Annotated in this window: 29 protein-coding genes; 17 read left to right on the forward strand and 12 right to left on the reverse strand. The window is 68.6% G+C overall.

Annotated features, from left to right (window positions below):
* The first annotated feature begins 613 nt into the window (after positions 1-613).
* From D7V77_RS08840 to D7V77_RS08855, 4 genes are all read left to right on the forward strand, one after another.
* Entirely contained in the window at positions 614-2,677 is a 2,064-nt protein-coding gene (locus D7V77_RS08840) for a PrkA family serine protein kinase (RefSeq protein ID WP_120575832.1), read from the forward strand.
* 35 nt (positions 2,678-2,712) lie between these two features.
* Positions 2,713-3,822 carry a DUF444 family protein gene (locus D7V77_RS08845; RefSeq protein WP_120575833.1) on the forward strand — a complete coding sequence of 370 codons (1,110 nt, stop codon included), beginning with the start codon at positions 2,713-2,715 and terminating at the stop codon, positions 3,820-3,822.
* Positions 3,823-3,864: 42 nt separating this feature from the next.
* The gene (locus D7V77_RS08850; protein ID WP_120575834.1) at positions 3,865-5,358 is read left to right on the forward strand and encodes a SpoVR family protein; all 1,494 of its coding nucleotides are present in this window, start codon (positions 3,865-3,867) and stop codon (positions 5,356-5,358) included.
* Positions 5,359-5,443: 85 nt separating this feature from the next.
* Positions 5,444-6,634 carry a peptidoglycan DD-metalloendopeptidase family protein gene (locus tag D7V77_RS08855; RefSeq protein WP_120575835.1) on the forward strand — a complete coding sequence of 397 codons (1,191 nt, stop codon included), beginning with the start codon at positions 5,444-5,446 and terminating at the stop codon, positions 6,632-6,634.
* An 80-nt stretch (positions 6,635-6,714) separates the two neighbouring features.
* Here the strand turns inward: D7V77_RS08855 and D7V77_RS08860 are convergent, their stop codons facing one another.
* On the reverse strand, positions 6,715-7,302 hold the full coding sequence (locus D7V77_RS08860) for a DUF2378 family protein (protein ID WP_120575836.1): 588 nt from the start codon (positions 7,300-7,302) through the stop codon (positions 6,715-6,717).
* Positions 7,303-7,578: 276 nt separating this feature from the next.
* On the opposite strand from D7V77_RS08860, the gene D7V77_RS08865 reads away from it, so the two are divergent.
* Positions 7,579-10,086: a glycogen/starch/alpha-glucan phosphorylase gene (locus D7V77_RS08865; RefSeq protein ID WP_120575837.1), complete on the forward strand. Its 2,508-nt coding sequence runs from the start codon at positions 7,579-7,581 to the stop codon at positions 10,084-10,086.
* Positions 10,087-10,142: 56 nt separating this feature from the next.
* Here D7V77_RS08865 and D7V77_RS08870 read toward each other — a convergent pair whose 3' ends face one another.
* The 5 genes from D7V77_RS08870 to dnaE form a co-directional block, all read right to left on the reverse strand.
* The gene (locus tag D7V77_RS08870; RefSeq protein WP_120575838.1) at positions 10,143-12,095 is read right to left on the reverse strand and encodes a M3 family metallopeptidase; all 1,953 of its coding nucleotides are present in this window, start codon (positions 12,093-12,095) and stop codon (positions 10,143-10,145) included.
* Positions 12,096-12,329: 234 nt separating this feature from the next.
* A complete protein-coding gene (locus tag D7V77_RS08875; protein ID WP_147452017.1) occupies positions 12,330-17,264 on the reverse strand; it encodes a lamin tail domain-containing protein in 4,935 nt (1,644 codons plus the stop codon).
* A 146-nt stretch (positions 17,265-17,410) separates the two neighbouring features.
* Positions 17,411-22,369 (reverse strand): lamin tail domain-containing protein, encoded by a 4,959-nt coding sequence (locus tag D7V77_RS08880; RefSeq protein ID WP_147452018.1) that lies wholly within the window; start codon positions 22,367-22,369, stop codon positions 17,411-17,413.
* A gap of 125 nt (positions 22,370-22,494) precedes the next feature.
* On the reverse strand, positions 22,495-23,298 hold the full coding sequence (locus tag D7V77_RS08885; protein ID WP_120575841.1) for an SDR family oxidoreductase: 804 nt from the start codon (positions 23,296-23,298) through the stop codon (positions 22,495-22,497).
* A gap of 20 nt (positions 23,299-23,318) precedes the next feature.
* Positions 23,319-26,864, reverse strand: a complete 3,546-nt coding sequence (dnaE, locus tag D7V77_RS08890) for a DNA polymerase III subunit alpha (protein WP_120575842.1) — start codon at positions 26,862-26,864, stop codon at positions 23,319-23,321.
* Positions 26,865-27,100: 236 nt separating this feature from the next.
* Here dnaE and D7V77_RS08895 point away from each other — a divergent pair, with 236 nt between their 5' ends.
* Positions 27,101-29,203 carry a sulfatase gene (locus tag D7V77_RS08895; protein WP_120575843.1) on the forward strand — a complete coding sequence of 701 codons (2,103 nt, stop codon included), beginning with the start codon at positions 27,101-27,103 and terminating at the stop codon, positions 29,201-29,203.
* A gap of 5 nt (positions 29,204-29,208) precedes the next feature.
* On the opposite strand, the gene D7V77_RS08900 is transcribed toward D7V77_RS08895, so the two are convergent.
* Entirely contained in the window at positions 29,209-30,054 is an 846-nt protein-coding gene (locus tag D7V77_RS08900; RefSeq protein WP_158624364.1) for a CPBP family intramembrane glutamic endopeptidase, read from the reverse strand.
* 228 nt (positions 30,055-30,282) lie between these two features.
* Between D7V77_RS08900 and D7V77_RS08905 the strand changes: the two genes are divergently transcribed.
* Entirely contained in the window at positions 30,283-31,869 is a 1,587-nt protein-coding gene (locus D7V77_RS08905) for an IS1182 family transposase (RefSeq protein WP_120575845.1), read from the forward strand.
* Between the two features lie 33 nt (positions 31,870-31,902).
* Entirely contained in the window at positions 31,903-32,415 is a 513-nt protein-coding gene (locus D7V77_RS08910) for a hypothetical protein (protein WP_120575846.1), read from the forward strand.
* Here the strand turns inward: D7V77_RS08910 and D7V77_RS08915 are convergent.
* Entirely contained in the window at positions 32,396-37,165 is a 4,770-nt protein-coding gene (locus D7V77_RS08915) for a hypothetical protein (protein WP_120575847.1), read from the reverse strand. The two genes, D7V77_RS08910 and D7V77_RS08915, sit on opposite strands and share 20 nt — an antisense overlap.
* Before the next feature lie 89 nt (positions 37,166-37,254).
* Here D7V77_RS08915 and D7V77_RS43645 point away from each other — a divergent pair, with 89 nt between their 5' ends.
* Entirely contained in the window at positions 37,255-37,401 is a 147-nt protein-coding gene (locus tag D7V77_RS43645; RefSeq protein WP_158624365.1) for a hypothetical protein, read from the forward strand.
* A 7-nt stretch (positions 37,402-37,408) separates the two neighbouring features.
* Here D7V77_RS43645 and D7V77_RS08920 read toward each other — a convergent pair whose 3' ends face one another.
* Both D7V77_RS08920 and D7V77_RS08930 read right to left on the reverse strand, forming a co-directional pair.
* Positions 37,409-38,326 carry a CPBP family intramembrane glutamic endopeptidase gene (locus D7V77_RS08920; protein WP_120575848.1) on the reverse strand — a complete coding sequence of 306 codons (918 nt, stop codon included), beginning with the start codon at positions 38,324-38,326 and terminating at the stop codon, positions 37,409-37,411.
* 738 nt (positions 38,327-39,064) lie between these two features.
* Positions 39,065-40,000 (reverse strand): AraC family transcriptional regulator, encoded by a 936-nt coding sequence (locus D7V77_RS08930; RefSeq protein ID WP_233596766.1) that lies wholly within the window; start codon positions 39,998-40,000, stop codon positions 39,065-39,067.
* Between the two features lie 147 nt (positions 40,001-40,147).
* Here D7V77_RS08930 and D7V77_RS08935 point away from each other — a divergent pair, with 147 nt between their 5' ends.
* The 7 genes from D7V77_RS08935 to D7V77_RS08970 all read left to right on the forward strand — a co-directional run bounded on the left by D7V77_RS08935 (position 40,148) and on the right by D7V77_RS08970 (position 45,928).
* Complete coding sequence (locus tag D7V77_RS08935; RefSeq protein ID WP_120575849.1) at positions 40,148-40,564, forward strand: DUF4267 domain-containing protein; 417 nt, start codon at positions 40,148-40,150, stop codon at positions 40,562-40,564.
* 69 nt (positions 40,565-40,633) lie between these two features.
* Positions 40,634-41,560: an MBL fold metallo-hydrolase gene (locus D7V77_RS08940; RefSeq protein ID WP_158624366.1), complete on the forward strand. Its 927-nt coding sequence runs from the start codon at positions 40,634-40,636 to the stop codon at positions 41,558-41,560.
* Between the two features lie 435 nt (positions 41,561-41,995).
* Positions 41,996-43,174: a serine hydrolase gene (locus D7V77_RS08950; RefSeq protein WP_120575852.1), complete on the forward strand. Its 1,179-nt coding sequence runs from the start codon at positions 41,996-41,998 to the stop codon at positions 43,172-43,174.
* Between the two features lie 107 nt (positions 43,175-43,281).
* Positions 43,282-43,728, forward strand: a complete 447-nt coding sequence (locus D7V77_RS08955) for a Spy/CpxP family protein refolding chaperone (RefSeq protein WP_120575853.1) — start codon at positions 43,282-43,284, stop codon at positions 43,726-43,728.
* 101 nt (positions 43,729-43,829) lie between these two features.
* The gene (locus D7V77_RS08960; protein ID WP_120575854.1) at positions 43,830-44,639 is read left to right on the forward strand and encodes a hypothetical protein; all 810 of its coding nucleotides are present in this window, start codon (positions 43,830-43,832) and stop codon (positions 44,637-44,639) included.
* Positions 44,636-45,517 carry an aldo/keto reductase gene (locus tag D7V77_RS08965; protein WP_120575855.1) on the forward strand — a complete coding sequence of 294 codons (882 nt, stop codon included), beginning with the start codon at positions 44,636-44,638 and terminating at the stop codon, positions 45,515-45,517. Before D7V77_RS08960 ends, D7V77_RS08965 begins: the two co-directional genes overlap by 4 nt.
* 165 nt (positions 45,518-45,682) lie before the next feature.
* Positions 45,683-45,928 carry a FruA-associating protein, FapA gene (locus D7V77_RS08970; RefSeq protein ID WP_120575856.1) on the forward strand — a complete coding sequence of 82 codons (246 nt, stop codon included), beginning with the start codon at positions 45,683-45,685 and terminating at the stop codon, positions 45,926-45,928.
* Between the two features lie 35 nt (positions 45,929-45,963).
* Here D7V77_RS08970 and D7V77_RS08975 read toward each other — a convergent pair whose 3' ends face one another.
* The gene (locus D7V77_RS08975) at positions 45,964-47,154 is read right to left on the reverse strand and encodes a substrate-binding domain-containing protein (RefSeq protein ID WP_120575857.1); all 1,191 of its coding nucleotides are present in this window, start codon (positions 47,152-47,154) and stop codon (positions 45,964-45,966) included.
* Positions 47,155-47,305: 151 nt separating this feature from the next.
* Here D7V77_RS08975 and D7V77_RS08980 point away from each other — a divergent pair, with 151 nt between their 5' ends.
* The gene (locus D7V77_RS08980) at positions 47,306-48,127 is read left to right on the forward strand and encodes a hypothetical protein (protein WP_233596767.1); all 822 of its coding nucleotides are present in this window, start codon (positions 47,306-47,308) and stop codon (positions 48,125-48,127) included.
* A 29-nt stretch (positions 48,128-48,156) separates the two neighbouring features.
* Here D7V77_RS08980 and D7V77_RS08985 read toward each other — a convergent pair.
* A partial coding sequence (locus tag D7V77_RS08985; protein WP_120575860.1) for a molybdenum metabolism regulator occupies positions 48,157-48,760 on the reverse strand: 604 nt, incomplete at its 5' end.

Consider the following 48,760-nt stretch of genomic DNA (forward strand, 5'->3'; position numbering starts at 1 on the left):
GGAGGGGAAGCAAGGGCGGCGGGACTCGAAGCGGGAACCATGGCGCGCGCGAGGATACGCAGGCAGGGCTCAAAGCCAAGCCAGCGTCCCTCCCTCCTGCCCGATGCCCGCCCGCCTGCCCCGTGCTTCCTCGGGAATCACTTCCCCGGGCAGCGTGTGATTCGCGCCGTTACGCACCCTTCTGGGCGGGACGGAACCGGTGCGCCGGCCGTCATGCCGACATGTGGAGCGGACACGGACGCCGCCCCACAGTGAGGGCCTGCCTGGACGGGGCGTCCTCCGGCGGAAGCCCAAGCGTCGGGAAGTACGCGCTTGGGTGAGGTGGGACCGGACACATCGCACCGGGGGGGCTCCTCCCAGCGCGCGTCAGGGTCCTTATAATCGAAGTGCCTTTTCACCCCGTGGAGGAGGGCGGCTCCCCTCCGACACGAGCCGAACGCGCGGTCCCACTCCGCGGCGGGGTCCCGAAGGGGCTGAAGCATCGCGATTGTCGTCGCCTGGGACCTCTTCGGAGTGGGTGTGGAATGGCCTTCCAGCCCTCCAGGTTCACCATGTTGGCCCCCCGGAAGCACGCGACCGTTCGCGTCCTCCTGTGAGGCTACGAGGGAGAGACATGAAGGACGCTGAGAAGGGCTCGTGGGTCTCCAGGATCGCCGCGTTCCAGGACGTGAAGACCTACGCGGAACTCAACTGGGAGGGCTCTTTCGAGGACTACCTCGAAATCGTCCGCAAGAACCCCAAGGTCACCCGCACCGCCTTCCAGAGGATCTACGACATGATCCTCAGCCACGGGAAGTCGGAGTACATCGACAACAAGAAGAAGCTCACCCGCTACCACTTCTTCAGCGACGAGCGCTTCGGCGGCCGCGACGCCATCTTCGGCCTGGACGTGCCGCTGATGAAGCTGGTCAACGTCTTCAAGTCCGCCGCCCAGGGCTACGGCACGGAGAAGCGCGTCATCCTCCTGCACGGCCCCGTGGGCTCGTCCAAGTCCACCATCGCCCGCCTGCTCAAGAAGGGCATGGAAGAGTACTCGAAGACGCCGGAGGGCGCCGCGTACACCTTCTCCTGGCTCACCGACAAGAAGCAGCCGGACGGCACGGTGACGAAGGAGAAGATGAAGTGCCCGATGAACGAGGAGCCCCTCAACCTCATCCCCCGCGAGTGGCGCGACAAGGTCTTCTCCGAGCTGTCCCCGCCGGAGTCCGGCTACACGATTCCGAATGGCTGCGAGCTGTGCCCCGCCTGCCGCTTCGTCTTCAAGGAGCTGATGACCCAGTACGGCGGTGACTTCGCCCAGGTCATGGGCCACATCCACGTCAACCGGCTCATCTTCAGTGAGAAGGACCGCGTCGGCATCGGCACGTTCCAGCCCAAGGATGAGAAGAACCAGGACTCCACCGAGCTCACCGGCGACATCAACTACCGGAAGATCGCCGAGTACGGCTCGGACTCCGACCCGCGAGCCTTCAACTTCGACGGCGAGTTCAACATCGCCAACCGCGGCGTCATCGAGTTCGTCGAAGTGCTCAAGCTGGACGTCGCGTTCCTCTACGACCTGCTCGGCGCGTCGCAGGAGCACAAGATCAAGCCGAAGAAGTTCCCTCAGACGGACATCGACGAGGTCATCATCGGGCACACCAACGAGCCCGAGTACAAGAAGCTCGAGAACAACGAGTTCATGGAGGCCTTGCGCGACCGTACGGTGAAGATTGACATCCCGTACATCACCAAGCTGGCCGAGGAAGTGAAGATCTACGAGAAGGACTTCAACTCCCGCGCCATCAAGGGCAAGCACATCGCCCCGCACACGCTGGAGATGGCCGCCATGTGGGCCGTCCTCACACGCCTGGAGGAGCCCAAGAAGCACAACCTGTCGCTCCTGCAGAAGCTCAAGCTCTACAACGGCAAGACGCTCCCCAACTTCACCGAGGACAACATCAAGGAGCTGCGCAAGGAGTCCGTGCGCGAGGGCCTGGAGGGCATCAGCGCCCGCTACATCCAGGATAAAATCTCCAACGCCCTGGTGAGCGACAAGGGCGAGGGCTGCATCAACCCCTTCATGGTGCTCAACGAGCTGGAAGCCGGCTTGAAGACACACTCCCTCATCAACACCGAGGACGCGCGCAAGCGGATGAAGGAGCTGCTCACCACGGTGAAGCAGGAGTACGAGGACATCGTCAAGAACGAGGTCCAGCGCGCCATCAGCGCCGACGAGGACGCCATCGGCAAGCTGTGCGGCAACTACATCGACAACATCAAGGCCTTCACCCAGAAGGAGAAGGTCCGCAACAAGTACACCGGCATCTACGAGGTGCCGGACGAGCGCTTGATGCGGTCGATTGAAGAGAAGATCGACATCCCCGAGAGCCGCAAGGACGACTTCCGCGGGGAGATCATGAACTACATCGGCGCGCTCGCCGTGGAGGGCAAGACCTTCAACTACCGGACCAACGAGCGGCTGCACAAGGCGCTGGAGCTGAAGCTGTTCGAGGACCAGAAGGACAGCATCAAGCTCAAGAACCTGGTGTCGTCCGTCGTGGACAAGGAGACCCAGGAGAAGATCGACCTGGTGAAGGACCGGATGATGAAGAACTACGGGTACTGCGAGATCTGCTCCACGGACGTGCTGAACTTCGTGGCCAGCATCTTCGCCCGCGGTGACGCCAAGGAGTAACGCGATAGCGCCTTGTCCAAGAGGGACGTGACACCGTGACCTTGAAGATCCACCAGGACCACTCCCGCTTCAAACAGATCGTCCGCGGGAAGATCAAAGCCAACCTGCGCAAGTACGTGCAGAAGGGCGAGATGCTGGGCAAGAAGGGCAAGGATGCCATCAGCATCCCCATCCCCTTCATCGACATCCCGCGCTTCAAGTACGGCCACAAGGAGCAGGGCGGCGTCGGACAGGGAGACGGTGAGGTGGGTCAGCAGCTCGGCCCCGGGGCGGTGGAGCCCGGGGACGGGCACCAGGCCGGCCAGGGCGAGGGAGACCACGCCCTGGAGGTGGACGTCACGCTGGAGGAGCTGGCGCAGATTCTTGGCGAAGAGCTCCAGCTGCCGCGCATTGAACGGCGGCAGAACGAGCGCATCGTCACGCAGAAGGTGAAGTACACGGGCGTGAACACCACGGGCCCGGAGTCGCTGCGCCACTTCAAGCGCACCTTCAAGCAGGCCCTGAAGCGGCAGATCGCCACCGGCACCTATGACCCGAAGATGCCGGTCATCATCCCCACGCGAGAGGACCGGCGCTACCGCAGCTACAAGCTGCAGGAGCTGCCGGAAACCAACGCGGTCATCATCTACATGATGGACGTGTCCGGCTCGATGGGGGACGAGCAGAAGGAGATCGTCCGCATCGAGAGCTTCTGGCTCGATACGTGGCTCAAGCATCAATACAAGGGGCTGGAGTCGCGCTACATCATCCACGACGCGGTGGCGCGCGAAGTGGACCGCGACACGTTCTTCCACACCCGCGAGTCCGGCGGGACGATGATCTCCAGCGCGTACAAGCTGTGCCGGGACATCATCCAGGCGGACTACCCGAAGAGCGCGTGGAACATCTACCCGTTCCACTTCAGCGACGGGGACAACTGGAGCGCGGACGACACGCGCCAGTGCATCGAGATGCTCCGCAACGACATCCTCCCGCAGGTGAACCAGTTCGCCTACGGGCAGGTGGAGTCCCCCTACGGCAGCGGGCAGTTCATCAAGGACCTGCGCGAGGCGGTGGGTGACACGAACAACGTCTCGCTGAGCGAGATCGCGGACAAGGACGCCATCTACGCCTCCATCAAGGACTTCCTCGGCAAGGGGCGCTGACACCAGCGCTTCTGTCTCATCCCCCACTGGAGCCACCGCCCCATGCCCAAGAGCCTCACACCGCGACTCGCAGCGCTGCGGGATGAAATCCACGGCTACGCCAAGGAGTTCGGCCTGGATTTCTTCGACACCGTCTTCGAGATGGTGAGCTACGACGAGATGAACATGGTGGCCGCCTACGGCGGATTCCCCACCCGCTATCCCCACTGGCGCTGGGGCATGGAGTACGAGCAGCTGGCGAAGGGGTACGAGTACGGGCTTTCGAAAATCTACGAGCTCGTCATCAACAACGACCCTTGTTACGCCTACTTGATGGAGAGCAACCCGGAGGTGGACCAGAAGCTGGTGATGGCCCACGTCTACGGTCACTGCGACTTCTTCAAGAACAACTTCTCCTTCCGGCACACCAACCGCCGGATGATTGATGACATGGCCAACCACGCCACCCGCGTCCGGCGGTGGGTGGACAAGATTGGCGTGGAGAAGGTGGAGGACTTCATCGACCGGACGCTGTCGCTGGAGAACCTCATCGACCAGCACGCGCCCCACATCCGGCGCAACCCGGACCCGCAGCGCGCGGAGGAAGAGGCCAAGTCCAACGAGCGCGTGGAGGGCTTCAAGGTGAACCGCGAGTACATGCGCGGCTTCATCAACCCTTCGGAGTTCATGGACTCACAGCGCAAGCGCGCCGAGGACGAGAAGCAGCAGCGCAAGCGCTTCCCGGAGCGCCCTCAGCGCGACGTGCTCTACTTCCTGCTGGAGCACGCGCCGCTGGAGCCGTGGGAGGTGGACATCCTCTCCATCCTGCGCGACGAGGCGTACTACTTCGCGCCGCAGGGCCAGACGAAGATCATGAACGAGGGGTGGGCCAGCTACTGGCACTCCACCATCATGACCCGCAGGGCCCTCAGGGACGATGAGATCATCGACTACGCGGACCACCACTCCGGCACCATGGGCGTGCGCCCCGGCGCCATCAACCCGTACAAGCTGGGCATCGAGCTGTGGCGGGACATCGAGGACCGGTGGAACAAGGGCAAGTTCGGCAAGGAGTGGGACGAGTGCGATGACCTTCGCGCGCGCCAGGCCTGGGACAAGAAGCTGGGCGCGGGGCGCGAAAAGATTTTCGAGGTGCGCAAGCACTACAACGACATCACCTTCATCGACACGTTCCTCACCGCCGAGTTCGCCCAGCAGCAGAAGCTCTTCGTCTACGGCTTCAACGACAAGCGCAACTCGTGGGAAATCCTCGACCGCGAGTTCCGCAAGGTGAAGAACAAGCTGCTCACGTCGCTCACCAACTTCGGGCAGCCCATCATCGAAGTGGTGGACGGCAACTACGAGAACCGCTCGGAGCTGCTGCTCGCGCACAAGCACGACGGGCAGGACCTGAAGGGCGACTACGCGCGGGAGACGCTGCGCAACCTCCAGTCCCTGTGGCGGCGGCCCGTGAACATCATCACGCGCTACGACGGCAAGGGGGCCCTGCTGCGCTACGACGGGCAGCACCACTCGGAAAAGAAAGTGGAGCTGTAACCGCCAAGCAGGCAGGCGGGCGGGGAAGTGCGGTCAGGATTTGGGCGGAGGACCAACAGTCCTCTACACTCCTGTATCGCCCCCCATGAAGACCGCTTCCCTCCTCTGCCTTGCCGCCCTCGGGGTGGCTTCGACATCCGAAGCCGCCACCCAGTTCGAAATCAAGAACCGCCGCATCGAGCCGCGCCAGACGCTGGCGGGTGCGCTGCACGACGCGCAGCTGCCCGACGAGCAGGTGACAGCGGTCATCTCCGCGCTGGAGGGCGTGTTCGACTTCCGCAAGTCGCGCGTGGGCGACCAGTTCCGGCTGGTGATGAAGAACGGCGAGCTGGACTTCTTCGACTACCGCCAGAGCACCGTGGACGAGTGGCAGGTGCGCCGCGACGGGGAGAAGTACATCGGCAGCAAGCGCTCCATCGAGGTGGAGAAGCAGGTGTCGCTGGTGTCGCTGGAGATCAACTCGTCCCTGTACGAGGCGACGCTGGCCGCGGGCGAGGACCCGTCCATCGGCCTGGTGCTGTCGGACGTGTTCGCGTGGGACATCGACTTCTACCGGGACGTGCGCAAGGGCGACAAGGCGAAGGCCCTGGTGGAGAAGTTCGTCTCCAAGGGCCGCGTGCTGCGCTACGGCGAGGTGCTGGCGGCCACGTATGAAGGCGGCCTGGTGGGAAACAAGCGCGTGTTCCGCTACGTGCTGCCCAACGGCGAGGCCAACTTCTTCCAGGAGGACGGCGCCAGCGCGAAGAAGACCTTCCTCAAGAGCCCGCTGAAGTACGCGCACGTCACCAGCAGCTTCGGGTCGCGCTTCCACCCGGTGCTCCAGTACCTGAAGAACCACAACGGCGTGGACTACGGCACGCCCATTGGCACCCCGGTGTGGGCCGTGGCGGACGGCACCGTCGTGTCCGCGGGCAACGCGGGCGCCGCCGGCAACATGGTGCTGCTGCGCCACGCCAACGGCATGGAGACGCAGTACATGCACCTGTCGCGCTTCGGTGACGGCGTGCGCGCCGGCCAGCGCGTGCGGCAGAAGCAGGTGATTGCCTACTCCGGCAACACCGGCCGCTCCACTGGCCCGCACCTGCACTTCGGCCTGAAGCGCAACGGCACCTACGCCAACCCGCTCACCCAGAAGTTCCCTCGCGCGGATCCGCTGCCCAAGGAGCTGACGGCGGACTTCCTCGCCAAGGCGCATGACATGGCCCAGCAGATTGACGCCGTGTCCGTGGCCGCCGTCGCCGGCAAGGCGGGCCCGCCGCCCACCGCCACGAAGTAACCTCAGGCGTCTTGAGTTGAAAGCCCCCGGGCCCCCTCCCCTTCACGGTGGAGCGGGGCCCGTCGCTTGTCGCCGAGCCGTCAGGTCCACTCGATGATGAATTCGGAGTCGCCCAGGCACCGCTCGGAGCCCCGCACACTGCCTTCACGGTGCACCGCGGTGAGGGGGCCCATGAGGATGCCTTCGTGGACCTCCACGGGCAGCAGGTCGCCCTTGAAGAGCAGCCGCACGCGCTTGTCGCCCAGGGCCTGGTACTCGCGCTGCCCGTAGCTCACCGCGGTGGAGTAGGACGCGGGCGCGTTGCTGTACAGGCGCTTGGGGTCTCCGCCGCCGGAGGTGAGGCGCAGGAGCGTCTGCCCCACCGTGGACTCGAAGAACGTTCCGACGATGGCCTGCCCGCACGCCCGCAGGGCCGCGTCGCGCGTGCCGAACTCCGGCTGGAGCGCCTCCGACGCGAAGGCGAGCAGCCGCAGGAAATCCACCGCCGGATAGGAGAAGAAGTCCACGGGGCTGCGCTGCATGAGCGGCGCGCGCAGGCGCTCCGCGGCGTCACGCCCCAGCCGCTGGTGCACGAGCCTCAGCACCGCCGCGAAGCTCAGCCCCCGCACCGTGTCCCCTGGCCGGGTGAGGGCGATGCGCTGCTCCAGGTCATCCAGGGGGAAGGACATTCGCGAGCGTTTTACTCCAGTTCCGCGCGCTTCCAGCCCTTCCACGAATTGGATGTGCTTGCCTTCACACGCCCTGGGGCCGCGCCGCGTCACGGCGGGTCCCCGAGCACCTTCCCTCCCTGGCGGGGGAAGCGGCCGACCCCGGCAGGGGACGAGGGTTTCCCCTGCCCTGGGCTGGCGTGACACGGTACCCTTCCGTCATGGGCGTCCCGCGTCAAAAGCGCGGGCGCTTGCGCAGTCCATCAACCCCCTCGCGACCTTCGAGACGACCGACTTATGGCTCCTCCCGCCTCCGCGCGCCCCGCATCGCCCACGCCCTCCGCCTCGGGAGCTCCCGAAGACAGCGGCCGCACCGGGCTCGACGCGGCCAGCGTCCGTCGCGGCTTCTTCGAACACGTGCGCTATTCGCGCGGCAAGAACCCGGAGACGGCCACCCCGCACGACCGCTTCATGGCGCTGTCGCTGGCCGTGCGCGACCGCCTCACGGACCGCTGGGTGAAGACGGCGCGCACCTACTACGAGCAGGACGTCAAGCGCGCCTATTACCTGTCCGCGGAGTACCTGCTGGGTCGCGCGCTGGGCAACAACCTGCTCAACCTCAACATGTACGAGGCCGCGGCCGCCGCCATGCAGGAAGTCGGCGTGGACCTGAGCCAGCTCTTGGAGATGGAGCCGGACGCGGGCCTGGGCAACGGCGGTCTGGGCCGGCTGGCGGCGTGCTTCCTGGATTCGTTGGCCACCCTGGGCTACCCGGGCATGGGCTACGGCATCCGCTACGAGTTCGGCATCTTCTCCCAGGACCTGGTGGAGGGACACCAGGTGGAGCGCGCGGACGAGTGGCTGAAGTTCGGCAACCCGTGGGAAATCGTGCGGCCGGAGAAGGCGGTGCCGGTGCGCTTCTTCGGGCGCGTGGAGCATCACCAGGGTCCGGATGGCCGGCCGGTGGCGCGCTGGGTGGGCGGCAAGACGGTGATTGGCGTGCCGTACGACACACCCATCGCGGGCTACGGCAACAACACGGTCAACACGCTGCGGCTGTGGCAGGCGCGCGCGAGCGCGGAGTTCGACCTGCTGCTGTTCAACGCCGGTGACTACGAGCGGTCCGTGGTGGAGAAGAACGACTCGGAGGTCATCTCCAAGGTCCTCTACCCCAACGACGCGTTCCAGGCCGGCAAGGAGCTGCGCCTCAAGCAGCAGTACTTCTTCGTGGCGTGCTCCATCGCGGACATCGTCCGGCGCTACCTGAAGAACCACAACGACTTCCGTGACTTCTCCCGGAAGGTGGCCATCCAGCTCAATGACACGCACCCGGCCATTGGCGTGGCGGAGCTGATGCGCGTGCTGGTGGACGAGCGCCGCCTGCTCTGGGACGAGGCGTGGTCCATCACCCAGGAGACGTTCGGCTACACCAACCACACGCTGCTGGCGGAGGCCATGGAGCGCTGGCCGGTGTCGCTGTTCGAGCGGCTGCTGCCGCGTCACCTGGAAATCATCTTCGAGATCAACCAGCGCTTCATGCGTCAGGTGCAGATCCGCTACCCGTTCGACGTGGAGAAGCAGCAGCGGATGAGCCTGGTGGAGGAGGGCTCGGAGAAGAAGATCCGCATGGCCCACCTGGCCGTGGTGGGCAGCCACAGCATCAACGGCGTGGCCGCGCTGCACACGGACCTCTTGCGCCGCGACGTGCTGCCGGACTTCGCGCAGATGTACCCGGAGCGTTTCAACAACAAGACCAACGGCGTGACGCCGCGCCGGTGGCTGGCGTGGTGCAACCCGCGCCTGTCCAAGCTCATCACCAGCCGCATTGGTGAGGGCTGGGCCACGGACCTGGACCAGCTCCTGAAGCTGGAGGCGCACGCGGAGGACCCGGAGTTCCGCAAGGCCTTCCGCGAGGTGAAGCGCGCCAACAAGGACGAGCTGGCCCAGCACGTGAGGGATTTGCGCTGGGTGCAGCTCAATCCGGACGCCATCTTCGACGTGCAGATCAAGCGCCTGCACGAGTACAAGCGGCAGCTGCTGGACGCCGTCCACATCGTGGCGCTGTGGATGAAGGCGCGCCGCGACCCGTCCAGCGTCATCGCGCCGCGCGCGTTCCTCTTCGGCGCGAAGGCCGCGCCGGGCTACCACCTGGCGAAGCTGACCATCCGGCTCATCAACGGCATCGCGGAGGTGGTCAACAGCGACGCGGGCGCCACGGGGCTGCAGGTGGTGTTCCTGCCCAACTACCGGGTGAGCCTGGCGGAGCGCATCATCCCCGCGGCGGACGTGTCCGAGCAGATCTCCACGGCGGGCTGGGAAGCGTCCGGCACGGGCAACATGAAGCTGATGCTCAACGGCGCGCTGACGCTGGGCACGCTGGACGGCGCCAACGTGGAGATTCGCGACGCGGTGGGCGACGAGAACTTCTTCCTCTTCGGCCTCACGGCGGACGAGGTCATCGCGCGCAAGAAGGCCGGCTACAAGCCGCGCGAGGTGTACGAGTCCAACACGGAGCTGCGCGAGGCTCTGGACCTCATCCGCTCCGGCTTCTTCTCGCCGGAGGACCGCAACCTCTTCCAGCCGCTGGTGGACAGCCTGCTCAACGAGGACCGCTACCTGGTGCTGGCGGACTTCGCGGCCTACGCGGCGAAGCAGGAGGACGTGGCGCGCGCCTACAAGGACACCGAGTCCTGGACGAAGAAGTGCATCATCAACGTCGCCCGCGCGGGCATCTTCTCCTCCGACCGCACCATCAAGCAGTACGCGGAGGAGATCTGGCGCGTGCAGCAGACGAAGGTGGAGTGACGTTCCGCTGAGCACCGGCAGCCCCAGCCTCCTGGGGCTGCCGTGTCGTCAGCGTCCTACGCGGCCTTGTTCAGCCACGCCTCGTACGCGCGGAAGTCGTAGTCGCGGCCGAGGAAGTGGTGCACCAGGCGCGCGGCGTCGTCGGAGCCGCCCGGCTCCAGCACCGCGCGGCGGTAGTCCTGCGCGGGCTCCGGGTTGAGCAGGCCCTTCGTCTGGAACACCGTGAAGAGGTCCTTCGCGATGACCAACGACCACATGTACGTGTAGTAGTTGGACGAGTACCCATCCAGGTGCCCGAAGGTGAGGTGGAAGTACGTGCCCTCCAGGTACGGGAAGGGGATGTACTGGCCCTGCAGCTCGCGCACGAGCGCGGTGGCGTCCAGGTCCTTCGGGTCGCGTCGGTACAGCTCCAGGCTGAGCGCCGCGTAGAACATCTGCTGGCGCACGAAGAGGCCCTTGCCGAACTCGTCCGCGGCGAGCATGCGCTCCACCAGCTCCGCGGGCAGCGCCTCCCCCGTCTGGTAGTGCTTCGCGAAGGTCTGCAGGCACGTCACGTCACGCGCCCACTCCTCCAGCATCTGCGACGGGGCCTCCACGAAGTCCCACTCCGTGCGCACGCCGGACAGGCCCGCCCACTTCGTGTGGCCGCCGAAGATGTGGTGCAGCAGGTGGCCGAACTCGTGGAAGAAGGTCTCCACGTCGCCGTGCTGCATGAGCGCGGGCTCCGTGCCGGGCTTGGGGAAGTTGCAGATGAGCGCGCCTTCCGGGAGCCGCCGGCCTGACTTGCCGCTCGTCAGCGTGAACTGGGCCGCGTGCTTGTACTTGTCCGCGCGCGGGTGCATGTCCAGGAAGAAGCGGCCCTTGAGCGTGGTGCCTTCATAGACGTCATAGGCCTCCACGTCCGGGTGCCACACGGGCACGTCCTTCACCGGGCGGTAGGTGACGCCGAAGAGGCGCGCGGTCAGGTCCAGCACGCCCTGCTTCACGCGCGTGTATTCGAAGTACGGGCGCACCGTCTGCGAGTCGAAGGCGTACTGCTCCGCCTTCACGCGGTCATCCAGGTAGCCGGAGTCCCACGGGTTCACCTGGTCCGCCTTCGGGTCGTCCTTGCGCTTGCGCTCCAGGAGCACCGCGTAGTCGCGCTTCATGCGCTCTTCGGACGCGTCGGCGATCTTCCGGATGAAGGTGCCCGCGGCGTCCGCGCTGCGCACCATCTTGTCCTCGGTGGCGTAGGCGGCCCAGTGGGGGTAGCCCAGGAGCGTGGCCAGCTCATGGCGCTTCTGCACCAGGCTCTGGAGCACGTTCACGTTGGCGGGGTAGCCGCGCTGGCGGTTGGCGCGCCAGAGCTCTTCGCGGGCCTTGCCGTCGCGCGCGTAGGTGAGGAAGGGCACCAGGTCCGGGTAGTCCGTGGAGATGCGCACCTGGCCGTCCTCGCCGGGGGCGTGCGCGCGCACGTAGTCCTCCGGCAGGCCGTCCAGCGCGGCCGGGGGCAGCGCCACCTTGCGGGTGTCCTGGCTGATGTTGCGGCTGAACTCCTGCCCAATACGGACCAGCTCCTCCTGGAGCGCCTTCACCCTCGCGCGGGTGGCTTCATCGCGGTCCACGCCGGCGCGGCGGAAGTCGCGCAGCACCTTCTCCATCCACTTGCGCGTGGCGGCGTCCTCGTTGGCCAGGCTCACGGCCGCGAGGACGTCGTAGACGCCCCGGTCCATGCGGATGTCGTTGGCCAGGTTCTCGATGGCCTGCTCGGCGGCCTCCGCGGCCTCGCGCAGGGCGACCTCCGGGTGCGTGTGACGCACGACGCTGGCGCGCGCGGCGGCGTCATCCAGCGCGGCGGAGGACTCGTCGAACAGCTCCAGGACGTCCTTGGGGGGCGTGGAGGCGGGCAGCGTCTTCAGTCGCGCGATGCCGTCGCGGGCCTTGGCCAGGGCCTCCTCGCTCGCGCGGCGGAACTCCTCCGGCGGGCAGGTGACGTGGCGGGCGGCGTCGGGGACCAGGGGGTCGGACACGGGAAGGGCTCCTCTCAAGCCGTGGGTGTGCTGCAAAGGGCTCAAAGCTAATGCGCCCCGCACGCCCTGGCAGCATCCGAGTGCTCCGTCGCGGACGGTTGCCGGGCAGTGGACGCCCTCCCCCGCCCCGTCCGTCGGGCGGCGGACGGGCGGGCGGTGCCCAAAGGCGGAAGGCCGCCCCGGCGTGCGTGCCGGAGGCGGCCTTCCTGGGACTTCAGGGGTGGAACGGAGGCGTCAGTAGAACTCGAGCGGGCTTGCGGAGTTCTGTGGCTGCCGGACGGCGCGGGTCACGAAGTTCGCGCTGTTGTTGTCCGTGTCATACCCATTGCCCCGGGCAGCGTCCGCGCCACCCACGGCCATGGTGGCGGAGATGGAAGTGGAAACGGCCATGCGCTCGATGCTTCCGCCCGACGCCGGATGGGACGGACCCTTTGTGCCTTCGGGGGAGTCCGCGGTTCCCCATCCCAGCCTGTCCACGTCCACGTACGTCGAGCCCACGAGGCGCTGGACGCGGACGTTGCCACCAGCGGTCGTGGAGGCCGACATATCGAAGGTGTAGCCGACGTCCCTCGCGGCCGCGCCAGTGCTGGGGTAGGCCGCCCCGCCCAGGAGGAAGTAGCCGTGGGCGCGAATGACCTTCCCGGCCGGAATGGTGACCGGGGAACTCCAGCTTGGCCCGGCTGCGGACTTATAGCTGACCTGCCAGTTGGACAGGTCCACGTCCGCGTTCGTCGGGTTGTAGAGTTCGATGAACTCGTCCGTCGCGGCCCCGGTGAGGCCTCCGCTGATTTCACTAATGACCACGTGGTTCGTCAGCGCGGGCTTGCCCACCGTCACCGAGCCGTAGGTGCCCGCAGGCGGATCCACCCTGCCGAACTGGTCGCAGTACACCCACTGCTCGTCCGTGAACCGGTACCGGAAGCCGTAGTTGTACGTGCCAGCCATGGGAATCTGGAGGACCGCCTTCATCTCGTCGTTGTTCGAGTTCGGTGTGGTGAAGCCCGGGTTGAAGTCCGCCGCCGTCCACGTCCAGCCCGCCGGTTTGGTGGCGTCCGTGCCGTAGCCCAGCTGCGCCTCGATGCGGGGGTAGAAGTCGTTGCCCTTCGTGTTCCGCTGCGTGACGTCGTAGCTGTAGAACTGGCTGAAGATGTCGTAGCTGTCGTTGGGGTTGATGGCCGTCGGGTACGCGCCGTCAGGCGACGGGAACGTCTTCGGGTACTGGATGGCGCAGTAGTTGAGCGGCTTCTCCACGTTCAGGCCGCAGTCGTCGTTGGCCTGGCCCGGCGTGCCCCGGTCCCCGCCCGACAGGCTGCCGGTGGAGTCACACCAGTACCAGGCGTGGCTGCTGCCCTTCGTCCCGATGATGCTGGACGCGAGGCTCATGGCCCGGCCCGTCGTCTGGGGGAACGCGCTCGTGTACGTCAGGCTGTCCACCGTCACCGAGCCCTGCTTGAGCGTGATGGAACCGGTGCTGTCCATGGACTTGTCCGTGCCCCAGGCGTCGTTCGCCGCCACGCCGCCGTTGGTGCCGAAGTTCGCGTTCTGCGCGAGCACCGTGCGGCCCCCCGCCGGCACCAGCAGCGCGTGGCCGTGGTTCACCGTGATGGACGTGGCCGTGCCCGCGCCGTCCACCAGGTCCACCACCAGGCCGTTGGCGTCCAGCAGCTTCGACGTGGTGTTGGTCAGCTCCAGGTACTCGGTGGTGCCCGCGGACGGCGAGTGCATCACCTCCGAGAGGACCAGCTCGCCCGCGCCCGGGTGCGGCGCGTTGGTGCACGCGCCCGCGTAGCAGACCGCGTCCGCGCCGGGGCAGGCCTGGAGCGTCATCTCGCCGTCCACGCAGGTCGGCGCGCCGTTCTGCACCACGCACACCGACGCGTAGACCTCCAGCGACGTGCCGTCCTCCGCGCACTGGGACGCGGGCGGCGTGCACACGTAGCCGCTGCACGGGTTGGTGGTGGCGGTGCTCGCGGTGGCCAGCGCGCTGGCGTTGTCCGCGCCGTCGAACGCCTTCAGCGCGAAGTGGTACGTCGTGGCCTCCGTCAGGCCGGTCACGGTGAAGGACTCCGCCGCGCCCGCCGTCTTCGGCGCCGCCACGCCCGTCACGAGCGTGGCCGCGTCGAAGTTGGCGTCGGTGATGGCGGCCGTGGCGTAGCGCAGCTCGTAGCGAGCGGCCGTGCCCAGGGCGCCGTCATCGCCCGGCGCCTGCCAGTCCAGCCGGATGCTGGCGCCGTCCACCGCCGTCGCGCTGAAGCCCGCCGCGGCGGCCGGTGCCTGCGTGTCGAAGATGATCAGGTCCGCGGACGTGATGTCCTGGAACTCGTCCGCGCTCGCCTGGAACTGGTAGGTGCCCTCGTCATTGACGCTGAGCTCAGCGAAGGTGGCCACGCCGCCCACGGTGGTGCGCGTGGGGAGTCCCTGGGCGAAGGTGCCGCCCGCCAGCGCCAGCTGCACGTCCACCGCCGCGTCCGTGACGGTGTTGCCGTAGGCGTCCTGCACCGCGACCTCGATGTCCACCAGCGACTGCCGCACCCCACCCGTCGTGGGCGCGGAGGCGAAGGTCAGGTGGTCTCCGGAGGCGGGGATGATGGCGTAGGTATGCGAGGCCGTGAGCGACGGGTCCGCCACGTCCTCCGCGGTGACCTCCTGGTCTCCGGCGGTGCGCAACTCCACGCTGAAGGTATGCCGGCCCTCGTCCAGCAGGGTGAACGTATACGCGCCGGGCAGCACCGCCTGCGCATCCGAGGAGGAGAACGTCACCGTGGACGCGTACTCCTTCGCCACGTTGCCGTAGGTGTCACGCGCCACCAGCTCGTAGCTCAGCGACTGGCCCGCGCCGAAGGGGCCCGCGCTCGCGACGGCTTCCAGGGACGCGGCCGTGCTGGCGCGCACCTCCGCGTCCACCGTCCCGGTGAGCGCCGGGGTCGCGGTGTCCGCGGCGGTGAGCGACTGCGTCCCCGCCGTCTTGAACACGAGGCCGGAGACGGTCTTCTCCCCCTGGTCCTCCGGGGCGAAGACGGCGTCCGCGGGAAGCTCCGCCTGCGCGTCCGAGGACGTGAAGTGCACCGTGCCGGTGTAGCCCTGGATGCGGTTGCCATGGGCATCCGTCACGGACACGGTCACGTCATTCGAGTCGCCCGCATCGACCGGGTCCGGGAAGGCCGCCAGCACGAGCTTCGCCGCGGCGCCGGCGCCCACCGTGAAGGACTGGCTCACCTGCGTCAGCGGACCTGCGGTGGCCGTGAACGTGAACGTGCCCGCCGTGTCCACGCGCAGGCCGGAGAAGGTGGCCACGCCGTCCACCGCCGCCACGGTCACCGCCTGGAAGCCCGGCTGCCCGGTGAGGGTCAGCGTCACCGCCGTGGTGGCCGTGGAGACCACGTCGCCACGCGAGTCCAGCAGCGACACGGCCACGTTCGCGAGCGCCGAGCCCGCGTTGCCATTCGAAGGCTGCGTCGAGAACGCCAGCTGCGTCACCGACGGATCCGCCGTGGACACGGCGAGGCTGTCCGACCGCGCGGAGTTGCCGTGCGCGTCCGTCACCTTCAGCGCCACGTGGTACGTCTGGCCCGGCGTCAGGCCGGAGAGGGTCGCGGACTGCACCGTGCCCGCGGGCTCGGGGGCGGCGACCGTCACCGGCGTCGCCGCGTTGAAGGCCGCGTCCGTGGTGATGGCGGACGTGGAGTAGCGCAGCTCCTGCGACGTCAGCTGCCCCTGCACACCGTCATCCCCCACGCCCGTCCACTGCACGGTGAGGCCCGTCTCCGTGGCCCCGGTCTGCGTGAGCACCGGCTTCGCGGGCGCCACGTCGTCCACCACCTGCACGTCCGCGCTGCTCACGTCCTGCAGGCCCTGCGCGGAGGCCACCAGGTGCGTGGTGCCATGCCCCGCGATGCTCACTCCCGTGAACGTCGCGACGCCGTCCACCGGCGCCGCGCTCACGGTCCCGCCCAGCGTGAAGGCCCCCGCCGGCAGCGACAGCTCCACCGCCAGCCCGGTCACCGACACCGGGTTGCCGAAGGCGTCCAGCACCGCCACCTTCACGGTCCCCAGCGAGGCGCGCGTCGACACGCGCGTGGCCGGCTGCTGCGTGAACGCCAGCTTCGAGGCCGCCGCGGCGGACACCATCACCCTGAACTCGAAGGAGAAGGCGCCCGCGCTGTCCGCGAGGGTCAGGAACTGGGGCCCGGCCGTGCGGAAGGTGATGCCCTGGAACTTGAACTTGCCCGCATCCGTGGCGGTGAACGTGTGGGAGGGCAGTGTCGCGGCCGCGTCCGTGGACGTCAGCATCACCGTGCCCGTGTAGTTCGTCGCCGCGTTGCCATGGAGGTCCTCCAGCGTGACCTCCTGGGCCTCCGCCACGCCCACCGTGACGTTGTCCAGGAAGCGGTCCAGCCCCACCCCCTTCACCGCACCGGGCGCCACCGAGAAGACGGTGCTGGCCACGGGCTCGAAGCCCGGGGCGTTCGCGATGAAGTGGTAGCCCCCGCCTGCCTTCTTCAGCACCACGTCCGGGAAGGTCGCGACGCCGTTCACCGCGGTCACCTTCACCTGGCCCTCCGGGAACACGATGCCGCCGGAGCCCAGCGACAGTGTCACCTCCGCCGTGCTGTCCGTCACCACCGCGCCGGCGCCATCCCGAACCTCCACCACCAGGAGCTTGAGCGGCTCGCCCGCCACGCCATCCGGCAGCGCTGAGCGGAAGGCCAGCGTCTTCACCGTGCTGACGTCCGCGAATGTCACCGTGGCCGTCTGGGTGAGCGGCACCATCTTGCCGGTGTCGTCCTTCACGGACGCCTTCACGGTCTTCACGCCCGGCACCGTGGACGTCACGTGCGCCTGCGCCTCGCCTCGGATGTCGGTGAGCACCGCCGACCCCAGAACGGAGGCACCCTCCCCCTCCACCGTCACCGACACGGTGCGCCCGGACAGCCGCGAGCCGTCCGCCTTGCGCAGCGCCGTCACGGTGACGACCGCCACGTCGCTGCCGTTCGCCAGCACTCCCGTGGGCCGGTCCACCACCACCGTGGAGGCCGCCGCGTCCACCACGCCTTCCACCTCCGGAGGAGGCTGCGGCGGGGTTCCAGAATCCGTGCAGCCCAGCGACAGGGTCAGACACAGCACGCTCAACCCCAGACAGCGGGCGAGCACAGCGATCCGTGGGGACATGAATGTCTCCGTCCAGCGAGCAGACCCCGCGCGGCTTCGTGCGCTTCACGTGGGGTTGCAGTGCTTTCTAGCAGACATCCCCCTGCCACCGCGAAGCAGGGCCGGAAGTTTGCATATCAACTGGAATCGCCCCCACGTGGGAGCGGTCAGTAGAACTCGAGCGGGCTCGCGGAGTTCTGCGGCTCCCGGTTCGGGATGTTCCAGAAGTTCGCCGCGTTGTTGTCCGTGTCGTAACCGTTCCCCCGCCAGTAATCCCTGCCAATCAGGGACACCTGCTCAGCGAGGATGGAGGTGGATACGGCCTTGCGGATCAAGCTTCCGTACGAGGAGTACGTGGCGGCGGAACCCTCGGGATGGCTGGCGGCGCCGTACCCGAGCCTGTCCACTTCGGTGAGGGTCGACCCGGACGGGCGCTGGAGGCGGATATGACCACCGGGCCAAGAGTCCGTTGCGTCGAAAGCAGAGTACGCGACGTCCGCCGCGACCGTTCCCGTGTAGGTCGCGCCGCCCAGCAGGAAGAAGCCGTGGGCGCGAATCAGGCTTCCGGCCGGGAGGACGACTGTCGTGTAGCTGCTCCCGTCGCCGGGCATGTAGCCCACCTCCCAGCCCGACAGGTCCACGTCCGCGTGCGTCGGGTTGTAGAGCTCGATGAACTCATCCTCGCTGACGTAGGGCCTCCCCCCATTGAACTCGCTGATGACGACATGGTCCGTCAGCGGCGGCTTCACGTCCGCCACCACCGTCACCGAGCCGTACGTGCCCGCGGGCGGAACGGTGATGCCGTTCCGATCGCAATACACCCACGGCGCGCCCGCGTCCTTGAACCGGTAGCGGAAGCCATAGCGGTACGTGCCGGCCGTGGGAATGTTCATCCAGGCCCTCATCTGGTCGTTCACGCTTCCCCCGGACACGCCGTAGTTCACGTTGAAGTCGGCCGGGATCCACGTCCAGCCCGCCGGCTGGGCCGCGTCCGTGCCGTACCCCAGCTGCGCCTCGATGCGCGGATGGAAGTCATTGCCGGTCGGGTTCCGGGTGGTGAGGTCGAAGTCGGAGAACGTGCTGGTGATGGCGTAGGTCGCGGTGGTGGTGATGGTGGCCGGGTAGATGTCCTCCGGGAACGTCTTCGGGCGCTGGATGTTGCAGAAGTCCACCGGTGGCTGGACGTTGATGCCGCAGTCGTCGTTGGGCTGGCCCGGCGTGCCCCGGTCCCCGCCCGACAGGCTGCCGGAGGAGTCACACCAGTACCAGGACCGTGACCGCGCGCTGGCCGGCGTGCCGATGATGCTGGACGCGAGGCTCATCGCGCGGCCGGGCGTTTTCGGGAAGTTGTTCCGGTACTCAAGTTCGTCCACCGACGGAGCCCCCGGTGGGCCAAACAGCCCCCGGATGTCGATGGAGCCCGTGCTGTCCATGCGCATGTGCGTGCCATACGCGTAGCTCGCGGGCACCCCACCGTTGGTCGCCGGGTTCGCGTCCTGCGCGAGCACCACCCGGCCGCCCGGTTCAACCAACAGCGGCTTGTCATACAGCACCGTGAACCCCACGTACGACCCCTGACTGCTCGTGAAGTGCACCTGCATGCCATTCAGGTTCATCAGCTTCGAGCTGGTGTTGGTCAGCTCCAGGTATTCCGTCGTCCCGGCGGACGGCGAGTGCATCACTTCGGAGATGACCAGCTCACCCACATTCAGAAACGACGCCGCCAGGGTGCACGCGCCCGCGTGGCAGACCGCGTCCACGCCGGGGCACACCTGGCGCTCCACCGCGCCGGCCTCGCAGGTCGGCATGCCGTTGCGAACCACGCACGCAGACGTGGGCACCTCCCGTGTCTTCGCATCCTCCGCGCACCTCGGAGCCGCCGGCGTGCACACGTAACCGTCGCAAGGGCTGGGGGTGGTGGCGCTCGCGGTGGCGAGCGCGCTGGCGTTCTCCGCGCCGTCGAAGGTCCTCAGCGCGAAGAAGTAGGTCGTCGTCACATCCAGGGCGGAGACGGTGAAGGCCTCCGCCGTGCCCGGAGCCTGCGGCGCGGGCATGCCCATCACGAGCGTGGCCGCGTCAAACGTCGCCTCGGTGATGGCCTCCGGAGCGTAGCGCAGCTCGTAGCGACCGGCGGTGCCCAGCACGCCGTCATCGCCGGGAGCCTGCCAGTCCAACCGGATGCTGGTGCCGGACGCAGCCGTCGCGCTGAAGCCCTGCGCGATGGCCGGAGCCACCGCGTCGGTGATGAGCAGCTCTCCGGACGTAGCGACCCCCAATGTGTCCGCGCTGGCTTCAAACCGATACGTGCCCTCGTCATTCACGACGAGGCCGGCGAAGGTCGCCACACCCTCCACGGTCGTGCGCGTGGGGTTGGCCAGGGAGAAGCTTCCACCCGCGAGCGCCAGCGTCACGTCCGTCGGGGTGTCGCTGACGGTGTTGCCATATGCATCTCGCAGCGCGACCTTCACGTCCGCCAATTCCTGCCGCACCGCTCCCGTCGTGGGCGCGGAGACGAACACCAGTGTGTCGATGGCCGCCGGAACGATGGAATACGTGTGCGAGGCTGTGAGCGACGGGTCCGCCACGTCCTCCGCGGTGACGGACTGGTCCCCCGCGGTGCGCAGCTCCACGCTGAAGGTGTGCCGGCCCTCGTCCAGCAGGGTGAACGTATACGCGCCGGGCAGCACCGCCTGCGCATCCGATGACGAGAAGGTCACCGTGGACGCGTAGTCCTTCGCCACGTTGCCGTAGAGGTCACGCGCCACCAGTTCGTAGCTCAGCGACTGGCCCGCGCCGAAGGGGCCCGCGCTCGCGACAACCTCGAACGACGCGGCCGTGCTGGCGCGCACCTCCGCGTCCACCGTCCCGGTGAGCGCCGGGGTCGCGGTATCCATGACGGTGAGCGACTGCGTGCCTGCCGTCTTGAATACGAGGCCGGAGACCGTCTTCTCGCCCTGGTCCGCCGGCGTGAAGGTCGCATCCGGAGGCAGCACCGCCTGCGTGTCCGAGGACGTGAAGTGCACCGTGCCGGCGTAGTCCTTGAGGATGTTCCCGTAGGCATCCGTCGCGGACACGCTCACATCGGCTGAGTCGCCTGCATCGAGGGGGTCCGTGAAGGCCGCCAGCACGAGCTTCGCCGCGGCACCTGCGTCCACCGTGAAGGGCGGGCTCACCTTCGTCAGCGCTCCCGCCGTGGCGGTGAACGTGAACGTGCCCGCCGTGTCCACGCGCAGGCCAGGGAACGTGGCCACGCCATTCACCGCCGCCACCGTCACCGCCGTGAAGCCGGGCTGACCGGTGAGGCTCAGCGTCACCGCCGTAGTGGCCTTGGGGACAACGTCCCCCCGCGCGTCCAGCAGCGACACCTTCACGTCCGCGAGCACCGAACCCGCGGTGCCGTTTGACGGCTGCGGCGTGAACGCCAGCTGCGTCACCTGCGGATCCGCCGTGGACACCGCGAGGCTGTCCGACCGCGCGGAGTTGCCGTGCGCGTCCGTCACCTTCAGCGCCACGTGGTACGTCTGGCCCGCCCCGAGCCCGGAGAGGGTCGCGGACTGCACCGCGCCCGCGGGCACGGGGGCGGCGACCGTCACCGGCGTCGCCGCGTTGAAGGCCGCGTCCGTGGTGATGGCGGACGTGGAGTAGCGCAGCTCCTGCGACGTCAGCTGTCCCTGCACACCGTCATCACCCACGCCCGTCCATTGCACGGTGAGGCCCGTCTCCGTGGCCCCCGTCTGCGTCAGCACCGGCTTCGCGGGCGCCACGTCGTCCACCACCTGCACGTCCGCGCTGCTCACGTCCTGCATCTGGAGAGGCGCCACGGAGGCAATCAAGTGAGTGGTGCCATGTCCCGCGATGCTCAGGTCCGGGAACGTCGCGACACCGCCGTCAGCCCACTGCTGCAACCCTCCCGACAGCGTGAAGGCACCCGCCGGCACCGAGACATGCACCAGGATGCCAGTCACCGGCGACGTATTGCCGAAGGCGTCCTTCAATTCGACCTTCACGGTGCCCAGGGCTCCGCGCGTCGACACGCGCGACGAAGGCTGCTGCGTGAAGACCATGTGCGTGGGCAACACGCCGGACACGTCCACGGGGGAGGTGAACGAGAAGGCCCCTGCGCTGTCAGCAATCGTCAGGAACTGGGGCCCGGCCGTGCGGAAGGTGATGCCCTGGAACTTGAACCTGCCCGCGTCCGCGGCGGTGAACGTGTGGGAGGGCAGCGTCGCGGCCGCGTCCGTGGACGTCAGCGTCACCGTGCCCGTGTAGTTCGTCGCCGTGTTGGCGTACGCGTCCGCGAGCGTGACCTCCAGGGCCTCCGTCGCACCCGCCGTGGTGGTATCCAGGATGCGGTCCAGCCCCAGCGCCGACACCGCACCGGGAGCCACCGAGAAAAAGGTGCTGGCCACGGGCTCGAAGTCCGGCGCGTTCGCGATGAAGTGGTAGCCCCCGCCCGCCTTCTTCAGCACCACGTCCGGGAAGGTCGCGACGCCATTCACCGCGGCCACCGTCAGCAGGCCCTCCGGAGGCTCGATGCCGCCGGAGCCTGGCGACAGCGTCACCTCCACCGTGCTGCCCGTCACCACCGCGTCGGCGCCGTTGCGCACCTCCACGACCAGGCCCTGGAGCGGCACACCCGCCACGCCGTCCGGCAGCGCCGAGCGGAACGCCAGCGTCTTCACGGTGTTGACGTCCGCGAAGTCCACCGTGGCTGTCGCGGTGAGCGGCACCCGCCTGCCGAGGTCATCCGTCACCGACGCCCTCACCGTCTTCACGCCGGGCACCATGGATGACACCCGCGCCCGGGCCTCGCCGTTGATGTCAGTGATGGCCGCCGATTCCAGGACGGAGGCGCCCTCCCCTTCCACCGTCAGCGACACCGCGAGCCCGGACAACGGGGAGCCGTCCGTCTTGCGCAACGCCGTCACGGTGATGACCGCCGTGTCCCGACCGTTCGCGAGCACGCCCGTGGGCGGGTCCACCACCACCGTGGAGGCCGCCGCGTCCACCACGTCCTCGGGCGGCGGCTGCGGGGAGATTCCGGGCTCCGTGCAGCCCAGCGACAGCCCCAGACACAACACGCTCAAACCCAGACAGCGGGCGAGCACAGCAATCCGTGGGGTCATGGATGTCTCCGTCCGGCAAGCAGCCCCGCGCTGCGGCGTGCGCAGCACGCGGGGTTGCAATGCCTTCTAGCAGACATCCCCCGGCCACCGCGACGCAGGGCCGGGACACTGCACATCCACTGCAATCAGCCGTTGATGGCCTGGAGCACCGCGGCACCGCCCAGCAGGGACTGGCCACCGTCGCAGACCATGATGGAGCCGGTGATGTACGACGCGGCGTCCGACGCCAGGAACAGGGCGAGCCGGGCGATGTCATCCGGCTTTCCGAAGCGCTGGAGCGGCAGGGCTTCCGCGAGCTTCTGCCGGGCGCCTTCCGACGGGGCCAGGCGGCTCATGCCCTCCGTGCCTTCAATCGGGCCCGGGGTGATGGCGTTGACGCGCACGCCCGTGCCGCCCCACTCGATGGCGAGCACGCGGGTGAGCATGTCCACGCCGGCCTTGGCGGCGCACACGTGGGCCTGCATGGCCATGGGCAGGTACGCCTGGGGCGCGGAGATGTTGATGACGGCGGCGCCCGGCTTGCGCAGGTGTTCGAAGGCGGCGCGGGACACGTTGAAGGTGCCCAGCACGTCGATGTCCATCACCGCCTTGAAGCCGTTGGAGGACATGCCCAGCACGGGCGCGGGGAAGTTGCCGGCCGCGCCGCACACCAGCACGTCGATCTCACCGTACGCGTCCTTCACCTGCTGCAACGCCTTCTCCACGGACGCGTAGTCGCGCACGTCCGCGGCCACGCCCATGGCGGTGCCGTGGGCCTGGAGGCCCTTCACCGCGCCCTCCAGCTTCTCCACGTTGCGGCCGTTGATGGCCACCTTCGCGCCCGCCTTCACGAACGCGGTGGCGATGCCGAGGTTGATGCCGCTGCTGCCGCCGGAGACGAACGCCGTCTTGCCCTTGAGCAGCCCATCCTTGAACACGCTGTCCGCCATGGAGTCGCTTCCTTTCGAAATCAGCCGAACTCGACGACCTTCTGCCCGAAGAGGCGGTCCACGGCGAGGAGCAAATCGTCGTTCACCTGCACCTTGAGGGTGGTGCCGGAGATGTGCGCCTCCGCCTCCCCGGGGAACAACACGCTCACCGCCACCGGGGTCGCGCCCGCGTACTTCTTCGCCAGCTCGTTGAGCTTCGCCAGCCGCTCCTCCGTGACGATCTCCGCGGGCAGCCGCAGCTCCAGCCGCTTGGTGCGCTTCTCACGCACGGCCTTGAGGCTCTGGATGTCGTCGACGATGAGCTCCGCGGTGGGCGTGTTCTCGTCGCGCTGGGAAATCTGCACGGTGCCGGTGACGAGGATGGGGTCGTCCGACTTGAGCAGGTGCTCCCAGTGCTCGTATCCCGGCTTGGGGCCCTGCTTGGCCCACTTGCCGTCCTTGCCCATCACGTTGCGCGTGCCGTCCTTGCCCGGGAAGCACACCAGCTCCGTGGAGCCGGACAAATCCTCGATGGTGACCCACGCCATGCGCTTGCCCGTCTTGGTGGGGCGCTCGCGCAGCACGGTGATGATGCCCGCCACGGTGAGCTTCTCGTCGCGGCGCGCGCGCTGCACGGCGGTGATGGGCCGCGCGTAGCGCTTGAGCTCCTTCTCGTACTGGTACAGCGGGTGGCCGGACACGTAGAAGCCGATGGACTCCTTCTCGAAGGCCAGGCGCTCCTTCTCCGGCCACTCCTCCACCGCCGCGTAGTCATCCTTGAGGCCGGTGCCGGCGGACGCGGGCCCCGAGAGCATGCCGAACAGCGAGCTCTGGCCCGCGGCCTTGTCCTTCTGGCTGGAGGAGCCGCGGTTCATCGCGCGCTCAATCGTCTCGAAGAGCTGCGCGCGGGGGCGCTTCTCGAAGTCGAAGGCGCCGGCCTTGACCAGCGCTTCCAGCACCTTGCGGTTGACGCGACGGCCGTCCACGCGCTCGCAGAAGTCGAAGAGGCTCTTGAAGGGGCCTTCCTTGCGCGCCTCCAGGATGGACTCGATGGCGCCCTCGCCCACGCCCTTGATGGCGCCCAGACCGAAGCGGATCTTCCCCTCCACCGCGCCGAAGGCCAGGTCGGACAGGTTCACGTCCGGCGGCAGCACCTGCGTGCCCGACTCGCGGGCCTCGCCGATGTGCTTCACCACCTTGTCGGTGTTGTCCTTCTCGCTGGTGAGAAGGGCGGCCATGAATTCGCACGGGTAGTGGGCCTTGAGCCACGCCGTGTGGATGGTGACCAGGCCGTACGCCGCGGAGTGGCTCTTGTTGAAGCCGTACTCGGCGAACTTCTCCATCAGGTCGAAGATTTCGCCCGCGACCTTCAGGTCCACGTTGTTGATCTTGCAGCCTTCGAGGAAGCCGGCCCGCTCGGCCTGCATGACCTCGGCCTTCTTCTTGCCCATGGCGCGGCGAAGAAGGTCGGCGCGGCCCAGGGTGTAGCCTCCCAGCACCTGGGAGATCTGCATCACCTGTTCCTGGTAGACGATGACGCCGTAGGTGTCCTTGAGCACCGGCTCCAGGTTCGGGTGCGGGTAGGACACCTTCTCCCGGCCGTGCTTGCGGTTGATGAAGACGTCCACCATGCCGGCGTCCAGCGGACCCGGGCGGTAGAGCGCGCCCGCGGCGATGACGTCTTCGAAGCAGGTGGGCTTGAGCTTCATCACCATTTCGGTGAAGCCGCTGGACTCCATCTGGAAGACGCCGGCGGTGTCGCCCTCCGCCATCAACTGCCACATCTTCTCGTCGTGCAGCGGGATTTCGTGCCGCTTGATGTCCTTGCCGTGGTTGCGGTTCACCAGGTCCAGCGCGTGCTGGATGACCGTGAGCGTCTTCAGGCCGAGGAAGTCGAACTTCACCAGGCCCGCGGCCTCCACCTCGTCCTTGGCGAACTGGGTGATGAGGATCTTCTCGCCGGGCGGCTGGTAGACGGGCACGAACTCCCAGAGCGGCTTGTCCGCGATGACCACGCCCGCGGCGTGCATGCCGGGCTGGCGGTGCAGGCCCTCCAGCGCGAGCGCGATCTCCAGCACGTCCTTGGTGGTGACGGGGTTGCCCTCCACCTCACCGATGTTCTGGGGCTTTTCGATCATCTCCTTGAGGCGAGGCTCCATTTCGATGGCCTCCTTCAAGGTGATGTTGAGGACTTCGGGCACCAGCTTGGCGATGCGGTCGCCTTCGCTGAAGGGCAGGCCGAAGACGCGGCACACGTCGCGCAGCACGCTCTTGGCCTTGAGCGAACCGAACGTGATGATCTGCCCCACGTTCATCTCGCCGTACTTGCGGCCCACGTACTTGATGACCTCGTCGCGCCGGTCCTGGCAGAAGTCGATATCGAAGTCCGGCATCGACACGCGCTCCGGGTTGAGGAAGCGCTCGAAGAGGAGGTTGTACGGGATGGGGTCCAGGTCGGTGATGCGCAGCGCGTAGGCGACGAGCGAACCCGCGCCGGAGCCACGGCCCGGACCCACCGGGATGTTGTGGTCCTTGGCCCAGTTGATGAAGTCCTGGACGATGAGGAAGTAGCCGGAAAAGCCCATGCGCTGGATGACGCCCAGCTCCAGCGTGAGGCGCGCCTGGTACTGCTCGCGGTCGATGGGGTACTGGCCTTCCAGTTCCTTGAAGCGCTGGCGCAGGCCCTCGTAGGACAGCTCCGACATGAAGGTGTCCGGGGTGTGGCCATCCGGCACCTTGAACGTGGGGAGCATGGGCTTGCCCAGCTTCAGCTCCACGTTGCACATCTCCGCGATGCGCATGCTGTTGTGCACGGCCTCCGGCGAGTCGGAGAAGAAGCCGAGCATCTCCTCCGGGCTCGTGACGTAGAGCTTGTCGGTGGAGTGGCGCAGGCGCTTGTTGTCCGCGAGCGTCTTGCCGCTGGCGATGCACATGAGCAGCTCGTGCGCCTTGGCGTCCTCGCGCTTGATGTAGTGCGCGTCCGCGGTGGCGACGAGCGGGATGTCCAGGTCACGAGACAGCTGCTTCAGGTTCTCGTTGGCCTTGTCCTGCTCGACCATGCCGTTGGACTGGACCTCCAGGTAGAAGCTGTCGGGCTCGAAGATGCCCTTGTATTCGGCGGCCACGCGGCGGGCGTTGTCCATGTCGCCGCGGAAGCACGCGCTCGTGACTTCACCGCCCAGGCACGCGGTGAGACCGACAAGGCCCTTGCTGTGCTCCGCGAGCACCTGCTTGTCGATGCGCGGGTGGTAGTAGAACCCGTTCATGTAAGCGGTGGAGGACAGGTAGCGCAGGTTCGCGTAGCCCTCCGCGTTCTTGGCCAGGAGGATGAGGTGGTGGGCCACCTTCTCCGAACGGTCCTCGCGCCCCTTGGGGCCCGCGACGTAGGCCTCCAGGCCGAGGATGGGCTTGATGCCGGCGTCCTTGGCCTTCTTGTAGAAGTCGATGGTGCCGAACATGTTGCCGTGGTCCGTCACGGCCACGCTCGACATGCCCTTCTCCTTCACCGTCTTGATGAGGTCCTTCATCCGGATGGCCCCATCCAGCAGCGAATAGAGGGTGTGGAGGTGAAGGTGGGTAAAGGACATGGGCGTTCCGGCTCCCGGTGAAGAAAGAGGCGCCCGAACACTAGAGCCCGCAACCCCTGCTCGCCAGTCCAGTAACGGCGCAGGTGAAAACAGCGGGGCCGCGATGGATCCAGGGCCCGGAAAACCGGCCTGGGAGACACCGGGAGCGGAATTCCAGCCCCCCGTCCGTCCGGGCGTGGGCACTCCCTCCGGCCATGGGGTGGCCGCCGTGGGATTCGTGACCACGCTGCCCCAGGATGCCCGCCTTCGCCCGTACACCGCCGACGCTCGCTCGCGCCCTCCTGCTGGGCTGCCGGGCGGGCCTGCTCGTCTTCCTGGCGCTCTACACGCTCTGTGCCCTGCTGAACATGCAACTGGGTTACCAGGGGAACGAGAGCCGCGTCGTCACGGAGTACGTGTGGAGCGAGTGGCGGAGCGTGGTGTTGTGGCAGGTGGCGCGGCTGTTGGGCGCGTACTGCGTGGTGGGGCTGTTACTGGGTGCGCTGCTGGGGGCCGGGCTGTGGGCGGCGGAGCGGAGCCGGCGCGCGGTGTTCTGGCTGAGCGGCCTGGGGTGCCTGGTGGTGGAGGGCTTCCTGGTGGCGGCGGACATGGCGCGGCATCCGCACCTGTACGCGGCGACGCTGTACGAGCGCTCGGAGGTGACGGCGGCGGTGCTGCGGGGGCTGAGCGGCACGCAGCCGTCGGGGTGGACGTTCGCGGCGTGGGTGCTGCCGGTGTTGAGCGTGCTGGCGGTGGTGGGACGGTGGCTGGCGGAGTCATCCCGCTGGCGCGGCGTGCTGGGCGGCGTGACGGCCGCGGCGGCGGTGGCGGGCTTCACGGGGCTGGGGCTGACGCGGACGGAGCAGGGGCCGGAGTCCACCGGACGTGCGCGGCCGAACCTGCTCATCCTGGCGTCGGACGGACTGCGGCCGGACCACCTGTCGGGCAACGGCTATTCGCGGCCCACGTCGCCGAACATCGACCGGCTGATGGAGGAGGGCACGCGCTTCAACGACACGGTGGTGCAGGTGCCGCGCACGGCGCCGTCGTGGACGACGCTGCTCACGTCACAGTACGCGGGCGAGCACCCGGTGGTGCACACGCTGGTGGGACGTGAGGCGCGCGAGACGAAGCTCACCACGCTGGCGACAGCGCTGGAGGCGCAGGGGTACCGCACGGCGGTGGTGGCGGATTACGCGGGGGATCATTTCTCGCGGTTCCCGTATGGCTTCCAGAAGGTGTCCGCGCCGGACTTCCGCTTCCCGGACCTGGTGCGGCAGCGGATGCTCATCACCCACGTGGCGTTGCTGCCGTGGACGGCGCTGGCGCCGGGGCTGTTCAAGGAACGAGGCGAGTTCCCGGAGCTGACGGACCCTGCCCCGCTACGCACGCGGGTGCGGCATGTGCTGGACGGGCTGCCGGAGGATGCGCCGTTCGCGCTGGTGGTGTTCGCGTCGTCCACGCATTTCCCGTACGCCGCACCGTGGCCGCTGGAGGGCAAGTACGTGGAGCGCGGGTATCGGGGGCCCTGGCGGTTCGGGGCGACGCCTCGGATGGAGGTCGTTCCGGAGGCGCCCGCGACCACGCCGGAGGATGTCGCGGCGTTGGGAGCGAACTACGACGCGGGGGTGCGCACGTTCGATGGGCTCGTGGGCAACTTGCGCGCGGACCTGGAGCGGCGGGGCCGGTGGGATGACACGCTGGTGGTGCTGGTGTCGGACCATGGCGAGCACCTGGAGGATGAAGGGCTGGGTCAGGGCCATGGAGACCATCTGTGGGGCAGCGCGGGGCTGCGCATCCCGTTCGTGATGCGGATGCCCGGGCAGGTGGCCTCAGGGCGGCAGGTGACGCAGCGGGCGCGCTCGCTGGACGTGGCGCCGACGGTGTTGGATTTGCTGGGCGTGCCCGCGCCGGAGTCATTCCGGGGGCGCTCGTTGGCGCCGCTCGCTCGGCCGGGGCCTGAGCCCAAGGCGTTGCCGGATGTGCCCGCGCTGATTGAAACGGATATCTGGTTCAGCGACAGGGATGGGCATGCGTATCAGACGGTGCGCGTGCCGTATCCGTGGCTGTATGATATTGCGATGGTGGAGGGCGACACGGGCGAGATTGCGCTGAAGCCGGAGTGGGAAGGCCCCGTGCGCCGGGCGCGGCACCGGGGTTTGTATCTGGGACGGTGGAAGCTGTTGGAGCTGCCTACTCCGGATGGAGTGCGGGTGCAGCTCTTTGACACGGTGTCGGATCCGTCGGAGTTGCGCGACGTGGCGGGAGACCATCCGGACATCGTGGCCACGCTGAGGGCGAAGCTGGCGGCGGAGTTGCCGGATGCGACCGGCGAGGCTCGCGGCGCCGTGGGGCCCTGAGGGTTTCAGGCCCCGGTGAGCAGCGGCTCCGGGGACCGAGCATCCATCCGTCTCAGCACTGTCACTGTTCCCACGAACGCCAGTGAGCACGCGACCAGCAGCGTCACGTGCACGGAGGTCGGCAACTGCGCGATAGGCGGCGCATAGCGAGACAGCAGGAACGACGTCAGGTTGTTGAAGACATGGACGAACACCGGGAGCCGCAGGCTTCCCGTGCGCTCCGCGAGCCATCCCAGGAACAAGCCCGCCACCAGGGCCATGGGGGCTTGGATGGGATCCAGGTGCATGAGGCCAAAAAGGGTCGCAGCTCCCGCGATTCCCGCTGCACGCCCCCAGCGCTCCACGAGCCGCGTCTGCAGATAGCCCCGGAAGAAGAGTTCCTCTGCCGTGCCTCCCACCAACGCGCCGAAGACCAGGAACAGCGTAAAGATCACGACCGAGCTTTGACTCGTGACATGCAATGCTTTCAGTGTCTCCGCCCAATCCCAGAATCCGGCGAGCACAGCCAGACTTTTCATGGCCTGCCCCATCGCCAAGCAACCCACCAGCGCGGCGCCCCAAGACCATACGGGCAGCGGAGTTCCGACTCGAAGGCGCAACCGGTCGCGCAGGGCAATCGGGGACAGCCTGCCGCCCAGGAGCGCGGCTGTGAGCCCCAGGCTGCTGGAGATCATCACGGCCACCACCTGCAACCAGGGCATGTACTTGATCTTCTCCGTCAGCGTCGCCATGGCAGCGCTGTCCCGAGGGTCGATGCCGGATTGTGCAATCTCAATGGCCCCCGCGATGCCGGCTACGATGATGGTCCCAACAAAGATCGTCACCCGCAGGAGCACGAGCGCGACCAGCACCGACCACACGCGTGGGCGCGGCGACTCGGGGACCGGAGGGCTGGCGGTGGGAGTCAGCTCGGAAGGGGAATCCATTGCGGACGGATGGTACCGCCCCGGTTCGAGCGAGAGGAGAGGGACCTCATCAGCTAGAGCGCCGATCAGGTTACGGCGAGGGAGCAGGCAAGCGGTAGGGGATCGACGCGGGCTGGGGTCGCGTGCATAGGTCGCCACCTTCGGAGGTGGCTCATGGAACGCTGGAAGCCGACTGTGGAGCAGAGCGCACGGGAGCAGCGCCTGCTGAAGCTCGCGGGGAAGAGCAGGAAGCTCTTCGTCTTCCTGCGCGAGCATCGGCACGAGTTGTTCGACGAGGCCTTTCAGGACGAGCTCGAAGCGATGTACCGACAGACGGGCCAGGGGCAAACGCCGCAGTCGCCCGCGATGATGTGCATGGCGCTGCTGGTGCAGGCCTACACGCAGACCTCGGACGCCGAAGCCGTGTGCCTCTCGGGCACCGACAGCCGGTGGCGAATGGTATTGGACCGACTCGGTGCGGACGAGGACGAGCCCGCCTTCTCCCAGGGCGGGCTGCAGCAATTCCGGGAACGACTCATCGCGACCGAGATGGACCGCCGGCTGCTGGAGCGCACCGTCGAGGTGGCGAAGCGGACGAAGGGGTTTGATTCGAAGAAGACGCCGAAGACGCTGCGAGTGGGAGTCGATAGCCGCCCTTTAGAAGGGGCCGGGCGGGTTGAGGACACCCTCAACCTGCTCGGCCACGCAGGTCGCAAGGTCGCCGAGGGCATGGCGCTCGTGCTCGGCACCGATGTCGAGGAGGTGTGCCAGCAGGCCAATGCGCCGTTGCTGAAGGCCAGCAGCATCAAGGCCGGCCTCGACATCGACTGGAGCGCGCCCGACGCGAAGGTCAACGCACTCAATCGCCTGTGCCGACAGCTTGACCGCCTCATGGCCTGGGTGGCGAAGCAGTCGAAGTCGTGCGTCACCGCTCCGATGACGCGCTACATCGAAGCGCTCGCGCAGGTGCGCGAACAGGACCTTGAGCCGCGCCCCGAGGGTGGCGTGCAGATTCGACAGGGCGTGGCCGCCGACAGGCGCATCTCCATTGAAGACCCGGACATGCGCCACGGGCGTAAGAGCAAGAGCAAGCGCTTCAATGGCTACAAGCAGCACGTCGGCACCGACCTCGACACCGACCTCGTGGTGGCCTGCGCCGTGACGCCAGCCAACCGCCCCGAAGAGGAGGCTACGGGCGCACTGCAGGAAGACATGGCCCACCAGGAGCTCTTCCCCGACGTCCTCCTCATCGACAGAGCGTACCTCAACAGCACCATGGCCGAAGACGTGCTGGAGAGCGGCGGCGACGTCGTCTGCCGGCCGTGGCGAGGAGCCAGCGCGATGCCCGGACTCTTCGGCAAGCGCGACTTCAAAGTGAACATCCGCGACGGCACCCTCACGTGCCCTGCTGGCGAGGTGGAGCCCTTCGAGCCCGGCGCCGTCGTGCACTTCGACCCGGAAGCCTGCGGGCCGTGCAAGCTGCGCTCGAGTTGTACCCAGGCCGCGTCCGGGAAGGGGCGCAGCGTCACGATGGGTGACGACGAGCGGCTCCAGCAGCGTCTTCGCTTACGTCTCCAGTCGCGCGCGGGCCGCGCACAACTCCGCGAGCGTGTCGGCGTCGAGCATTGCCTGGCACATCTCGCCAACCGCCAGGGCCCGAAGGCCCGTTATCGCGGCACGCGCCGCAACCTCTTTGACCTCAGGCGACTCGCGGTCGTCCAAAACCTCGAGGTCGCCGCGCGCTATCAGCTCGCGGCGTGACCTAACCTGTTCGGCGCTCTAGGGTGCCGCGCCATGGCCATCATCATGGAAGGACTGACGAGCTGCCCCATCTGCGGCAGCACCGACTTGTCGAAGCCGTACACCGCGACATCCGGCGGGGCCTTCCCTGAAGGGGATGAGCTCTGGCGCTACTGCGACGCTCCGCTGCATCTCGAATGCCTGGCTCACTGGCCGCACCGTGAGCGGTTCTCCCGCGGCTATTTTGATCTCTGGAGAAATGAATCCATGAGCGGCCACGGAGGCCTGCTGGCGGAGGCGCCCAGGTGGCTCTTGCGCTGTGGTCCCGCGAAACCAGAAGCCGAGCCCTACTATGTGGAAGTCCACATCGCCGACTGGCCCATGAGGCTCTACTCGCGCTGGGCGCAGTGGCCGGACTACTCCGCGCAACAGTATCGCCAGGGGCTGATTGGAGAGGCGTTGGAGGCGGCGGACGAAGTCATGTCGGAGGTTCGCAAGATTGCTCCCGACCTGGAGTCCCTGCGGGCATTGAGGCAGCGGATGCTGTTCAAGCCAGCCTCGCCTTGAAGGCCCCGTCAGCGGACCTCTCCGGCACATCCTCCAGGCTGGAGATGACCCGCGCGAGCAGCGCGCGCCGGTCCGGGCGGGCATGGGCCAGCTCGCCTCGGAGGATGGGCAGCGCGGCCCCTCCCATGACGAGCAATCCATCCCAGGCCGCGCGCGCCACCGCATTGCGGCGGTCAGGCAGCAGCGCCGCCACCTCCGCCACCGCTGGCAGGTGCCCTCCGAACGTGAGCGTCCGGACGGCCCGGACGACGTGCCCGGCCTCCGCATCCTTGAGCAGCTCGCGGGTCAGCTCCAGGTACGGCTCCCGTGGCACCTGGACCTTCAGCAGCCGGTGCGCATGCAGGCGCACCGAGGGCTTCCGGTGGGTGAGCAGCCCCGTCAGTCGTTCGACGACGTGAGGCGCACGCCTGAGCACCATCCACTTCATCGCCTTCACTTCCGGCTCGGGGACCTCCCAGGCCAGCGCCTCCAGCCTCCGCTCCACGTCGCGCATCAGCTCCGCAGGGAGCTTCTTTTCGAGCGACGGATCATCCAGGACGAGGAGCGCGAGCGCCGTGACGACCTCCGTCCGCAGCGCGGGCGTGGTGACCCGCGCGAGCAGCGCACTCCGCACCTCCGGGCCCTGCCGTTCGAGCCCTCGCGACACCGCCGCCAGGGCCTGGGCGTCGTCCTTCTGGTTCACGATTTCGATGAGCCCGTCCGCCAGGCGGAAGGCGTCTTCACGGCTCCCCCAGGAGGCGCGTCCCGCGAGGACCTGCAACGCCGCCTCGCGATGACCGTCGTCCTCGTGGACGATGCGCAAGAGCGCGTCCTCCAGCATCCGACCGTCGCGGCCCTGCGCGGGGTCCGCTCGCTGGAGCCACTCCAGGAAGTGCGTTCGCGCCAGGCCTCGCGCCTGGAGGAACATCGCCATCAACTCGGGGCCCCACACCGTGTTGCCCGGGAGGATTTCGAGCGCCGCGGAGTGGCCTTCTCGAAGCATCGGAAGGACGAAGGGCAGCACCCGGGCCGCCGGGAGCGAGCGCAGCCTGTCCGCCGCCATCGTCCCCGACCGACCCCGGCCCATCCGCCACACGTCCAGCAGAAGCAGGACCAGGGAGGGCAGCAGACTCCGCTTCGACCCGAGCCCGCCGAGCAACTCCAGCAGCGACTCCAACCAGGCTTCTCCTTCCAACTTCTCCGCATCGGAGCCCGGGGCTCCGAGGGAACCGAGCGTCGCGCGCAGTGCGTCCAGATCCTGTCGGTCCACGGCCCACGGAGGGATCCACCGGAGCGGCCGCGCCTCGCCAAGGATGTCGAGCAGGGATTTGAGGCGAGGCAGTCCCCGCACCCGCCAGAGCTGTCGCGCGGCCTGTCGGCGGACCTCGACGTGGGCATGGGACAACAGATCGACGAGCAGCGCCTCATCCTCCGCCGAAGTGGGTGTCCCCAGCGCCGCGAGCGCTGCGAGGGCGATCCCCCGTTCATGGTGGCGCGCGAGTCGCCGCAGGGCCGCGCGAGCCGCCTCCGTTCCGACCTCCGCCATCCACCGCACGAGCACTCCCGCTCGCGGAGACGTCCCGGATCCGGCGGCGAGGGCAAGCTCCGCGAGCAGCGCATCCTCCGGCACGCGTGCGCCCCACTCATCGCGGACGAGCTCCAACAGGTCCCCGTGCGGCCCTCGCGCCGCCGCGGCCAGCACCTGGAGCGGCGGCACTTCTCGCAGCGCGTACGGCACGAGGAACCGCCGCACCGAAGGCCCGCGGGCCTGGGTCAGCGCCTCCATCAGCCCAGGGCCGGACAGGTCCCCCGCGAGGATGCGTCGCTCCGTCCCCCAGAGCGCCACGCGCTCGTCCGGGAGCGAGGAAGCCATCCGAGCCTCCTCCAGGGAAGGGACGGCCCCCAACCGGAACAGGACGCCAAGGGCCTCGTGAGGTTCGATGAGCTTCCCCGTCCATGCGCGTCGGACCTCCGCGAGCGCCCCCACCTGCTCGGGCTCGGACAGCCGCCCGGCGAGCGCCGTCAGCAGGCCCAGGGCCAGTCGCCGCAAGGAAGGCGTGGGGCTGTCCAGCAGGCCGCGAATCCCATCGAGGTGCCGCTTGAGGACGGCCGCTCGCGTGTCCGTGAGGGCCGCGCTGGCCACCGCCGCGAGCCGCTTCGTGAACTCCTCTTCCGCGGTTTCGAGCAGGGCCGCGTCCCCGGACGACAGCGCGTCATCCATCCACGCGAGGTCCGCATCCAGCCGCCGCTCCCGGAGCAGCCTCGCCTGCACGGGGTCGTCGGACGTGGCGGGAATCCACTGCGACAGGCCATGGCGCCGCAGCAGCACCCCCAGCGTCTCGCGAGCCTGCGACGAAAGCAGGAGGACTCCGCCATGGACCGCATCGTTCAGCACCTTCGCGGAGCGTGTCCCACGCCGCAGGAGTGACACGAGCGCATGGGGCGACAGCTCGCCAGAGAGCAGCTCGCACAGCAACTCCTGCTCACGAGGCGTGTCTGCGTCCTCGAGTGCATCGAGCACGGTCGCCACATGGCCCCGTCCGCAGGCCGCACGCAGCGCGCGGATGAGGGACTCGCGCAGGCCCGGGTTGTCGTGGCGCCGGAGCCAGCCCAGCATCAGCCCGATGGGCGGCGGCCAACCGGGGCCCGCGTTGACGAGCGCCTCGGCGGCGGTCTTCTTGATGTTCATGTTGGGGTGCGCGAGCCCCGCCGCGAGCAGCGGCACCGCCCACTCCACCTTGAACACCCCGAGGCCACTGAGCGCCTGTCGCAGGCGATAGATGTCCTCCGACCGCGCGAAGGGCACCAGCCAGGCCACGGCCCGCGAATCTCCGGAGTGCGCGAGGCACTCCAGCACGAGCTTCGGCACCTGCACGCCCTCATGGCGCAGCAAGCGCCGCAGCCGCCGCGCGAGCGCGGGATGCCTCCGGCCGACGAGCTGCCCCAGCACCCGTTCGAGCTGCGCGTCGCTCAGGTCCCGCCGCTGGAGCAGGTCGAGCAGACACTCCGTGAGGACCCGCGCGCCGGCTTCGTCTTCCGATACGGGGGCGGAGCGCCGGTCCGGGCGCACACGGCCCCGAGCATGGAGCCCACGCCCCACCTGTGCGACGGCCTGCTGCGCCGCGGACCGGACATGCTCGTCCGCATCGAGCAACAGCTCCCCCAGCGGCACGAGTGCGCGCCGCCGGGCTTCATGGCCGAGCTGGCCGATGGCCTGGAGTCGCAGCGGATGCTGCGTCTGGAGCGCGATGCGGGAGACCTCGGAGAAGGACGCGTCGTCGTAGCCGGGCTGAAGGCTCGCGAGCACGTCACGGCTCGGCGCGGCCTCCACTGGCGAGGGCATGGACGCGGAGGTGTCTTCAAGCGCCGCCAGCAGGGCGTGCGCTTCGGAGCGCCAGGCGGAATCCGTCAGGCCTGGGTGGGCACGAAGGAACGCCACGGTGCGCGCGCCGCCCAGGTGGTGGAGCGCATCGAGGCAGGCCCAGGGTTCGGCATCGAAGCAGGCGAGGAGGTCCTCCTCGGCGGCGGCGTGTCCCTGGTGTCCAAGTGCCTCGATGACCTCCGGCCGGAGCGTGCGCGCTTCGGGCCGGACGAGCAGGGCGCGGAGCAGGTCGAACGCCTCCGGACCGTCCAGTTCGCGCAGGAGCGCGAGGTGCCGGGTGAAGTCCGCGTCCGTGGCGGACAACCGCCACAGCGGTTCGACGTACTCACGCTGCCGGAGACTCAACACCTCCGCGATGACCTCGGGCGTGATGGCCGGGTTGGAGAGGAACAGCTCGCGCACCCGGGGGACATCGTCCGGCTCGCACCGCACGCCCCGCCGGTAGAGCGTCTGGAGAAACCCCGCGCACGTGGGGCCGAAGAGGAGCGGATCCTCAAGTGAGAGGTGGAGCGACAGCCGCAACTCCGCATGGCTCGCGAAGGGTGCCAGCAGGGCCATGGCCTCGCGTCGCACCCGGAGCGATCGCCGGCCGTCCTCCAGCACGAGCCGCAGCGCGGCGGCGTCTCCTCGACGGGCGAGGATGCGCAGCGAAGCGAGGGCCAGTCGCTCCGAGCGCTCCAGCAGGCCCTGGAGCGAACCGAGGGGAGGCGCCAGGTCGGGCCTCGCCGCCCAGGGTTCAGCGAGCAACTCCGCGGCCTGGAGCGCCACCCGCGCGTCCGGGGCTTCGAGCGCGCGGACCGCGACCGCCAGCGCATGCTTCACCGTGACGAGTCCCAGACCGAGCGCCCCGCCCAGGTGGCGAAGACCCTCGAGCTGGACCTCCGGGTCCAGGTGGCCGCACAGCGCGTCGACCAGCGCCTCCGCGTCAACCCCATCGGATGGGGAGAGTCGCTGCACGGCATGCAACAGCAGCGCGCCACCCGGCAGGACGGCCAGCTTCGCGGGTTCACGAAGCATCTCCGTGACGAGCCACTCCGCCTCCGCGTCAACTGGGAGCGGCTCCGTTCCCTTCGCCAGCGACTTCAGCCTCGCCAGGGGAATCTCCGGCGGCAGCAGCCGGGCCAGCCTGGCGAGGAGCACCTGCGACTCGGGAGCGCACGCGCCGAGAGCCGCCGGAAGCGCCTCCATCAGGGACACTGGCGTGTCACCGCCCTCCAGCCGCGCCAGGCGGCGCGTCAGGTGCAGCAGCGCCGCGTGGACCTCTTCCGGATCGGACGCGGCGAGCAGGCCGCGAAGCTCCTCGGGGGCCAGCCGCTCGGTGAGGAGCCGCTGCGTGAGGAGCGCACGGCGACGACGCGGGGTGAGCTCGACCGGTTGGGGCTGAGGCATGGAACCCTTATAGGCGGACCGGGGAAAGCCCGGCACGCCCCAGGGGACGCCGGCCGTGCCCCGCCCTGACACCCACGGAGGGACGGCGCGTGCAGCTCTTCGACACGGTGGCGGATCCGGCGGAACTGCGCGACGTGGCAGGAGACCCTCCGGACATCGTGGTCACGTTGAGGGCGAAGCTCGCGGCGGAGTTGCCGGATGGGACGGGCGAGGCTCGCGGTGCCGGGGGTCCTTGAGATGCTTTCAGGGCCCGACGAGCACAGGCTCTGGCGGCCGGGCATCCATCCGCCGCAGTGCTGTCACCGTTCCCACGAACGCCAGCGAGCACACCGCCAGCAACGTCACGTGGACGGAGGCTGGTAGCTCCGTGGTGGACGGCGCATAGCGAGACAGCAGGAACGAGGTCAGGTTGTTGAAGGCGTGGACGAAGATGGGCAGCCGCACGCTGCCCGTGCGTTCCGCGAGCCAGCCCAGGAACAAGCCCATCATCAGGGCCATGGGACTGTGGATGGGGTCGAAGTGCAGGATGCCAAAGAGCGTGGCTGCGCCCGCGATGCCAGCCGTGCGCCCCCAGCGCTCCACGAGCCGCGTCTGCACATAGCCCCGGAAGAAGAGTTCCTCCCCGGTGCCCGCGACCAGCGCGCCGAAGAACAGCAACGCCGCGAAGGTGACGAACGAGCCCTGGCTCGCGGCCTGCAGCCCCTTCAGCGACGCCGCGTAATTCCATACGCCTGCGAGCACCGACAGGCTCTCCATGGCCTGCCCCATCGTGAAGCAGCCCACCAGCGCGGCCACCCAGGCCCAAGCAGGCGTCGTCGCTCCCGCGTCCAGGCGCAGCCGCTGCTTCAACGGCGTGGGGGACAAGAACCCGCCCAGGAGCGCAGCGACCAACCCAAAGCAACTGGACGTCATCACGGCCGCGACCATCAGCCAGGGCATCGACTTGAGCTGCTCAGTCAGGGCCTGGATGGCTACCGTGTCCTGGGGTTTCACTCCTGCGCGGAGCATCTCCATCGCCATCGCGATGCTGGCGGAAATGACGCCCCCGACGACGATTGCGGTCACCAGGAGCGCGAACGCAACCAGGACCGTCCACACGCGTGGCGGCGATGTGGGGACCGGCGAATGGGCGGTGGAGGACGGGTCGGAAGGTGAATCCATGGCGACCGATGCTACCTCCCCACTTTGAGCGAGAGGAGAACGACCTCATCATGAGGAAATGCCAATCCCTGATCTCCAAGACGTCGCGAGGACTGATGCCGAGGCCAGGTTTCTGGAGGCGCTGCTCCATCTTCAACCGGATCTTGATGTGTGGCAGCACGAGAGCGCGGAGGGACATCCGTGGCTTATCGTGTCCATGGACTTCGTCGAGGACGGAGCAGTTCGCGACACACTGCGACTCGACTTCGACGGCCGAGCAATTCGTGGTGGCTGGAGTCGTAGTTTTCTAAATGGGGACGATGGGGTCCCGGCGCAAGAAGCAGGCGTTGACGTTGGACCACCTGATGGAATCGAGATTGAACAGGGGGCTCCTGCGGAACTAGCAGCAGCTGCTGCCGCATGGTTCGCACTGCACGCCCGCCAGTGGGCAAGCAGTCCGAGGCGAGCCCGTTGGAACCTCTAGGTCAGAGCGAAGTCCAATGTTTTTGCACACGTCCGCCTATACGTCGAAGTGACGATCTACCGCCTCGGCACGAGCAACGATTCCACCACCGCGACGCGCGTGGCGGTGCTGCACACTGCCCCCCCCAGAACGTGTGCCCGCCCGGCTCGGACCTCGCGACGAGCCGGTTCAAGCACTCGCTGCCTCATGGCCGCGTCAGCGTGCTCACCGGCATGTTCAGCCCGTAAACGCCGAAGTCCTGTGAAGCAGCGCCGAAGCCCCGCACGAACTCCGGTTCAGCCCTCACGAGCCTTGCGCCGGTACTCGCCGGGAGGCACTCCCATCTCCCGCCTGAAAGCCCGGTTGAAGGCGAACTCGGACTCGTAACCCACGCGGCCCGCGATGGCCGCGAGCCCGTCCTGTCCCTCGCGCAGCGCGTGCGCGGCCTCCTGCATCCGAAGCCGCGTGAGGTACTCATGAGGCGCCACGCCCACCTCGCTCGCGAAGCGCCGCGCGAGCGTCGCCCTGGAGGTCCCCGAGCGCCGCGCCAGCTCGCTCACGGTCCAACTCCGCCCTGGCTCCGCGTGCATCCAGCCCAGGGCGCTCGCGAGCGTCCGGTCGCCGAGCGCTCCCAGCCAGCCCGCGCCGCCCGGCGGCTGCGCGTCCGCCCAGGCGCGAAGCACCTGCACCAGGAGGATGTCGAGCAACCGGGAGACGATGACCGAGGCGCCCCGCTCTCCCCGCTCGTACTCCCGTTCGAGCAGCGACACCGTGGGCAACAGGGCACGCGCGTCCTCGGAAGCCCCCCGCAGGTGGACCCGCTCGGGAAGCAGCCGCAACACGGGATGCGCTCCCGGCTCGTCGAACGCGAAGAAGCCGCAGAGCACCCGCGACTCCACGCCGGCCCCGCCCAGCACATACGAGGAAGCCCCTTCCCCACGTGTCGCCAGCCACTCCTCCACCCTCAGCTTGGGGCTGCGGGGCGAGTCCGCCACGGCATGCCCGTCGCCGCGCGGCAGCAGCACGACATCCCCTGGCCCCAGCGCGACGGTGTCCCGCCCCTGCGTGAGGTGACAGGAGCCCGCGAGGATCAGATGCAGGGCCGCCGAGGCCGTGGGCGCAAAGCGCAGTCCCCAGGGAGCCCGCGCCACGGTGCGGCAGTAGAGCTGCCCTCGCAGCCGGGTTCGCTCGAGAATCTGCCCCAGCAGGTCGGAAGCATGCGAGAGGTCCATGCCCTCAAGGCTAGCAGCGGGCTGCCCCCAGCGCTCACGCCCTGAGCGTTTCAGACAAAAGGTTGAGCCGTCCGCGAATGGCGGCTCCGAGGCCAGACCGTCACATTCCCAGCCATGAATGACACCCACTCTTCGGCTGGAGGCCTCATGAACCCGAATCCCTCACAGTTGCCCTGGAAGCTCACGTCTCCCACTGCCTTGTTCACGTTGCTGCTGGGCGCCTTCATGCTGTTCCTCAGCCTCAATGCCGCGCGGGACCCGCTCAGCGCGGCCAGGGGCTTCGGTCTGCGCGACTCCGGGAGCGAGGTCATCCCCTGGCTGTACATCAAGGCGGGCAGGGACCTCGGCGTGGCACTGGCGATGTTCGCCCTGGTGGCCATCCGGCAGCGACAGGCCGCGGGAGTCTTCGTCCTCGCCTGCATGGTGATGCCCATCGTGGACGCGCTGACCGTGATGCATGGCGGTGCCTCGCTCGCCTTCGCGCTCGCTGTCCATGGAAGCGCGGCGGTCTACGGAGTCGTGCTGGCCACCGCGCTGCTGCGCCCCCAGAAGGGCACCGCTTGATTCACCGCGGGTGAGCACAGCGCGGAAATTTCACGCAGGGTGGCGGCGGGAGTCGGCAAGATGCCGGCCATGAAGCGAACCCTGTTGCGTCGCGCGGGCCTGACTGTCGCGGCCCTGCTGCTGGTGTTGGTCGTCGTCGCGGCCGTGGGACTGAGCGACGTGAACGTACCGGAGACCTCGCGCTTCGACGCCGACCTGGGCGCCATCCGGGCCCTGGCCGTCTCCACCGGCGCGCCGCTCCCCACCGGATTGCGCAGCCAGCGCGTGGGCCGGGCCTCCGGAGTGCCGCACGCGCTCGTGGTGGCCGGCAGCGGCTTCGGAGAGGCCACCTTCGACTTCTACGCGTACCAGGTCGTCTATGCCGACGGCCGCACGGTGCTGGTGGACGTCGTTAACGACGAGAAGACACAGCGGGCCCAGTTCCCTGGCTCGGAGTTCGACGCCGCGGCCTATACCCGGGTCCAGGAGGCGCTGCGCCGCGCGGACGCGACGGTCGTCACCCACGAGCACTTCGACCACTGCGCGGGCATCGCGCACTCGGCATACCTGGACGAGGTGGCGAGCAAGGTTCACCTCACGGACGAACAACTGCGCAGCCCGCTCGCGCAGGAAGCCGGCTTCACCGCGGAGCTGCGCGCCAGGCTCACTCCGCTCCAGTACGAGCGCCTGCACCTGCTGCGCCCCGGCGTGGTCCTCATCAAGGCCCCGGGCCACACGCCCGGCACCCAGCTGGTGTACGTGCGGCTCGTCGACGGGCGCGAGTTCCTGCTCGTCGGCGACGTGGCCTGGCACCAGGACAACATCCGGCTCCCGAGGATGCACCCGCGGCTCACCAACTGGCTGGGCGGCGAGGATGCACAGGCGATGGCACACCAACTGCGATGGCTGCACGACCTGCTGCGCACCGCGCCCGAGCTGCACCCGGTGGTGGCCCACGACGGCGCGCAGATGCAGGACTACCAGCGCCGTGGGCTCATCCAGGACGGACTGCTCTGATCCATTGGCTTGGGGCTGAGGTCTGACGCCTCCATGCCACAGTGCCAACGAATGATGAGCGCCGCGGACTGCCTGGCCGAAGCGGAGCGGATCCAGCGGCTGCTGGCCGAGCAGTCAGCGCGTCATGGCCGCGCTGTCCCGTGGGTCGAGATCCGTCCGGGCAATCTCGATGCTTGCCACGAGGGTGCTCGCGACGACATCCGTCACCAGGAGAAGCACGAACGCGACCAGCACCGATCACACGTGCGGACGCGGCGACTCGGGGAGCGGAGGGCTGGTGGCGTAGGACGGCTCGGAAGGGAATCCAAGGCGGCCGAGGGTACCGCCCGTGTGGGCCACGCCGCGAATCCACCGCCTTGGAGCAATCGGCCGTGGCCGCACTCGTTGTACGGACGATAGGGTCTGCTTCATGTCTCGCGGATGGGAGCCCATTGCATGAAGAGGCTGCGTGCCTGGAGCCTGTGTGTGTTGCTTGCCAGCGGCTGTGCCACGACGTCCGCGGTCCGTGAATCGCCGCCCGTTCCCGACGTGGCCGCGCTGGATGCGGAAGCGGCTCGCGCGATGTCCGCGACCGGCGCGAAGGGGCTGGCCATCGCGGTCATCGACAACGGTCGTGTCGTCGCGACCCGGGCCTACGGCGCACGCGATGCGAAGGGCGAGCCGCTGCGCACGGACACGGTGATGTATGGCGCGTCCATCACCAAGACGGTCTTCGCGTACCTCGTGATGCAGTTGGCGGACGAGAAGCGCATCGACCTGGACACGTCCATCTCGAAGTACCTGGACAAGCCGCTGCCTGAATACCCGGACGAGGACCGCTATTCGACCTGGTCCCATCTGGCCGGGGATGAACGCTGGCGGGACATCTCGCCGCGCGTCCTGCTCACCCACAGCGCTGGCTTTGCCAACTTCGGGTTCCTCGAACCAGACGAGAGGCTGCGCATCCACTTCGCTCCGGGCAGCCGCTTTGCCTATTCAGGCGACGGCATCATCCTGATGCAGTTCGTGCTCGAACGCGGGCTCGGGCTGGACGTGGGTGCGGAGATGCAACGGCGCGTGTTCGACCGCTTCGGCATGCGCACGACCAGCATGACGTGGCGGCCGGACTTCGCACAGAACCTGGCTGACGGCTGGAAGGCCGACGGCGGTGTGGGGCCGCACGACGAACGCAGCAGGGTGCGCGCGGCCGGTTCCATGGACACCACCTTGGATGACCTGTCTCGCTTCGCGGCCGCGCTGGTGAGCGGCGAGGGACTGTCTCCGGAGAGCTTCGCCCGGATGACCTCTCCACAGTTGCCCATCACCACCCGGAGCCAGTTCCCTACCCTGCAGGACGAACTGCCGCCGGAGTCACGGCGCAAGGACCTGGCGGCAGGCCTTGGCGTGGTGGTGTTCGACGGTCCTCAGGGGCGCGGGTTCTTCAAGAACGGCCATAACGACAGCACCGGCAATACTCTTGTGTGCCTGCCGCGTGGACGCCGCTGCGTGCTCATCCTGAGCAACGACGTCCGCGCCGAACCCGCCTATCCCCACCTCATTCGCTTCGTGTTGGGCGAAGCCGGTGTGCCCTGGGATTGGGAGTACGGCGACATGGCGTTCTGGGATGGCCGCTGAGCCTTCACACTTCTTCACGCCCTGCTCAAATCACCGCAACCGACGGCTTCCATATTGGTTCCAGTCAAGCAGCGGGAAACAGCCCCCCACTCCTGGAGCCACACGCCATGAAGAAGACGCTCGTCATCGCCGGTACCGCCGTCGTCGCCGTCACCCTGCTCACCGGCTTCGGCTGGGGCCGCCATCACCGCGGCACGCCCGACCCGGAGCGCATCAACCAGATGGTCACCTGGAAGCTGGACGACAAGCTGGATGACCTCAACGCCACCGAGGCCCAGCGCTCCTCCATCCACGCCGTGAAGGACCGCCTCCTCAACGAAGGCCAGTCGCTCATGGAGGGCCAGAAGGCCGCGCGCTCCGAGGCCGTCGCCCAGCTGGCGTCCGAAACGCCTGACTCCGCGAAGCTCCACGCCCTGGTGGACGCGCGCATCGACGCCGCTCGCGCCTTCGCCCACAAGGCCGTGGATGCCGTGCTCGAAGTCCACCGCACGCTCACTCCTGCCCAGCGCCAGGAGCTGGTCAGCGACTTCCGCGAGCGCACCGGAGAAAAGTAACCCCGCCCGGGTGGGTCTCACGGTGCGCTCGGAATGACACATTCCGTGTCCCACCGTGAACCTTCGTGGGCAGGGATGACGCGCGCGGTTATTGTCGGTCGGTGGATTACACCGACTACGCTCGACGCATCCGCTCCCACGCCTCCCTGGGGGAGCTCTCTGAATACGGCCAGGTGCATGAAGGGGGGCGCGACTATCCCCTCTTCCGACTCATCGTCCCGGGCGACCGCTGGCTCGTCATCACGTCCGGCTTCCATGGGGAGGAGCCCGCCGGCCCGCTGACGCTCGCGAAGCACCTGCCGGACATCGTCGCGTACGCGAAGTCCAAGGGCGTGGGCCTGCGCGTCTACCCGTGCATCAATCCCTCCGGCTTCGAGGACGGCACCCGCTACAACCGCAGCGGCGAGAAGCCCAACAACGACTTCATGCGCTACGAGGTCGCTCCCGGCGAGTGGCGCGGCGAGCTCGTGGGTGACCCGTCCATCCTCCGCTGGGCCCTGTACGACGGCGGCCCCAAGGAGACGCGCGCGGTGCGCACGGACCTGGCGCGCTTTCCCGCTCCGGACGCCGCGCTCGACATCCACCAGGACAACTACCTGGGCGGCGTCGCCACGTACGCGTATGTCTTCGGGGACAAGACCGCCTATCACTCCATGCAGGAGGCCGCCGCCGCGCATGCCACCGTGGTGAAGAGCCGCAAGGTGGATGACAACGCCTACGCGGACGAGCACGGCCTCATCGTCTTCCACGACGGCAGCGTCACCGATTGGTACATGCGTCAGGGCGTGCCGTACGCCGCCGCGCTGGAGACCACCACGCCCATGTCGCAGGACGCCTGTGACGCCGTGAACCTCATCTGGATCCGAGGCTTCATCGACCTGGCCGCGCGTGGAGAGGGGCCCACCCGATGATTCAACGCCCCCTGGGGAAGAGTGGTCTCACCGTGTCCGCGCTCGGCTTCGGCGCGGGGCCCGTGGGCAGTGAAGCGCTGAGCGACGCCGACGCGGAGGCGCTCCTCAACGGCGTGCTCGACGCGGGCATCACGCTCATCGACACCGCGCCCAGCTACGGCGTGTCCGAGGAGAGAATCGGCCGGTTCCTCGGCGCTCGCCGCCGCGAGTTCGTGCTGTCCACCAAGTGCGGTTATGGCGTGCCCGGCGTGGAGGACTGGACGCCCGAGTGCATCACGTGCGGCGTGGACCTGGCCCTCCAGCGCCTGCGCACCGACGTGCTGGACGTGCTGCACTTCCACTCGTGTCCTCCGGACGTGCTCCACCGCCCGGGGCTCATCGAAGCGCTCACCCGCGCGGTGGAGGCGGGCAAGGTGCGCGCCGCCGCGTACTCGGGCGACAACGCGGGTTTGGACGCCGCGCTGGAGACGGGCGCGTTCGCCGTGGTGCAGACGTCCGTGAACCTCTTCGACCAGCGCTCGCTGGACCATGGCGTGGCCAAGGCCCAGGAGCGCGGCGTGGGCGTCATCGCCAAGCGGCCCCTGGCCAACGCGCCGTGGCGCTTTCCGGGGCGCCCCTACGCTCACGACGTGGGCGAGTACTGGGAACGGATGCAGCGCATGGCCCTCCAGAAGGACGGCCTGGACTGGCCGGAGCTGGCGCTGCGCTTCACCGCGTTCGCGCCGGGCGTGGCCACCTGCATCGTGGGCACCACGCGGCTGGAGAACCTGCGCGCCAACGCTCGCACCCTGGAGCAGGGTCCCCTTCCCGAGCCCACCGTTCAGGCCATCCGGGACGCCTTCCGTCGCAATGACACCGGGTGGGACGGCGTCATCTGACGCAGCCCGCCAGTCTGACGTTCCGTCCTCCAGCGAAGATTTCAGCGTCGGCAACTGCTCACTATCGACGTTTGTCTCGTCCATCCGGGTCGGGTGCTCAGCCTGGGGGGCGTGGCAACCATCCGATCCATGAACGCGATGCCAGAGTCTGAGAAGGATGGAGAAATGGTGGAGCTGCACCCCACCTCGCTGGATTTGAACCAGGTGGATCCCACCCCGCAGGTGGCGAACTGGCTGCGCATGCGCGCGAGCCAGTGGCTCACCACGGCGCAGAGGGACTTCAACGCGGCCCTCTTCGCGCGCGACGGTTCGGAGGCGTCGTTCGATCGCTACTGCGATGCCCGCTCGGAGCTGGACTCCGCGGAGGCCTGGGCCCTGCGCGTCTCCGAGTTCGTGGCGCACGTGCGGTAGGTGCCGCGCGACGGTGTGCCGGTGCGTGGCTGCCTTCAGCGCCCCACGCCCATGCGCGTCCACAATTCCAACAGCGTGCGCAGCACGGACGCATCCGGCACGTCCGCCGCGGGCGGCACGTCCACGCGGATGCCGTGCGCCGCCAGCCGCGTGAAGGGGTTGTCCGCGTCCGGCGTCTTCAGCGGCACGGACGGATCCGCCGGCCGGAAGCCGAACGCAAGCGCCCGGGCCTGCACCTCCGGGCTGCGCAGGAAGGCCACCCACTCCAGCGCCGCCTCGCGCTGCTCGGGCGTCACCCAGTCCGCTTGCAGCACCGCCGCCGGATGGTCGCTCCACAGCGTCACCGGCGGATAGTCCACGCGCAGCGGCCCCCACCGGCCCTGGGCTTGATCCAACTGCGCGATGGCCAGGCTCTCGTACACCAACGCCAGGTCGTAGCGGGACGGCCCGTAGCGCACCAGGTCCGTCATGAACGTGCCCGTGGACGGCTCGAAGCGCGTCACGCCCCGCTCCAGTCCCTGGAGCCACGCCTGATAGCCCGGATCCAGCAGGTCACCCTCCTTCACGCTTTCGCGCCGGCCCAGGTACTCCAGCGTCGCGGACAGGAGCGCCTGCAGGCCGGAGTTCGACTTCCGGGGGTCCGTGTGGCCCAGCTTCACGAAGCCCCACTCCGGCGGGCCGCCCACCGCGGGCCAGCCCCGGTCGCTCGCCACCGCGCGCTGGAGCGTCTTCCACGACAGGGCCGAGCCCCCGCCCGCCTTGCGCAACACCTCCATCCGGTCCTGCCAGCCCACGAACACCAGCGGCGTAATCACCAGCGGATGCGGCGCGGCGTCTCCCTCCGTGGCGAACAGCGGCCCGTGCGAGGCGTCCGTCGCCCAATCCGCCGCGAGCATGCGCAACTCCGCGCTGTCCGCCGGGCTCCACACCGTGGGCTTCTCCCGCCCTTCCAGGATGGCCTGCGCCGCCTCCAGCGAGCCCCGCCCCACCAGCGTCACCCGCACCCGGGGATGCGTCCGCTCGAACTCCGCGAGCGCCGCCTCCACCCACGCGCGCTTCTCCGTGCTGTAGAGGAACGTGATGTCCGTCACCCGCCGCCGCGACGGCAGCACGGTGGACTCCGGCTCCGGCGTCCCCTGCAGGGGCGCCATCGGGGCCGCCAGCAGGTAGAACACCCCCAGCAACGCGGCCAGCATGCCAATGACGAGGAGAGCCCGGGGCTTCATGCTCCCCCTCGTACCCCGGGTCGCGGTCCCGGAAAGCCCGCCGGTGCTTTTGTCACAACCCTGTCACTCACAGCCTCTCCCCCGGCCGCTCCCCTTCCAGGAACCATCCTGTCGGTTTGTTTGCCCTCATAGGACTGGCAGAATGGGCCGGATGACGACACTGGCACGAAGCATCGCGCTCCTGGGACTGGGAGCGGTGTTGGGGGGCTGCGCGGCGAAGCAGGCCCCGCCCGTCCAGCACTACGCGCTGGGCATGTCCCGGGCGGAGTATCGGGATTACACGGGGGCGAAGGCGAGCCCCTGCGACGCGGAGCCGCGCTGGTTCCAGGACGAGCTGACCGCGGTGAACGGCCTGTTGGCCCGCTTCGTCAAGGAGACGGACCAGGCCCTGGACCCGAAGGGGCTGGAGCACGCGAAGCACCTGGAGCTGCTGGAGGAGGGCCTGCGCACGCTGCCCCCGGTGCTGAAGGTGCACGAGGCCAACCTCCAGGCGCTGAAGACCTGCGACTTCCGGCGCGCGGGCGCGTTCCCGGACCTGGCCCGGCGCGGTGGGGAGCTGCTGACGGAGACGCGGGAGCGGATGGAGCTGGGGCCCCGGATTCAAGCGGCCGCGGCGCTGCGCGAGGCGCAGAAGCAGTGGCGCGAGCAGGGCGGGGAGCGCGAGGCGAAGGCGCGCGAGACGTGGTGCCCGAAGCCCGTGAAGGTGGGTCAGCCGGACGTGTTCTTCGCGCGCCTGTCGCCGGACGGGCGCACCGAGTGGTTCTTCTGCGACGGCCACGTGGTGGAGAAGTCCGCCGGCGGGGAGCCCACGCTGCTGAGCCCGGAGGGGCTGAGCAAGGCGGAGCGCCGCCGGGTGCAGTCGAAGAAGTACCTGGACGCGGCGCAGGCCTACCCCGAGGAGGAGATGGACCGCGAGCCCACGGCCGCCACCCTCCAGAAGCCCGCGGCGTCCGCGGCGGAAGGCGCGCCGTAGGCCAGGGCGTGACGCGCGGGCCTCCGGCGTCACGCTCCCAGCCGGGCGAGCCGCTTGGACAGGTGCGCGTCGCCGCCCGCGTCCACACCGCCCACGAAGGCGGCGAGCGACTGGCCCGCGCCAGACAGGTGGGCCTCCACGTGCGGCTTGAGCACGGTCCAGCGCTTCGTCCAGGCGTCCTCGGAGCCGTCGCGCAGGTCGGGGCGCTCGGAGAGGAGCGCCGTCACGCGCAGCGCCAGCTCCGGGTCGTTGAGCGTCCGCGCGGCGGCCACGCCCGCCGGCACCGAGCCCGCGGGCGCGGCCTTCCACATCTCCGCCGCGCGCTGGAAGGCCGTCACGTCCACCTGGGACAAAAGCCCCAACGCGTGGCGCACCGGCAAGCGTCCTTCCGCCTTGGGCCCCACCACGTGCGCCATCAGCGCGGTGAAGGGCGCGGCCAGGGCCGGGTGCGCCGAGGGGTCCACACCGCCCAGGGCGCGCAGCGCGTGGCGGGCCTTGCGCGCCAGCCGCGTCACCTTCCAGCTGGGCCCCTTGAGCTTCGACTGGAGCAGCGCGAGCGCGGACGCGGCGGCGGTCACGGCCTCGGGGCCCGGCGTGGCGGCGGCCACGCGGCGCGGCAGCACGAGCGCGGGA

The sequence above is a fragment of the Corallococcus sp. CA041A genome (genome assembly GCF_003612075.1).
Lineage (GTDB): Bacteria > Myxococcota > Myxococcia > Myxococcales > Myxococcaceae > Corallococcus > Corallococcus exiguus.

What these genes read in the sequence shown, in the direction of transcription:
- D7V77_RS08840 (WP_120575832.1), top strand. Translation starts at nt 614, where the DNA reads ATGAAGGACGCTGAGAAGGGCTCGTGGGTCTCCAGGATCGCCGCGTTC.
- D7V77_RS08850 (WP_120575834.1), top strand. Translation starts at nt 3,865, where the DNA reads ATGCCCAAGAGCCTCACACCGCGACTCGCAGCGCTGCGGGATGAAATC.
- D7V77_RS08855 (WP_120575835.1), top strand. Translation starts at nt 5,444, where the DNA reads ATGAAGACCGCTTCCCTCCTCTGCCTTGCCGCCCTCGGGGTGGCTTCG.
- D7V77_RS08860 (WP_120575836.1), bottom strand. Translation starts at nt 7,302, where the DNA reads ATGTCCTTCCCCCTGGATGACCTGGAGCAGCGCATCGCCCTCACCCGG.
- D7V77_RS08865 (WP_120575837.1), top strand. Translation starts at nt 7,579, where the DNA reads ATGGCTCCTCCCGCCTCCGCGCGCCCCGCATCGCCCACGCCCTCCGCC.
- D7V77_RS08875 (WP_147452017.1), bottom strand. Translation starts at nt 17,264, where the DNA reads ATGTCCCCACGGATCGCTGTGCTCGCCCGCTGTCTGGGGTTGAGCGTG.
- D7V77_RS08880 (WP_147452018.1), bottom strand. Translation starts at nt 22,369, where the DNA reads ATGACCCCACGGATTGCTGTGCTCGCCCGCTGTCTGGGTTTGAGCGTG.
- D7V77_RS08885 (WP_120575841.1), bottom strand. Translation starts at nt 23,298, where the DNA reads ATGGCGGACAGCGTGTTCAAGGATGGGCTGCTCAAGGGCAAGACGGCG.
- dnaE (WP_120575842.1), bottom strand. Translation starts at nt 26,864, where the DNA reads ATGTCCTTTACCCACCTTCACCTCCACACCCTCTATTCGCTGCTGGAT.
- D7V77_RS08895 (WP_120575843.1), top strand. Translation starts at nt 27,101, where the DNA reads ATGCCCGCCTTCGCCCGTACACCGCCGACGCTCGCTCGCGCCCTCCTG.
- D7V77_RS08905 (WP_120575845.1), top strand. Translation starts at nt 30,283, where the DNA reads ATGGAACGCTGGAAGCCGACTGTGGAGCAGAGCGCACGGGAGCAGCGC.
- D7V77_RS08910 (WP_120575846.1), top strand. Translation starts at nt 31,903, where the DNA reads ATGGCCATCATCATGGAAGGACTGACGAGCTGCCCCATCTGCGGCAGC.
- D7V77_RS08915 (WP_120575847.1), bottom strand. Translation starts at nt 37,165, where the DNA reads ATGCCTCAGCCCCAACCGGTCGAGCTCACCCCGCGTCGTCGCCGTGCG.
- D7V77_RS08920 (WP_120575848.1), bottom strand. Translation starts at nt 38,326, where the DNA reads ATGGATTCACCTTCCGACCCGTCCTCCACCGCCCATTCGCCGGTCCCC.
- D7V77_RS08930 (WP_233596766.1), bottom strand. Translation starts at nt 40,000, where the DNA reads ATGGACCTCTCGCATGCTTCCGACCTGCTGGGGCAGATTCTCGAGCGA.
- D7V77_RS08935 (WP_120575849.1), top strand. Translation starts at nt 40,148, where the DNA reads ATGAACCCGAATCCCTCACAGTTGCCCTGGAAGCTCACGTCTCCCACT.
- D7V77_RS08940 (WP_158624366.1), top strand. Translation starts at nt 40,634, where the DNA reads ATGAAGCGAACCCTGTTGCGTCGCGCGGGCCTGACTGTCGCGGCCCTG.
- D7V77_RS08950 (WP_120575852.1), top strand. Translation starts at nt 41,996, where the DNA reads ATGAAGAGGCTGCGTGCCTGGAGCCTGTGTGTGTTGCTTGCCAGCGGC.
- D7V77_RS08955 (WP_120575853.1), top strand. Translation starts at nt 43,282, where the DNA reads ATGAAGAAGACGCTCGTCATCGCCGGTACCGCCGTCGTCGCCGTCACC.
- D7V77_RS08965 (WP_120575855.1), top strand. Translation starts at nt 44,636, where the DNA reads ATGATTCAACGCCCCCTGGGGAAGAGTGGTCTCACCGTGTCCGCGCTC.
- D7V77_RS08970 (WP_120575856.1), top strand. Translation starts at nt 45,683, where the DNA reads ATGGTGGAGCTGCACCCCACCTCGCTGGATTTGAACCAGGTGGATCCC.
- D7V77_RS08975 (WP_120575857.1), bottom strand. Translation starts at nt 47,154, where the DNA reads ATGAAGCCCCGGGCTCTCCTCGTCATTGGCATGCTGGCCGCGTTGCTG.
- D7V77_RS08980 (WP_233596767.1), top strand. Translation starts at nt 47,306, where the DNA reads ATGACGACACTGGCACGAAGCATCGCGCTCCTGGGACTGGGAGCGGTG.